We start from the raw sequence: 57,391 nt of genomic DNA, 5'->3' as shown, positions 1-57,391 counted from the left end.
TGCACCGCCATGGTGGCATTCCAACCCACGACCAGGATGTGTTCCTCAACGTGGTAGGCGGCGTGAAAGTGCTGGAAACCGCGTCGGACCTGGCGCTGATGGCGGCGGTGATGTCCAGCTTGCGCAATCGACCCTTGCCCCATGACCTGCTGGTGTTCGGTGAAGTTGGGTTGTCCGGTGAAGTACGTCCGGTGCCCAGCGGTCAGGAACGCTTGAAGGAAGCGGCCAAGCATGGCTTCAAACGCGCCATCGTGCCCAAGGGGAATGCGCCCAAGGAAGCACCGGCAGGCTTGCAGATTATTGCAGTGACGCGGCTGGAGCAGGCGTTGGATGCGTTGTTCGAGTGATTTTTGGCCGTTGGGTCTTCCCGGTGGGACCGTCAGACTTCGATCAGTGCGCCCAGCTCCCGCTCCAGCTCCTGCGGGTCTCCCAGGTTGAACTCGATCAACCGCCGCAGGCGCTCGATGGATTCCAGGCTGATGTGGCGGCAGACAAACCCCAGTTGGCCGCGCTCCTGATGGGTGAGCTGCACATCCATCTTGATCTCGACCTCATCGGTCAGGTGAATTTCGACGAAAAAATCCTGTTGCGCATCACCCAGCCATGGCTCCGGACGCTCGATCAGCAGCCCCTTGAGTGAAAGATCGATCAGCTTTACCGGCCAGATGGACTGCCCTTGGCCCAGCTCGGTTCTGGCATCGAACGCAATACGTGTGAAGCGGCGGCGTTCGGCGGGTTGCTGGCTCATGGCGCGTTCCTCGAAATGTTTGCTGACTATAGACCCGCAGGGTGCGCGGCCGCCAGCAGGGACATGGCTCTAGACCAATGTCGGGGTATGGCCTTTGCTGTCAGGCCAGCTAAACTCGGGGTGGCTGTCTTTCTTGTCCACCCTGGCTGGAATCATAAAATGAAAAATAATAATAGCCTGCTACGCCACATACCCTGGCTGCTGCTGGCGATCGTAGGAGCGTGCGCCCTGGGCGTAGTGGCATTGCGTCGAGGCGAGGCGATCAACGCCTTGTGGATTGTGGTCGCGGCAGTGGCCATCTATCTGGTTGCGTACCGTTACTACAGCCTGTTCATCGCTAACAATGTGATGCAGCTTGACCCGCGACGGGCCACCCCCGCCGTACTCAACAATGACGGTCTGGACTACGTCCCTACCAACAAACACATCCTGTTTGGTCACCACTTCGCGGCCATCGCCGGCGCGGGGCCTTTGGTCGGTCCAGTCCTGGCGGCGCAGATGGGCTATTTGCCCGGTACCCTGTGGCTGATCGCCGGGGTGGTGCTGGCCGGTGCGGTGCAGGACTTCATGATCCTGTTCCTGTCCACCCGTCGTAACGGCCGCTCCCTGGGGGATATGGTCCGTGAAGAGATGGGCCGCATACCGGGAACGATCGCACTGTTCGGCTGCTTCCTGATCATGATCATCATCCTCGCGGTGCTGGCGCTGATCGTGGTCAAGGCCCTGGCCGAGAGCCCTTGGGGCATCTTCACGGTGATGGCGACCATCCCGATTGCGATGTTCATGGGCATCTACATGCGCTACATCCGCCCCGGTCGCATCGGTGAAATTTCCATCATCGGCGTGCTGTTGCTGCTGGGGTCGATCTGGCTCGGCGGGCAGATTGCTGCCGATCCGGTGTGGGCCAAGGCCTTTACCTTCACCGGGATCCAGATCACCTGGATGCTGATTGGTTACGGTTTTGTCGCTGCGGTGCTGCCGGTGTGGCTAATCCTGGCACCCCGTGACTACCTGTCGACCTTCCTGAAAATCGGCACTATCATTGCCCTGGCGATCGGTATCCTGATCACCATGCCGGATCTGAAAATGCCGGCATTGACCCAGTTCATCGATGGCACCGGCCCGGTGTGGAAGGGCGGTCTGTTTCCGTTCCTGTTCATCACCATTGCCTGTGGCGCGGTCTCGGGTTTCCACGCGCTGATCTCTTCCGGTACCACGCCGAAGCTGTTGGCTAATGAAAGCCATGCCCGCTACATCGGTTACGGCGGCATGCTGATGGAATCCTTCGTGGCAATCATGGCGATGGTTGCCGCCTCGGTGATCGAGCCGGGTGTGTACTTCGCCATGAACAGCCCGGCGGCCATCGTCGGTTCGGATGTGGTCACCGTCGCGCAAACCGTCAGCAGCTGGGGTTTTGCGATCACGCCGGAAGCCTTGCAAGCGGTAGCCAAGGACATTGGAGAAACCACCATCCTGGCACGTGCCGGTGGTGCGCCGACCCTCGCGGTGGGTATCGCGCAAATTCTGCACAGTGTGCTGCCAGGTGAGAACACCATGGCGTTCTGGTACCACTTCGCGATCCTCTTCGAGGCGCTGTTCATCCTGACGGCCGTGGATGCCGGTACCCGTGCCGGACGCTTCATGCTGCAGGACCTGCTCGGCTCATTCGTACCGGCGCTGAAACGCACCGAGTCCTGGACCGCCAACCTGATTGCCACCGCCGGCTGTGTGGCGATGTGGGGTTATCTGCTGTACCAGGGCGTGATCGATCCACTGGGCGGCATCAACACCCTGTGGCCGCTGTTCGGTATCTCCAACCAGATGCTGGCGGGTATCGCGCTGATGCTGGCGACGGTCGTGTTGATTAAAATGAAACGTCAGCGCTACATCTGGGTGACCATGCTGCCAGCGGTCTGGCTGCTGATCTGCACCGTGACCGCAGGTTTCATCAAGCTGTTCGATGCCAACCCGGCGATCGGTTTCCTGTCCCTGGCGAAAAAATACAGCGATGCGTTGGCCAACGGCCAGATCCTCGCACCAGCCAAGGACATCAACCAAATGCAGCACGTGATCTACAACGCCTACACCAACGCAACGCTGACGGCATTGTTCCTGTTCGTGGTATTCAGCATCCTGTTCTATGCCATCAAGGTCGGTATCGCCGCCTGGGGTAAAAAGGAACGTACGGATAAAGAAGCGCCATTCCAGGCCCTGCCGGATGCGTAATCGAGGATTGCAAACATGTTCAATGACCTGAGTCGCCTCGGTAAATACCTCGGTCAGGCCGCGCGCCTGATGGTCGGCATGCCCGACTACGACAACTACGTCGAGCATATGCAAACCAATCACCCGGACAAGCCGGTGATGAGCTACGAGATGTTCTTCAGGGAACGTCAGGAAGCGCGTTACGGCGGCAAGGGTGGGCCGAAGTGCTGTTGATGCACAGGGTCTAGGCAACACACACACACTGTGGGAGCAAGACCTGCCCGCGATGGCGATCTTTCGGACGCCATCGCGGGCAAGCCTTGCTCCTACAGTTTTTTTCGCGTCCGGGAGACCTTATTTTGTCAGCCCCTATCCCAGTCACCATCCTCAGCGGCTTTCTCGGCGCCGGGAAGACCACGCTCTTGCGCCACCTGCTCAAAACCGAGCACGGCCTGAAAATCGCCGTAATCGAGAACGAATTCAGCGATGCCGGCATCGACACCCAGCTGCTGGGCGAGGAGCCGGTGCAGGTGATGACGCTGTCCAACGGCTGCGTCTGCTGCACTATTCACACCGATCTGACCAAAGCCCTGTTCCTGCTGCTTGAACGCCTGGACAGTGGCGAGATCGCCTTCGACCGCCTGGTGATCGAATGCACCGGGCTCGCCGATCCGGCACCTGTGGCGCAAACTTTCTTCATCGATGAAGAGCTGCGCGAGCGCTACATTCTCGACGGCATTATCACCCTGGTGGATGCCGCCCACGCCGATACGCACCTGGCCCAGACTATCGCCCAGGCGCAAATCGGGTTTGCCGACCGTCTGCTGGTGAGCAAGCGAGACCTCGTGGACGAGGCAGCTTTCACCGCGTTGAGCGAACGCCTGACCCGCATCAATCGTCGTGCACCCATTCGCCTGGTCGACCACGGCAAGATCGACCTGGCTGAACTGCTCGACGTCCGGGGCTTCAATCTCAATGCCGACCTCGGCAGTGGCTTGAGCCTGCGCCCGGTGAGCAAGGCCCCCTCCATCGACCGCATTTCCAGCCTGGTCCTACGGACCGACAAGCCGCTGGATATCGACAAGCTCAGCGAGTTCATGAATGAACTGCTGGAAGCGCATGGCAAGCAATTGCTGCGCTACAAAGGCGTTTTGAGCATCGCTGGCGAACCGCGGCGGATGGTTTTTCAAGGGGTGCTGAAGTTGTATGGCTTCGACTGGGACACCGAGTGGGCGCCTGGTGAGCCGCGCGAAAGCGTGATCGTCTTTATTGCGGATGATCTGCCGGAAGAGAAGATTCGGGAAGGATTTGCGCGGGTGGCGGCGGAGTAAATACAGTGATCTTCAGCGTGTTTGCGGGCCTGTTCGAGAACAAGCCCGCTCCCACATTCTGACCTGTGTCTGCCACAAGCTTTGGGTCATGCACGCATCCCCAGCAGGAGCGGGCTTGCTCGCGAAGGCGGCCTAACCGGCAGCGCGATTGCGGCCGGTCATGGAGGGCATGTTCATCAAAAGATCCTCCAATTGATCCAGGTGTCGGTTCAGCAGTGTCGTCGCCATCGATTCATTCCCGCGCTCCACCGCGTCCAGGATTCCCTGATGTGCCTGCCAATCGCAGCAATTCGCTGGGTGTGCATCAGCCTGTGCAATCGCCAGTGAGGTCAAGGGCACCAGACTGCCCAGAAAATGCGCCAAAGGTGCATTCCCCGCCATCTCTGCCAACAGCAAGTGAAACTCTCCTGACAGCCGAATAGCTGGAGCCTGTTCGGTACAGCTGTGCTCCTGTTCGAGCAGCGCGTGCAACCGTTTGAAGTTCTGGCGGCCACTGTTCCGACAGGCGAGTTGCACCAGCGTGGTTTCCGTCAACCGCCGTGCATGCAAAGTCTGGCGGATCTGTTCGCGATCGAGCAAAGCGACCCGAGGCCGATGATTGGGCCGCAGAATAATGATCTGCTGATGGGAAAGGCAGCTCAGCACACCACGAATGTCGCTGCGACGAGCGGTGAACATTTGCGCCAGGCTGTCTTCAGTAAACCGACTGCCCGCATTGATGCGCTGGTCGAGAATGGCATCGAACACCCGCGCATAAAGATCATTGAGCGGCAGGGCGCAGGGCAGGGCGCCGAGATTCTGAGGTGAAGCGAAGCTGTTCATGGCCGGTCTCCCGTTCCAGGCGTGTTCAACTGCGAAGGTTGTCGTCTGGAATATTCAATTCGATGCCCATGCGCTGACCTTCGCGAAGAATGTGACGACGCATCTCGGCACTGGCCTGGGCGCTATTCTTGCTGCGGATCGCCCGCACCACGGCTTCGTTCTCTTCGAGACGTTCAGCCAGGTGTTCCGGGGAATTGCGCAGCACCTCGGCGCTTTGCTTGAGGGCGTTGCTGGTTTGCTGCACCACACTCTGGAAAATCGGATTAGACGTCAGGGTGAACAGCTCTTCATGGAATGCGATGTAGGCATTCACCCCGGCTTCGCTGTCGTTGGCTTCCAGGGCTTCGCGCATGTCCATCAGCGTGAGACGCAACTGCCCGACTTCCTTGCTGCTGATGGACTGCGCGACCAGCCCGACAATGAACGGCTCAAGGGTGTAGCGCAGTTGCAGCACGTCTTCCAGGCTCGCCCCCGCCACCGCACTGTCATGGGACTGGCTGTCGCTGAGATTGGCCTCCAGGACCACAACACCCTTGCCCGGCATGGACCGCACCAGACCTAGCGTTTCCAGGACGATGACTGCCTCACGCAAACTCGGGCGGCTGATGCCCAATTGTTCTGCCAGTTCCCGTTGCCCCGGGAGCATTTCGCCGGAGCGCCACTGGCCGCGGGCCAGAGCGGCCCGAAGTTTTTCCACGACTGAGTTCACAACGGTCGACGAGGTAATCACTGTTCGCTCCATGAGCATTCAAAACGTTTGATGACCGTGCCCGCCCCTGGGCAGGCACGGCAGTGATTCAAAATTCCTGCTGGTGCGCGGGACCGACTGGTTTTCTCGGCTGGAAGGTATAACCCACCTGGCCGGAAAGCACCTTGCTTGCGCGCTGGATATCGATGTCTTTTTCCCAGCGGGCAATGGCCACTGTCGCTACGCAATTGCCGATCAGGTTGGTCAGCGCTCGGCCGATCCCCATGAACCAGTCGACCGCGAGGACGAGCACCAGACCCACCACCGGAATCGCCGGGATCGCCGTGAGTGTTGCCGCCAGGATCACCAGCGCCGAGCCGGGAATCCCGTGGGCACCTTTGGAGGTAATCAGCGAGACCAGCAGAATCGTCAGCAGGTCGGTCATGGCCAGTGGTGTGCCGGTCGCATTGGCGATGAAGACGATGGCGAGGGTCAGGTAGATCGAGAAACCGTCGAGGTTGAACGAGTAACCCGTAGGGATCACCAGCCCTACGGTCGAGCTGCCGATGCCCAGGTGCTCGAGCTTGCGCATGATCTGCGGCAGTACGGCGTCGGAGGAGGCGGTGCCCATGACGATCAGCAGTTCTTCACGCAGGTACTTGAGCAGCGGCCACATCCGCAGGCCGGACACGCGCATCACCAGGCCCAGGATCAGCGAGACGAAGGCCACGCAGGTCAGGTAGAACAAACCCACCAGGCTGCCCAGATGCTGCAGGGAGTCCAGGCCGTATTTGCTGGTGGTGAACGCGATGGCGCCGAACACGCCGATCGGCGCCAGGCGCACGATCATACCCATGATGCGAAAGATCACATGGCTCAGCTCGTTGATCAGTCGGGAGATGCCCGACGCCGCTTCACCCACCAGGTTGAGTGCGCTGCCAAAGAGTACCGAGAACAGCAGCACTTGCAGGATGTTGTTGTCGGCGAAGGCACCCACCACCGACGTGGGAATCAGGTCCATCAGGAACTGTGTGGTGGTGTGCATATGCTCGCCGCGCTGGGCGATGTCACCCATGTCGGCGGCGGAAAGCTGATCCAGGTGAATGTTGGCGCCGCTGCCAATGCCGGTGCTGAAGGCGAATACCAGGCCGATGACCAAGGCAATGGTGGTCAGGATTTCGAAGTAGATCACCGATTTCAGGCCAATGCGTCCGACCTTCTTCAGGTCGCCGGCACCGCTGATGCCACTGACCACCACGCAGAACACGATCAGGCCGATGAGCATCTTGATCAGTTTGATAAAACCATCGCCCAGCGGTTTGAGCTGTGCAGAGTATTCAGGGAGGGTCAGCCCGCAGACGATGCCGAGCACCAGTCCGAGAACCACTTGGAGGAAGATTGAACGCGAGCACCATCTGAGCATGGGAGGAATCCTGGTCGGTGTCCTGGCTGCCGGCGCTTGGGCGCTCAGATTCAGGACTTAATTATTGTGGTCTTACCGGTATGTCCAGTGCAAGCGCAGTCTACGCAGGGTTTTTTCGTGAATACAAGTGGAAATTGCAAAATTGGCATGACCGGTCTTACCAGCGGCATAAGCCGCGCGTAGGAGCTGCCGAAGGCTGCGATCCTTTGATCCTGGTTTTTTAAAATCGAAAGCAAGATCAAAAGATCGCAGCCTTCGGCAGCTCCTACAGGGAAACGCGAATCCCAATGTAGGCGCTGCCGAAGGCTGCGATCCTTTGATCTTTTCTTAGGGCGAAAAAAAACCGGCCAATCACTTGGCCGGTTTTTCATCCTGCGGGTTTAACGTCGCAATTAAGCGCCGTACACCGGCAGCTTCTTGCAGATGGCCTTGACCTTCTCACGGACGGCGTCGATCACCGCTTCGTTGTTCAGGTCTGCCAGGATGTCGCAGATCCAGCCGGCCAGTTCCTTGCACTCAGCTTCCTTGAAGCCGCGAGTGGTCACGGCCGGAGTGCCGAAGCGCAGGCCGGAAGTGACGAACGGGGAGCGTGGATCGTTAGGCACGGAGTTCTTGTTCACGGTGATAAAAGCCTTGCCCAAAGCGGCGTCGGCATCTTTACCGGAGATTTCCTGCTTGATCAGCGACAGCAGGAACAGGTGGTTTTCAGTACCGCCCGATACCACGTCAAAACCGCGCTCGATGAACACGCCGGCCATGGCCTTGGCGTTCTTCACCACTTGTTGCTGGTAGGTCTTGAACTCAGGCTGCAGCGCTTCCTTGAAGCAAATCGCTTTAGCGGCGATCACGTGCTCCAGCGGGCCACCCTGGGCGCCCGGGAAAACCGCGGAGTTGAGCTTTTTCTCGATGTCGGCGTTGGCGCGAGCCAGGATCAGGCCGCCACGTGGACCACGCAGGGTCTTGTGCGTGGTGGTGGTCACGACGTCGGCGAATGGCACCGGGTTCGGGTAGACGCCAGCGGCGACCAGACCGGCCACGTGAGCCATGTCAACGAACAGGTAGGCGCCAACCTTGTCGGCGATTTCGCGGAAACGCGGGAAGTCGAGGATCTGCGAGTAGGCGGAAAAACCGGCCACGATCATTTTCGGCTTGTGTTCAACGGCCAGGCGCTCGACTTCGTCGTAGTCGATCAGGCCATTGGCGTCGATGCCGTACTGAACGGCGTTGTACAGCTTGCCGGAGGAAGAAACGCTGGCGCCGTGGGTCAGGTGACCACCGTGTGCCAGGCTCATGCCCAGGATGGTGTCGCCCGCTTGCAGCAGAGCCAGGTAAACGGCGCTGTTGGCTTGCGAACCGGCGTGTGGCTGAACGTTGGCGTAATCAGCGCCGAACAGTTCCTTGGCGCGATCGATAGCAAGCTGCTCGACCACGTCGACGAACTCGCAGCCACCGTAGTAGCGCTTGCCCGGATAGCCTTCGGCGTACTTGTTGGTCAGTACCGAGCCTTGAGCTTCCATCACCGCAGGGCTGGTGTAGTTTTCCGAAGCGATCAGCTCAATGTGCTCTTCCTGGCGCTGAGCTTCTTGCTCCATGGCGGCAAAGAGATCGGCGTCGTACTTGGCAATAGTCAAATCACGGCTGAACATGGCGGTCCTCAAGGATCGGGGCAGAAAAGGGGGGCATTCTAACCTAACGAGTTTTAGATGGCATATGAAAGGACATCATGTCGCAGACAAGTGGGCTTCATGACGGGATCAGCGGTGATCGTGCGGCCCCCATCGCCAGCAGGCTGGCTCCCACAGTAATCGCGATAGCCTGCAAACTCCCTGACCGACCATCAATTCTTGTGGGAGCCCGCCTGCTGGCGATGGCTTCCCTGCAAAAATCTCAGTCGAACTCGAACAACGCCTCACGCCCGAACTGCGCCTCAAACCCGCTGGCCGGCATCGGCCTCCCGAACAAATACCCCTGAACTTCATCGCACCCATGCTCACGCAGGAAATCCAGCTGCTCCTGGGTTTCCACGCCTTCGGCGATCACCGCCAGGTTGAGGCTGTGGGCCATGGCGATGATTGCCCGGGCAATCTGGGCGTCCTGTTCGCCGGAGGGCAGGCCATCGACAAACGTGCGGTCAATTTTCAGCACGTCGATCGGGAATTGCTTGAGGTAGTTAAGCGATGAATAGCCAGTGCCGAAGTCGTCGACCGCAATGCTCAGGCCGAGATTCTTCAAGCCGTCGAGGATCTGCATCGCCTCGCTGACTTCGCGCATCAGAATACTTTCGGTCAGTTCCAGCTCCAGGCACGCCGGGGGCAGGCCGATTTCCTTGAGGATGTTGGCGATGCGCGTGCCCAGTTGGCCGTCGGAAAACTGCCGCGCCGAGATATTCACCGACACTTTTGGCACGCGAACCTTGGCCAGGTGCCAGGACTTGAGCTGGCGGCAGGCTTCGCTGATGACCCAGTCGCCGACATCAACCACCAGTCCAAGCTCCTCGAGCACCGGAATGAAATCCCCCGGCGGTACCAGCCCGCGTCGAGGGTGGCGCCAGCGCAGCAAGGCTTCGGCGCCCGTCAGGCGTTTGCCGTCGCCGCTGAACTGCGGCTGGTAGTACAGCACAAATTCGTCCTGCTCCAGGGCATGGCGCAAATCGCTCTCGAGCTCCAGGCGCTCCAGGGCGCTGGCGTTCATGTCCGCCTGATAGAACTGGAAGTTGTTCTTGCCGCGCTCCTTGGCGTGGTACATCGCGGTGTCGGCGTTTTTCATCAGTTGGCTGAGCTCGTTGCCGTCTTGCGGGCTCAGGGCGATGCCGATACTGGCGGTGACGAAAAACTCCCGGCCTTCAAGCACGAAGGGTTTCACCAAACTGCCAAGAATCTGTTCGGCCACATGAATCGCCCGGTTCAACGCCATCTCGCGGTTGGCCCGCGGTTGCAGGAGCAAGGTGAACTCGTCGCCGCCCATGCGGGCCACAGTGTCATCATCGTCGACGCAGCCGAGCAGGCGCGTGGCCATTTCCTTGAGCATGCGATCGCCGGCCGCGTGGCCCAGGGAGTCGTTGATCGGCTTGAACCGGTCGAGGTCGAGGAACATCAGCACCACCCATCCTTTCTGCCGTTCCGCCGATTGCAGAGCGGTGTGCAGGCGATCCTGGAACAGCGTGCGGTTGGGCAGGTGAGTCAGGGCGTCGTAGTAGGCGAGGCGATGGATTCGCTGTTCGCTGGCCTTGCGCTCGCTGATGTCGCTGAAGAAGCACACATAGCTGGCCAGGTCGCCTTCGTCATCCAGCACGGCGGTGATGCCGACCCAGGCCGGGTAATGCTCGCCGTTACGCCGCTTGAGCCACACTTCGCCTTCCCAGGTGCTGTGCTCGTTAAGCTGTTTGAGCACGTAGCGCAGGTGCGCGTCCTGTTGCTCGTCCACGGTCAGCATGTTCGGCAACTGGTCGAGCACTTGTTCGACCGCGTAACCGCTGACGCGGCTGAAGGCTTCGTTGGCCTGCACGATGTAACCGGCTGGGTCGGTGATCAGGATTGCCGAGGTCGAGTGCTCGAACACCGTCGCCGCCATGCGCAGATCTTTCTCGGCGCGGCGTTGCTGACTGATGTCGCGACCGACCCCCAGCACGCCTTCGAAGGCTCCCTGGTCGTCCCAGACCAGCACCAGGCGCAGCTCGATGGGGACCTTGCGACCGTCGGCGCGCAGGCAGTCGAACAGGAACAGTTGTGTCTGCACCTGGTCGCGCAACAGCGCCAGCCTGTCGGGTTTGTTCAGCGCCTTGCTGATCCGGTCCATCAGGCTGTAGATACCGGTCAGTTGCTGCGGGTTGGCAATGGTCGATTGCCAGCCGTTCTGGAAGATCCATTCGACGTCATAGCCCAGCACGGCATGCACCGAGGGGCTGACGTAATTGAGTGCCATTGCGCTGTCGGTGGAAAAAATCACGTCGCTGATGCTTTCGGCGAGCATGCGATAACGCTGCTCGCTGTCGCGCAGGGATTCGCTGGCTTCGATCTGCTCGGTGATGTCCTTGGCCACGCCGATGATGCGCGTGACCTGGTCGTGTTTGTCCCGCGCCAGGGCTTGTTCGCGCACTTCGAACCGGCGCCATTTGCCGTCCCGGTGGCGAAAGCGCAACTGGCATTGCATCAGCTGGCTGTAACCGCCGTGGCGCTGGGTCTGGCGCGATCGATGATACAAGTCGGCATCATCAGCGTGCAGCAGGACTTCCCAGAAGTAATCGCCCATCTGGTGCAGCTCGGTGCGGTTGTAGCCGAGGGTCTGGCCCAGATGGTGGTTGCTGAAGATCATTCGCTGGCTGATGACGTCTTGCACATACAGGTGATCCGGAACCGTGCGTACCACATCGGACCAGAATCCTTCGCGCTCCAGCAGCGACAGCTCGATAAGCTTGCGGCTGGTGACGTCCGTGATGCTCAGGATCACTGCCTTGTAGTCACTCTGGTCCTCGGGCAGGCGCAGCACCAGCCACAAGTGCTGATCACGGCCGCTGGCGTCCTGCAGGCGGATCTCCAGTTCGAGCTGTTTGTGCCCCTGCAACACGGCTTCGAGTATCGGCAGGCCGATGGCCGAACTGGTCAGTGGATTGCCGTCGATCAGGCGCTTCCACGCCTCCTCCGGGGCATTGACGTCCAGTAGCAACAGGGCTACCTCGTTGACTTCGGTGATGCGCATTTCGCGCAGCAACTGTTCACGTTGCGTTGGCACGGCCAGCCAGCTTTGCAACCGTTCGGTGTCAAGGATGCGGGCCTTGTCGAACGCACTCTTGAGCCCGGACAGATCCAGTACGCACAGGGCGACCCCGGTGCCTTCGAAGATGTCCTGATAGCGTCGACGACCCTCATGCAACTGGCGCTGGCGGCGGCGCATGTTCAGTAGCGCGATGAAGGGCAGCAGGGAAAAGGCCAACCCGAGCAGGCATTTGCCGATGAATGCCGGCAATAAATGCTCGATCACGCGTTGACGGTCGAACAGCCCGCGCAGTTGCCAGTCGCTGCTGCTCAGAGGCACTGTCAATACGCTGTTGGCCAGGTCCTCTGCCGTCAGTTCGCTGGGCTCAGACACCGGTACGGCGTTATCGCGGCTGACAATTTGCCGATTGATGCGGTTTTCCACCAGCCACAGCGGGCGGATGCCGGCTTCATTCTGCTTGGCCAGCGATGCGAAGAAGGCCGGAGACAGGCGCAGCGCCCAATAGCCGCGAGTGCTGCCGCTGGCCTGGTGCAGCAGCAAATGGACCATCGAGCCGTCGTCGGCATTGCTGAAATAGTGCGCCTGGGCGCGGCTGCGCTGAACCAGCTGGCTCAGGTAGTCGGCATCGTTACTGTCCACGGCGCTGTCGCTGAGCACTTTTCCAGACGGACTGAGCAGTGCCAGGCTGCGTACATCAGGCAGCGACTGCTGGATTTTGCGCAGCAGCGCCTGTTGTTCTTCGTGAGTCTGTGGCTGCTCGACGATCGGCAGCAGGTTCAGGGCGATCTGCGCGTTCAGCGCCATATTCAGGCTGATTTGAGAAGCCAGGTCGGCGGTGAAGTCGATGGTGTACTGGCGCTGGTTCTTCTGGGTTTCGCGCAGCTGGTCGAGCAGTTGCCAGAAGAGAAGGGCCAGCAGCAGTAATACGAGTGTGGCCAGCCCACCTTTCAACGTCCCGCGCAGGGGAGAGCCGGCCGCAGAACGGGCATCGTTCACAGAAGACGGTGGAGGCACGTTAGACAAGCTGTGTAATCCTGCGCAAGGGCTGGGCTGGCGCGACGCGCACTATAAGCCGGACGCCCGAAGGGCGGCTAGCATGCCTTGAGTTGTGGCAAAGTGCCAGTCCCGCTCGGCTGGACTGCCATCCATCATTAAGGTAGCTTTGCCGGTTACGTGGGAGCGTTCCAGCTCCTAGAATCAGACTTTCTTCAGCGCGCACGCATTGGTCCCTATCAAGCGGTCAGCGCGCACGGTCTGGCCGGGCCTCGCCCGCGCTCCAATCATTCATCTGTCACTGACCCAAGGTTCTCCATGGCTCAATACGTCTTCACCATGCATCGGCTGGGAAAAGTTGTTCCGCCGAAGCGGGAAATCCTGAAAAACATTTCGCTGTCCTTCTTCCCTGGCGCCAAGATCGGCGTGCTCGGCCTCAACGGTTCGGGTAAGTCCACGCTGCTGAAAATCATGGCGGGCGTCGACACCGAATTCGAGGGCGAAGCCCGTCCGATGCCGGAACTGAACATCGGCTACCTGCCGCAGGAACCGATCCTGGATCCGACCAAGACCGTGCGTGAAGTGGTCGAGGAAGCGGTTAGCGTGATCAAGAACGCCCAGGCTCGCCTGGACGAGGTCTACGCCGCTTACGCCGAGGAAGATGCCGACTTCGACAAGCTGGCTGCCGAACAGGCCAAGCTCGAGGCGATTCTGCAGGCCAGCGATGGTCACAACCTGGATCGTCAGCTGGAAGTGGCGGCCGATGCACTGCGTTTGCCCGCCTGGGACGCCAAGGTCGAATTCCTCTCCGGTGGTGAAAAACGTCGTGTGGCCCTGTGCCGCCTGCTGTTGTCGGCCCCGGACATGTTGCTGCTGGACGAACCGACCAACCACCTGGACGCCGATTCCGTCGCCTGGCTGGAGCACTTCCTCCATGACTTCCCGGGCACCGTGGTAGCGATCACGCACGACCGGTACTTCCTGGACAACGTTGCCGGCTGGATTCTCGAACTCGACCGCGGCGCCGGTATCCCGTACGAGGGCAACTATTCGGGCTGGCTTGAAGCCAAGTCCAATCGTCTGGCTGCAGAATCCAAGCAGCAGTCGGCCCATGAAAAAGCCATGAAGGAAGAACTGGAGTGGGTGCGCAAAGGCGCCAAGGCCCGCCAGTCCAAGTCCAAGGCTCGTCTGCAACGCTTCGAAGAAATGCAGTCGCAGGAATTCCAGAAGCGCAGCGAAACCAACGAGATCTACATCCCGGCCGGTCCGCGCCTGGGTGACAAGGTCATCGAGTTCAAGAACGTCTCCAAGGGTTACGGCGATCGCGTGCTGATCGACAACCTCTCGTTCTCCATGCCCAAAGGCGCCATCGTGGGTGTGATCGGCGGTAACGGCGCGGGTAAATCCACGCTGTTCCGCATGTTGATGGGCAAGGAGACTCCGGATTCGGGCACTATCGAAGTCGGCGAAACGGTGCAACTGGCTTGCGTTGACCAGAGCCGTGAGGACCTGGATGGCAGCAAGACGGTATTCCAGCAAATCTCCGACGGTTCCGACCAGATCCGCATCGGCAACTACGAGATCCCGTCGCGTACCTACGTGGGTCGCTTCAACTTCAAGGGTGGCGATCAGCAGAAGTTCGTCAAGGACCTGTCCGGTGGTGAGCGCGGTCGCCTGCACCTGGCCCTGACCCTGAAGGAGGGTGGCAACGTCCTGCTGCTCGACGAACCGTCCAACGACCTCGACGTTGAAACCCTGCGTTCCCTCGAAGAAGCACTGCTGGACTTCCCGGGCGCCGCCATTGTGATCTCTCACGATCGGTGGTTCCTGGACCGCGTCGCGACGCACATCCTGGCGTACGAAGATGACTCGCAAGCAGTGTTCTTCGAAGGTAACTACACCGAGTACGAAGCCGATCGCAAAAAGCGTCTTGGCGAAGCCGCTGCCCAGCCGCATCGTGTACGGCACAAGAAACTGGCCTGATTCGGGGTTGGTTGCATGAAAGAACGGAGCCTTCAGGCTCCGTTTTTTTTGCTCTGTTTTTCTGGGATACCGAGTGAAATTCATCGCCGGCAGACCAGCTCCCACAAAGTGTTGTGCAGGCAATAAATCTCGATTCACCACCCATCCCCGTGGGAGCTAGCCTGCTAGCGATGGCGGTGTAACTGTTGGTGCATTACGTCGAGTCGATCTCCCTATTCAGGTGCAAAAACGGCCGAAAAACAGACTTATTTATATCCTGTGCACCATTTAATTTCATAAAGGCGACATGTTGCGCTGTTCCTGTGCGCGATTCGTTTGTTAAAGTCCGGCTCAATCTCTCCAACGACAATAAATTTGCCGAGACTTTCCATGATCGAATCCGTTGAATCCTTCCTTGCCCGCCTGAAAAAACGTGACCCCGACCAGCCCGAGTTTCACCAGGCTGTGGAAGAAGTCTTGCGCAGCCTCTGGCCGTTCCTGGAAGCCAACCCGCACTACCTCACTTCCGGCATCCTGGAGCGTATCTGTGAGCCGGAGCGGGCGGTGGTGTTTCGTGTGTCATGGGTCGACGATCACGGCAAGGTGCAGGTCAATCGGGGCTTCCGCATCCAGATGAACAGTGCCATCGGTCCGTACAAGGGCGGTCTGCGCTTCCATCCGTCAGTGAACCTGGGCGTGCTGAAATTCCTCGCGTTCGAACAGACGTTCAAGAACTCCCTGACCTCGTTGCCCATGGGGGGCGGCAAGGGCGGCTCGGACTTCGACCCCAAAGGCAAAAGCGATGCTGAAGTCATGCGCTTCTGCCAGTCCTTCATGAGCGAGCTGTACCGGCACATCGGTGCAGACGTTGACGTGCCGGCGGGCGATATTGGCGTCGGTGCCCGAGAGATTGGCTTTTTGTTCGGTCAATACAAGCGCCTGAGCAACCAGTTCACCAGCGTGCTCACAGGGAAGGGCCCGAGCTACGGCGGCAGCCTGATTAGGCCCGAAGCCACCGGTTTCGGTTGTGTCTATTTCGCCGAGGAAATGCTCAAGCGCCAAGGCGCAACCGTCGAAGGCAAGCGCGTGGCGATCTCGGGTTCTGGCAACGTCGCGCAGTACGCGGCCCGCAAGGTCATGGATCTGGGCGGCCAGGTCATTTCGTTGTCGGACTCCGAGGGCACGCTGTACTGCGAAGCCGGTTTGACTGAAGAGCAATGGTTGGCGGTACTGGAACTGAAAAACGTCCAGCGCGGGCGAATCATTGAGTTGGCTGCGCGCTTCGGCCTCGAGTTCCGCGCCGGTCAGAGCCCATGGGATCTGGCCTGCGACATTGCGCTGCCATGCGCAACGCAGAATGAACTCGATGCCGAGGCCGCCCGCGCATTGCTGCGCAACGGCTGCATCTGCGTGGCCGAAGGCGCCAACATGCCGACCACGCTGGAAGCCGTGGACCTGTTCATCGAGGCAGGGATTCTGTTTGCGCCAGGCAAGGCCTCCAACGCAGGCGGCGTCGCGGTAAGTGGCCTGGAAATGTCGCAGAACGCCATGCGCCTGCTGTGGACCGGCGGCGAGGTGGACAGCAAACTGCACGCCATCATGCAGTCGATTCACCACGCTTGCGTGCACTACGGCGAAGAGAATGGCCGGATCAACTACGTCAAAGGGGCAAACATCGCCGGCTTCGTCAAAGTCGCCGATGCCATGCTCGCCCAAGGTGTGGTCTAAGCCGGTTCGATGCGGATGATCTCGATCAGTTGATCGCCGACCGGGCGTTGCCACAGCACCTCATCCCCGAGTTGCGCCCCAAGCAGCGCCCGGCCCAGCGGCGAGCCCCAGTTGATCAGGCCCGCCGATGCGTCCGCCTGATCCTCGCCCACCAGCTGGACGGTCTGTTCAGCGTTGTGCTCGTCGGCAAACGTCACCCGACTGCCAATCTGCACCTTTTGCGTCGAGCTCGCGGGTGTTATCACCTGCGCGCTGAGCACGCGCTGGTTGAAATAGCGTAAATCCCGTTGCAGGTCCGCCTGGCGCTGTTTGTTCGCCTGTTCTCCCTTGGCCGACTCAGCGCCGAGCTGCTGCTGCAGTTCGGCAACCTTGGCCTGCAACTGGGTCAGTCCGGTGGGTGTGACGTAGTTGGGCTGCGCGCTGACCTGCCGTTCGACAGGCTGATCGGCTTGCGCAGCGGCGTTATCTTCATTGACGAAGGCGCGACTCATGGTTTTCTCCCGTTATAGGGTTTGGGCCATGGTCGCAGTCATTTAGTTTCGACGGATGCCCGTGAGCGACTCATTGCGAGCGATAGGCGCGCGCCGCATCCTGGTCCTTCTGCTGTTGCCAGGCCTTATCGCGGTCATCCCAATGGTGGCTGCGATAGTCTGCGCGATCCTGATTTTCCAGCATCGCCTGGCACTGGCGAAAGCCATCGCTCCAGCCTTCGGCATAGTGCGGGTCCTTGAGATAACGCGGGACGTTTTTGCGAAATTCACCGGTCATCGCCCCGGCCGCCTGACGACCACTGACGCAACCGTCATCGAAGCCGTCGGCGAAGGCAGGCGGATAGCCCTTGGCGATCAGGTCTTCGTGGGTCGACTGGCAACCCGCGCACAACAGCAGCAATCCCAGCATACCTGCGCAACGCCACATCTCAGACTCCTGACCGTTCGACGGCCTATGCAGTCAGTCTAGAAGTCGATTCGTTGTCGGGATGTGAAAGGAAGATCAAAAGATCGTCCGAACGCTGCTCGAGCCTTCGGACGATCTTTTGATCTAGTAGTGATACCACTTCATCTCAAGCATCACTTCATTCTCAGGCGATGCCATGTGGCTGAACTCGCGCTGCGCACTCAGGCGCAGGCCCAGGTTTCGCGACAGCTCCCACTGCTGATTCAAGCTCACACTGCGCCGCACCTCGCCATTGGTGAAAAAATCACCTTTGGTCTCCAGGCTGAAATTACCCAGGGGGTTTTTCCACAGCACCCCGGTATTAAATCCGGCGGCGGGGGCGATGAATTCGGCGAAGTCATTGTTGTGCTCCACCCGCACGGTGCCCATGACAAACCCGAGCATGTCTTCGCTCAATTGCCAGGTCCCGCCGCCGCCACCGTTGACGTGACTGACCAGGTTCTCGTCATCGTGCTTGCCCGGAACGCGTTCCAGGCCGCCGGTGACTTGCCAGGACAATGGTTGCAGCAGCTCGTTGCGCGGGGTCAGCGAGCGAATCGTCGCCAGGTCCAACTGCTGGAACTGCCAGCGGTTGCCTTCGTACTGGCGCAATTTCATCTGCAGAATTTCGATCTGCGCGCCCAGAGGGAAGCTTTCGGCGTTGTCGTTGAGGTCGTGGTAGGCCATGCGCAAGCCGTACTCGGCGAAGGCTTCATCGCCCCGAGTGCCGATGCCGGCCTGCCAGGTGCGCGATTCATGACCGTCCTCGGGCAGACCCGGTTGCGCAATATCAAGCGCCGGCGCCGGGTTCTGATTGATCGCCCGCAGCAGTTCGAAACTGCGCTGGGAGCGCTCAGGGTCGCGTTCCTGGCCGTTGGCGCGGTAACGTTCCAGGCGATACGCGGCGTCGATGACCAGCGCCTGGCGATCGCGCGGCAGTGCCTTGAAATCTGCGCTCTGAAGCTGCTTCTGATCGGCGCTGACCTTCAGTACCCATTGCTGCTCTTCATCAGTCAGCGGCTCGGCACGGCTCAGCAGCTCACGCTCCCGGGACGGACGATACTGGATGGACTCGACCAGGCCGGCCTCTTTCACGGCCTTGACGGTGTCGGTAGGGATGGCCGTAAGGGGGAATTGTTCGGTCAGGCGCAGGCTCGGTCGCGCCACTTGCAGCAGTTCAAGCAAGCGATAGGAGCAGTTTTCGTCGAAGAAAAAATAGTCGAACTGGATCTGTTTCAGTTCCCAGACGTGCTCGACCATGCGCGCCGTTTCTGCCTGGGTAAGGTTCAGCCGGTATTCCCACAGGTCGCGGTTTTCCAGGCTGCGGTATTCCGAGAGCTTTTCCTGGTAAGGCACCAGCGCAAACAGCCCCGGGTAGCCCCCCATAAGGCCTTTCCAGGCGTAAAGGATGCTGTTGTCGGAACCTTCGATGTAGGCGCCGAAGTTGATCGCATAACTGAGCAGTGAAGTCTTGTCGCTCTGCACGCCAGCCTGGTCAATGCGCAGCAGGGTGTGACCAAACATCGACGACGGGCTGTTCAGGTAGGCCGCGGGAAAAATCATCACCGCACTGTCGGGGGAAACGTCCTTGAACCATTGCTTGAATTCGGCACATTGCGGGGCCGGCAAGTCCGTCAGGTTCAGTTGCGCCTTCAGCCAGCGGGTGCGTGCCGGGTAGACGCATTGTGCGTGTTGTTCGCCTTTGCTTGCCGGGGCGTACAAGGCCTGCACAGTGGCGGCCAGTTCGCGGTCCGGATGTTCGTTGCCGTCCGGCGCGAGGAAAAACTTGCGGTCACTGACGTAGCTGCGCCAGCCACCGAGCTTGGCAGTTTCGTAGTGGCCCAGGGAGATCCAGAAAGGGTCGTTAGCCAGTTGCTGCAAACGTTCAGAGTCGATGTTTGGCGCGGCGGACAGCGGGGCGCAGGCACAGAGCGCCAACCAGGCAAGGCGTTTGAGCATAGTGGGCAACTTAATGGAAAGAAACAAAGACCCAAGGGGGCGCAGGTCCAAAAAATAAAACCCGCCCCCCGAGAGGAGCGGGTGGGTCGAGCTTATGCTTGAGTGGCGTATTTGGCCAGGCGAGCATCGTTCTTGATAACGGACAGGGTGTTGGTATGCACGTCTTCAGCGGTCACATCTGCCTTGCTGAAGATCTGCTGGAAGTGCTCGTGGGTAACTGCTGCAAAATGCTCACGATCTTCCGGCGCCACGCCCAGTACCACGGCATAGGTCGTCAGCGCTTCGCCGTTGCCTTTAGCCATGTCTTCGGACAACTCATTCATCATGCCATTCATGGCCAGCCAGGATTTGCCGCCATAGGTCAGCGACGCGTTAGTCGAGCAACCGTTGGTACCCGATGTCATACCGAACGTTGCGTTACCGGAAGTGCCGTTGGTGGTGGATGCCAGGAAGTGAGCCGGGGTGCCACGCTGACCTTCGAACAGCATGTTGCCCCAACCGCAATCCGGACCGCCTGGCGCCTGAGCCATGGCGTTGATGGATACAGCGGTGAAGAGAGTACCGAGAAGAATCCGTTTCATAGCTTTGTTCTCTTTATGTGCATACCAATGGACAGGGTCTGGCCCGATCTGGCGCCAGTGGGCCGGTTATTGTTCCAGCCGCGCAGTTTGGAGTTTAGGCACGTTCCAAGGGTTCCGTTACTTTTTGCTAAATATTCGTCAAAACATCGATTTAGCCCCGGCCAGGCTGGCGATGGCGGTTTGGCTATGCTTTGACTGAAGGCGCGCCTTGCAAGTGGGGTGGAGGCAGCGCCAGAATGCCGCTATCTGCCCCGCCTGATGTAAGGAAGCCCGATGCCTGATCCTGTTGCTGCCAGCTTGCGTCTAGCGCCCGAAGCGCTGACCCGTCCGTTTTCCGCTGAACAGTTCAGCTTCTCTACCACCAATGATCTGGAGCCCTTTCGCGGAGTGCTTGGCCAGGAACGTGCGGTCGAAGCATTGCAGTTCGGCGTGGCCATGCCGCGCCCCGGCTACAACGTATTTGTCATGGGTGAGCCCGGCACTGGCCGGTTCTCGTTCGTCAAACGCTACCTGAAAGCCGAAGGCAAACGCCTGCAGACCCCGGCAGACTGGGTCTATGTCAACAATTTCGACGAACCGCGCGAGCCCCGGGCCCTGGAACTGCCTTCAGGCACCGCCGGCGCGTTTATCGGCGATATCAACACCTTGATCGACAATCTGGTGGCGACGTTCCCTGCGGTGTTTGAACACCCGTCCTACCAGCAAAAGAAAAGTGCCATCGATCGTGCATTCAACCAGCGCTACGACAAGGCGCTGGATATCATTGAGCGCCTGGCGCTGGAGAAGGACGTCGCGCTGTACCGCGACGCCAGCAACATTGCGTTCACCCCGATGGGGGATGGAAAGGCCCTGGACGAAGCAGAGTTCGCCCAACTGCCCGAAGCCGATCGCGAGCGTTTTCACGATGACATTTCCGGCCTCGAGGAACGGCTCAACGAAGAGCTCGCCAGCCTGCCGCAATGGAAGCGTGAGTCGAGCAATCAACTGCGCCACCTCAATGAAGAAACCATCACCCTGGCCTTGCAGCCATTGCTGTCACCGTTGTCGGAGAAGTATGCCGAGAACGCGGCGGTCTGCGGTTACCTGCAGGCGATGCAGGTCTACCTGCTGAAAACGGTTGTCGAGCAATTGGTCGACGACAGCAAGATCGACGCTGTCGCCCGCAAGATGCTGGAAGAACAATACGCCCCGAGCCTGGTGGTCGGTCATTCGGCCAGCGGCGGCGCACCGGTGGTGTTCGAGCCGCACCCGACTTATGAAAACCTGTTCGGGCGCATCGAGTACAGCACTGACCAAGGCGCGCTCTACACCACGTATCGGCAGCTGCGCCCGGGTGCACTGCATCGCGCCAACGGCGGTTTTCTCATCCTGGAAGCGGAGAAAATGCTCAGCGAGCCATTCGTATGGGATGCGCTCAAGCGTGCCCTGCAGTCGCGCAAGCTGAAGATGGAATCGCCACTGGGTGAGCTGGGCCGCCTGGCCACCGTGACGCTGACCCCGCAAAACATCCCGTTGCAGGTCAAGGTCGTCATCATCGGGGCTCGGCAGCTGTACTACACGCTGCAGGACCTCGATCCAGACTTCCAGGAGATGTTCCGCGTGCTGGTGGATTTCGACGAAGACATTCCGATGGTCGACGAAAGCCTGGAACAGTTTGCCCAATTGCTGAAAACCCGCACCTCGGAAGAGGGCATGGCGCCCTTGACTGCCGATGCGGTGGCGCGCCTGGCGACCTACAGCGCGCGTCTGGCTGAACACCAGGGGCGCTTGTCGGCGCGGATTGGCGACCTGTTCCAGTTGGTCAGCGAGGCGGATTTCATTCGTCACCTGGCGGCGGATGAAATGACCGACGCCGGGCATATCGAACGAGCCCTCAAGGCCAAGGCCACCCGTACCGGGCGCGTCTCGGCAAGAATCCTCGATGACATGCTGGCCGGAATTATCCTGATCGACACCGATGGCGCGGCCGTGGGCAAGTGCAACGGCCTGACGGTGCTGGAAGTCGGCGATTCGGCCTTCGGTGTGCCAGCGCGTATTTCTGCCACGGTTTACCCGGGCGGCAGCGGCATCGTCGACATCGAGCGTGAGGTCAATCTGGGCCAGCCGATTCACTCCAAGGGCGTAATGATCCTTACCGGTTACCTCGGCAGCCGCTACGCCCAGGAGTTTCCGCTGGCGATTTCCGCGAGCATCGCGCTGGAGCAATCCTACGGTTACGTGGACGGGGACAGCGCGTCGCTGGGCGAAGCTTGCACGCTGATTTCGGCGTTGTCGAAAACACCGCTCAAGCAGTGCTTTGCGATCACCGGCTCGATCAACCAGTTCGGTGAAGTGCAGGCGGTGGGCGGGGTCAACGAGAAGATCGAGGGCTTCTTCCGACTCTGCGAGGCCCGCGGCCTGACGGGTGAACAAGGTGCAATCATTCCGCAGGCCAACGTGGCCACGCTGATGCTCGATGAGAAGGTCCTGGCGGCGGTGCGCGCCGGTCAGTTCCATGTGTACGCAGTGCGCCAGGCCGATGAGGCCCTGAGCCTGCTGGTCGGCGAACCCGCCGGTGCACCGGACGAGAATGGCGAGTTCCCGGAGGGCAGCGTCAACGCCCGGGTAGTGGAGCGCCTGCGGGTGATTGCGGAAATGATCAGCGAAGAGGACATGAGGGAGGCGGAGAAGGAAGCGGCGCAGGAAGCCTTGGTGGAGGCCAAGCCGGCCTGACAGGCCCCTGAGCTTTCACCACTTGCTGTGGGAGCGAGCCTGTTCGCGATGACGGAGTGTCAACCAGCTTATGTTCTGCATGACACGCCGCCATCGCGAGCAGGCTCGCTCCCGCATGTGCATCCGATTAATCCGTGCAAAGTGCCATCACTCTGGCGCCAATATTCACACAATGACCAATCGGCGCCTTGTGGTTCTACCTGGCATGCTTTCCAGACTTTTCTTCTATTCTCAGGTCAAGGATATCGACAGTATCACTGGATCGAAACAGTCTTCTGATGGAGGCTGAATACCGGATCTACCGAGGGTCGCCGCCATGTCGCGCAACCTCTGCCTCACCCGACAATGCCTGGGCCTTGTAACCCGTATCGAATGCGCCGTGCGCCCTCTGGCGGGAGACAAGGGCATGTGGACCTTGCTGTTTGCTGCCGGAATGGCGGGCGAACAACCTTCTGCCATCAAGGCACAGGGACCTTTTCATGGCCCATTTGTGGCTGAATCAATCCTCGACACTATCGTTGAAAGCCTGACCTTGCATGGTTATCAACTGGCCGACGACCCGCAAATCTGGTGCCTGCACTTGCAAGCCCAACTGCGGGAAATCAATGGCGGACGTACGCGCAACCTGGCCGGTTTCGAGTTCCGCCCGGATCACTGAGTGGGCTATTGATCAAGGCTGGCGGTATCAGCCTTGTCGAGCTTGACCTCAAACCCATATTGCACGGTGGTGAGGTCGATCCGCTGATAGGTTTCCAGGCGGGCAGGCCGGCCATAGAAGTAGTGCACGCCCGTCAAAGCCGGGCCCTCCGGGCTCGCATCGTGACTCACCGCAAGTATTTCCTTCAGGTAATTACCACTGTCGTCCTGGGCGTAGAAACGCCAGTCCTGCTCCGGGAATTCCTTCAGGTCGACCAGCAGGGCATTGCCTTTGAGCTCCAGGCCCTTGGGCAGTTGACCAGCGTCCAGGGTTTTCTTCTCGATGCTGGCCAGGAACAGCGGGATCGAGCCTACGGCATAGGCAGGCGTCTCCGGGAACAGGTTCAGGTCATAGGTGATGGTGCCGCGCAGAGGATCGACCTGGAACGCTTCGGGTGGCAATTCGATCGGCTCGTCACGTTTGCCACTGGCGTCTTCGGTGAAAAAGCTGACCGGGCTGTCACCGGGGTTGAAGGAGCTGCCCAGCAGTTCGTCGTTGAAACTTCTCCTGTGATCGAACTCGATATGCGCGGCGCTCGGGTCATCGACCGACTGACGAATGCTCACGCCTTTTTTCAGTTGGTCTTCACTGAGGGTCGCGCCTTTGAGCCAGTTCGCAGCCTGGTCGTCGTACACCACCACTGGCAGCTCAAGGGACTGGATGGTTTTTTCCGTGGTGCGAGGATCGAACCGGCGTACCGGCAAATCGAGGTCCTTGCGGGTCACTGTGGCGGTGGAGAAATCCAGTACGCTGACTTCCAGGGTATCGATCGGCCCGTTGAAATAGACTTTCGAGTAATGCCTGGTTTGCTGCTTCTCAAAGGCCTGCTGCTGCGATTCGAGTTGTTTCTCCAACGCCTCGCTCCAGGCTTTCTGCTGCTGCAATAACGACAATTGCCTTTGATAAAATGCAATTTGCTCAGTCGTCTCGTTAATCGAGCCCGAACGCGAGAGAAACTGCCCGGTGCTGTCCCTGGCCTGGACGATCAATGGATTCAGGGGCGTGTCAGCTACCTCGGGAGCCATAGGGGCGCTATTGCTGAACTCGATCTCGGCGTAATTCTTTTCAAGCTTCAGCAATTTGACGCTGAGGTTGTCGTTACTGCGAGTCTGGCCGACGTCCTTTTTAGTCAGATCGAAGCTGTACAGCCGACGGGGCGCGATCACTTCCACTTTGCCCTGCAGGCTGACGGGCTGAGGCTGGTGCTTGTTGTCGACGTCAAGACCATCGATGAAGGGATAGGTGATGGTCAGGTCATCAGGATTGTTCAGGTTGGAGCTCGAGGGGCTCAACTGGATGCCGGGATCGGTCTCCGACCACTCCGGCTGGAACCCGATGACGCGTTTGTTGCTCAGTGTCACCGACAGCCATTCCACGCCATGGGGGAACACGAAGCTATCCGGAATGTTGAAGTTGAAGGGGAACACCGGCTGCAGGTCGGTCAGGTAGTCGGAGCTGGAATCCTTGTGCAGGACGAACAGGCCGTTGATGTAGGTGTCGACCAGCGCCTGGGGGGTTGGGTAGTGCTTGAGCACGGCGAGTGCATCGTCGCTGTATTCGGTTTCCAGCGGCTTGCTGTCGAGCTTGAGTTGCGCACGTTCGAGCAATAGCAGCGAGCCACCCAATTGAGCGACGGCATCCTTGAGTTTGGGGTCTTCGATGGCGTCCAGGGACTTTTCGAACCGGGCCGTTTTTTCTTCGAGGCTGACCTGGGCTTTTTCATCGCTGGGCGAGCAGGCGCTCATCAGTAAAGCCAGGCACATTCCGGCGCCCGTTAAAGGCAATCGCACATCCATTTTCCCGTCTTCCTGTCCGATGTCGCTGAGCTGTCAATTGTTTCGACACTAGCAGAAAAAACTTGTCACATATGCGCAGGTTGTGGATTTTCCGCCGGTTTCTGGGTGTAACAGCGGACTGTTATACTCGCGACCATTTCAGCCCAGGTGTGAGATTTAATGGAACGCTTTATCGAAAATGCAATGTACGCCTCGCGCTGGCTGCTGGCGCCGATCTATTTCGGCTTGTCGTTGGGATTGCTGGCTTTGGGGCTGAAGTTCTTTCAGGAGGTCTTCCACGTCATTCCCAGCGTGTTCTCGATGGCCGAATCGGATGTGATCCTGGTGCTGCTGTCGCTGATCGACATGGCGCTGGTGGGTGGCCTGCTGGTGATGGTGATGATTTCCGGGTACGAGAACTTCGTTTCCCAACTGGACATCGACGACCACAAAGAGAAGCTCAACTGGCTGGGCACCATGGACTCGTCTTCGCTGAAGATGAAAGTGGCAGCGTCGATCGTGGCGATTTCCTCGATCCACCTGCTGCGGATCTTCATGGACGCCAAGAACGTCGATCCCGAGCACCTGAAGTGGTACGTGATCATTCACATGACTTTCGTGGTGTCAGCCTTCGCCATGGGTTACCTCGACAAGCTCACCAAGCACTGATCACGGCCACTGTGGGAGCGAGCTTGCTCGCGATGGACTTCAACGATAACGCGGGAGTTCTGAGTGAGCGCGGGCCTTGAGTTCTCCGTCGGAACGCCGCCCGGAGCGAGCTCGCTCCTGCAGTTTCCGGCAGTGAACCGGACGAGCGGTGTGGTTTTTGGCTTGTGCTTTGAAGCGACGAAGCCTATCCCTGTAAAGGTCCTGGCCCGCCACCGTTCGAGGTGCATCAATGAACCTGCAAGAGCTCAATGCCTTTGCCATCGCCCACAAGGTCGATGAGCTGAACCTGATTTCCCTTGAAGGCGGCATCTACCTGTTGGAGGCGCGCATGCACGGCGCAGCCTATCCCTTGAGTGATGCCCACGGCAAAGTGCTTCATCTGCGCTCGGTGGAGCATGCCCGTGAAGTGCTGCATGCTTTCCCCACCTTGCCATTCAACCTGGTGCACACCTCGGTACATGACGAAATGTGCGGCCTGGGCGCCAGTGCCGAGGAGAGCCTGAAGGTGCCGATCGCCTTCCGTTCTGCCTGGCAGGGCTGAGTGCTCTGATCAACCGATTGGCAACTGTGCTAGTCTGCTGGCCCTTTTGGTTCCGGGCGCTCCGGGACGCGCTGTGTACGCACGGCATGTTCCGGGGCCGTCCGCACAGCGGAGCAGTGTCATGTCCGAAGTAAATCTGTCCACCGACGAAACCCGCGTCAGCTACGGTATCGGCCGTCAGCTGGGCGACCAGCTGCGCGACAACCCGCCACCAGGCATTAGCCTGGACGCGATCCTGGCAGGTCTGACCGACGCTTTTTCTGGCAAGGAAAGCCGTGTAGGCCAGGAAGAAATGTCCGCCAGCTTCAAGGTCATTCGCGAAATCATGCAAGCCGAAGCCGCTGCCAAGGCTGAAGCTGCAGCAGGCGAAGGCCTGGCTTTCCTGGCTGAAAACGCCAAGCGTGACGGCATCACCACCCTGGCTTCGGGCCTGCAATACGAAGTGTTGACCCAAGGCGAAGGCGCCAAGCCAACCCGTGAAGACCAGGTGCGTACTCACTACCACGGCACCTTGATCGACGGCACTGTGTTCGACAGCTCCTACGAGCGCGGCCAGCCTGCAGAATTTCCGGTTGGCGGCGTGATCGCTGGCTGGACCGAAGCCCTGCAACTGATGAACGCTGGTAGCAAATGGCGTCTGTACGTGCCGAGCGAATTGGCCTACGGCGCTCAAGGCGTTGGCAGCATTGCGCCGCACAGCGTTCTGGTGTTCGACGTCGAGCTGCTCGACGTTCTGTAAGCCTATGCCTGTCCCTGTGACAGGCTAATGTGGGAGCCAGCCTGCTGGCGATGGAGCGACCGGGTTTTGTTCGAGACCGAGTTGACACCATCGCCAGCAGGCTGGCTCCCACAGTTTTTATCGTACAGGTCATATTTCGATCTTGTGCTGCAGTTCATTCGCAGGGCGCAATGCCCGGGCGTAGCAGAACAGAAACAGGTTGCGCACCAGCTCCTTGAGTACGACCGGTTCGCTGGAGCTCAGGCCGTTGACGTCCAGATCCCCTTGGTCCTGCAGTTCGTTCAGGGCTTCTTCTTCAAGCACCGCACAGACTTCTCCGGTTTCCCGATGCAGGATCCTGAGGTAAGGGTGTGGACGGTCAAGCCAGGCATCGATCAAATAAGTCATCAGTCTCATTTCCATTGATTTGGGGTTCAATGAGAATAATTCTTATTCACCAAATAGCAAGGGCCTATTGGCGGTTTGCGCTTTTTTCCGGGTAAAGATTGCGTAAGGTCAATACGGCTGGCGCCTGGCCATCGCGGGGGGAGGGGCGCCATCCGGCGCAGAGCGCAGGATGGGCTACAGCAGGATCAGACTTTTCTGACGAACTCGGATTTGAGTTTCATCGGGCCAATGCCGTCGATTTTGCAATCGATATCGTGGTCGCCATCGCACAGGCGGATGTTCTTGACCTTGGTGCCGACCTTAACCACCAGCGAAGTGCCCTTGACCTTGAGGTCCTTGATTACGGTGATGGTATCGCCGTCCTGCAGTACGTTGCCGACCGAATCTTTCTTCACGGTGTCATCGGCCGCCACTTCGGTTTCGCCGCCAGTCGACCACTCGTGGGCACACTCAGGGCAGATCAGCTGTGCGCCGTCTTCGTAGGTGTATTCGGAATTGCATTTCGGGCAGGGTGGCAACGTGCTCACTAAGGCTCCTTGGATTGAGGATCGCTGTAGGAGCGAGCTTGCTCGCGATGGACGTCAACGATAACGCGTATATCCTGGATAAACGCGGCGCCTTTGAATTCTTCGCGAGCAAGCTCGCTCCTACAGGGGGGGTTAATGCGTGCGGGCTACTGCAAACTCGCTCAGCTCAACCAATGCATCGCGGTATTCGCTGGCTGGCAGCGCCTCGAGGCATTTGATCGCGCGGGCTACGTAGTCCCGTGCCAGTTGCGCTGTGTATTCCAGCGAGCCCGAGGCCTCCACTGCTTCGCGGATGCTTTCCAGGTCTTCGATACCGCCTTTCTGGATCGCCCTGCGCACCAGGGCCGCCTGTTCCGGCGTACCTTCGCGCATGGTGTAGATCAGCGGCAGGGTCGGCTTGCCTTCAGCGAGGTCGTCGCCGACGTTCTTGCCCAGGGTCTCGGCATCGCCCTTGTAGTCGAGCAGGTCGTCGACCAGCTGGAAGGCAACCCCCAGGTGATCACCGAAAGTGCGCAGGGCTTCGCTCTGCTCCGGTGTCGCACCTGCCAGGGCCGCAGCGCTGTGGGTCGAGGCCTCGAAGAGCATGGCGGTCTTGCCGCGGATGACTTCCATGTAGGTTTCTTCGGTGGTGCTGGCGTCGCGGACCTTCGACAGCTGCAACACTTCGCCTTCGGCGATGATGCGGGTCGCTTGCGAAAGGATTTTCATCACCGGCATGGAGCCCAGTTCGACCATCATTTCGAAGGAGCGCGAATACAGGAAGTCGCCCACCAGTACGCTCGGGGCGTTGCCCCACATGGCGTTGGCGGTCGAGCGGCCACGGCGCATGCCGGACATGTCGACCACGTCGTCATGCAGCAGTGTGGCGGTGTGCAGGAACTCGATGGTCGCGGCTAGCAGACGCATGTCATCGCCTTCGCGGCCAAGGGCCTTGCCACACAGCAACACTAATAAAGGCCGCAGGCGTTTGCCGCCAGCCGAGGTAATGTAATCGCCGATTTTCGATACCAGCGGCACTCGGGAAGTCAGCTGCTTCTTGATGATGCCGTCGACGGCGCTAAAATCGTCCGCCACCGCGCGGTAGAAAGCTTGGGGTTGCATCAGCGACAGTTGCTCCAGAAGGGTTGCGCGGCATGCTAGGACCCACGTCGGCGGGTGTCAAGGCACGATGGACGGCCTCTTGCATCAGCCCGGCAGCTTGCGTACAATCGCGCACCCTGAACTTCCTGGGCAGCACCTGCCTTACGCAATTGCAATCGGGCCTTCCAGCCCTATGCAGCCATGCCAGCCAATACCTCTTCTTATAAAGAGCTGGGTGAGCAGGATTATCGGAGAAATACCATGTCTTATGCAGTAATCGTTACTGGTGGCAAGCAGTACAAAGTTGCTCCAGGTGAATACCTGAAGATCGAAAAACTGGAAATCGCTACCGGCGAATCCGTTACTTTTGATCGCGTTCTGTTGGTTGCCAATGGCGACGACGTGAATATCGGCGCTCCAGTTGTTGCTGGCGCTACCGTTGTGGCTGAAGTGATCTCCCAAGGTCGTCACGATAAAGTCCGTATCATCAAGTTCCGTCGTCGTAAGCACCACATGAAGCGTATGGGCCACCGCCAGTGGTACACCGAGATCAAAATCACCGGTATTCAGGCTTAATTTCAGCCTAATTCCTCACTAGGAGAATTGACTCATGGCACACAAAAAAGCTGGTGGTAGTACCCGTAACGGTCGCGACTCAGAAGCCAAACGCCTTGGCGTGAAGATGTATGGCGGCCAGAAGATCATTCCGGGCAACATCATCGTGCGTCAGCGCGGCACCCAATTCCACGCCGGTTATGGCGTTGGCATGGGTAAGGATCACACCCTCTTCGCGAAAATCGAAGGCGTGATCAAGTTTGAAGTAAAGGGCGCTTTCAACCGCCGTTACGTGAGCGTTGTCGCAGCTTAATTGCGCGATCGCTGGAAAAGCCCTGTCTCGCGACGGGGCTTTTTCGTTTGTGGGGTGAGTCTCTTGCAAAGCTGTTTGTAATGAGCTCCAGCGCTGGATTTGCGGTCGTTGATTGAGGTCGCTGCGCTCATTTTTGCAAGAGTCTTATGTCTGGATTTTTTCGGCTCGTCCGCATGACGAGAGGCGTTTTGTTATGAAGTTTGTTGATGAAGTATCGATTCGAGTAAAGGCCGGTGACGGCGGCAACGGTTGCATGAGCTTCCGTCGCGAAAAGTTCATTGAGAATGGTGGTCCTAATGGCGGTGACGGTGGTGATGGCGGCTCGGTCTACATGGTCGCCGACGAAAACCTCAACACCCTGGTGGACTACCGCTACACCCGCCACTTCGATGCTGAGCGTGGCTCCAACGGTGGCAGCACCGACTGCACCGGCAAGAAAGGTGAAGAGCTGGTCCTGCGCGTTCCGGTAGGCACGACGGTTATCGATTCGGCGACCCAGGAAGTCATTGGCGACCTGACCAAGGCTGGCCAGAAACTGCTGGTGGCTCATGGTGGCTGGCACGGTCTGGGTAACACCCGTTTCAAATCCAGTACCAACCGTGCTCCGCGCCAGACCACTCCGGGCAAGCCGGGTGAGGCACGTGACCTGAAGCTGGAGATGAAGGTGTTGGCTGACGTGGGCCTGCTGGGTCTGCCGAATGCTGGCAAGAGTACTTTCATCCGGTCGGTTTCGGCCGCCAAGCCGAAAGTCGCCGACTACCCGTTCACCACGCTGGTACCGAACCTGGGTGTGGTCAGTGTCGATCGCTGGAAAAGTTTTGTGGTTGCGGACATTCCGGGCCTGATCGAAGGTGCTTCCGACGGTGCTGGCCTGGGGATTCGCTTCCTCAAGCACTTGTCGCGTACCCGTCTGCTGCTGCATCTCGTGGACATGGCGCCGCTGGATGACACCAGTGCTCCGGATGCTGCTGAAGTGATCGTCAGCGAGCTGACCAAATTCAGCCCGTCCCTGGCTGAGCGTGATCGCTGGCTGGTGTTGAACAAGTGCGACCAGATTCTTGAAGAAGAGCATGATGAGCGCGTCAAGGAGATCGTTGATCGCCTGGAGTGGACGGGTCCGGTTTACGTGATTTCCGCCATTTCCAAGCTGGGCACCGAGCGCCTTTGCCACGACATCATGCGTTACATGGAAGATCGTGCAGATCGTCTGGCCAATGATCCAGCCTACAAGGAAGAGCTGGCCGAGCTCGATCAGCGCATCGAAGACGAAGCCCGTGCCCAGCTGCAGGCTCTGGATGACCAGCGTGCCCTGCGTCGCAGCGGCGTGAAGTCGGTCCATGACATCGGTGATGATGATTGGGACGAAGAAGACGTGGATGATGAAGACGGTCCGGAAATCATTTACGTGCGTGACTGATCTGTTGCTATAAACTTGAACGCCGCTCAATCGAGCGGCGTTTTAGTATCTGGAAATCGATTGTTGGCCACGAATAACCACGAATAACGTCACGGGCAGTGCCAGGTCGCGCTGTCCTCAAGCTAAGGTTGAAGATGATGCGGAGCAAGGTGACAGGTGCGCAGCGTTGGGTCGTGAAGATCGGCAGCGCTTTGCTGACGGCGGACGGCAAGGGCCTGGATCGCGCGGCAATGGGTGTCTGGGTCGAGCAGATGGTGGCTTTGCATGAGGCTGGCGTTGAGCTGGTGCTGGTGTCCTCCGGGGCGGTGGCGGCGGGGATGAGTCGCTTGGGCTGGAACGTGCGACCCAGTGCCATGCACGAGCTCCAGGCGGCGGCTGCCATCGGCCAGATGGGTCTGGTGCAGGCGTGGGAGTCGAGCTTCGCCGAGCATGGCAGGCACACCGCGCAGATCCTCCTGACCCACGACGACCTGTCCGACCGCAAGCGCTACCTGAACGCCCGCAGCACCCTGCGTGCATTGGTCGAGCTGAAAGTCATCCCGGTGATCAATGAAAACGACACCGTGGTCACTGATGAAATCCGTTTCGGCGACAACGACACCCTGGCGGCGCTGGTGGCCAATCTGGTCGAGGCTGATCTGCTGGTGATCCTGACTGATCGCGACGGTATGTTCGACGCTGATCCGCGCAACAACCCCGATGCCAACCTTATCTACGAAGCGCGGGCCGATGATCCGGCGCTGGATGCGGTTGCTGGCGGCACGGGTGGTGCCCTGGGTCGTGGCGGCATGCAAACCAAGTTGCGTGCCGCACGGCTGGCTGCGCGCTCTGGTGCTCACACCATTATTGTTGGCGGGCGTATCGAGCGCGTGCTGGATCGTCTGAAGGCGGGCGAGCGCATTGGCACGTTGTTGTCACCTGAGCGTGGCATGCTGGCGGCGCGCAAGCAGTGGCTGGCCGGGCATCTGCAAACCCGTGGCACCCTGGTGCTGGACGCGGGTGCGGTGATCGCTTTGTCCCAGGGCAACAAGAGTTTGCTGCCGGTGGGTGTCAAGCGGGTGCAGGGCAGTTTCCGGCGCGGCGAAATGGTGGTGTGCGTAGCGCCGGATGGTCGTGAGATCGCCCGCGGCCTGGCCAACTACAGCGCGTTGGAGGCACAAAAAATCATTGGTCAATCGTCTGAAGCGATTGTCGGTCTATTGGGTTACATGGCGGAGCCGGAACTGGTTCACCGCGATAACCTGATTCTGGTCTGAGGGAATATTCGAATGCGTGTGGCAAAAGGATTGTTGGGCCTGCTGTTGGCAATGCCACTGCTGGCCTCGGCCGAAGAGATTGGCCAGGTGTCGACGGTGTTCAAGATCGTCGGCCCGAACGACCGCATCGTCGTCGAGGCGTTTGATGATCCAAAGGTTGAGGGCGTGACTTGCTACCTGTCGCGCGCCAAGACTGGCGGAGTGAAGGGTGGGCTGGGATTGGCGGAGGATCGCGCGGAAGCGTCTATCGCCTGTCGTCAGGTCGGGCCGATCAGCTTCAAGGGGGAGTTGAAGGATGGCGATGAGGTGTTCAAGGAGCGCACCTCGCTGGTATTCAAGACCATGCAGGTGGTGCGCTTTCTCGACAAGAAGCGCAATACCCTGGTGTATCTGGTCTATAGCGATCGCTTGATCGAAGGCAGTCCGCAGAATGCGGTGACGGCTATCCCGATCCTGCCGTGGGCCCAGTAGGGGCGAGCTTGCTCGCGAAAAACCAGAGCGCGCCGCGAACATTCAGGCGGCGCACGTAATAGTTGACGACCTTCGCGAGCAAGCTCGCTTCTGCAGTTTTTTTGCGCTCCCATCAAATCGCAGGCAATAAAAAACCGACCCTGAGGTCGGTTTTTCAACAAGCTTATCGCTTAAGCGGCAACAGCAAGGTTCAGAGCCTTGACGTGACCGTTCAGACGGCTCTTATGACGAGCAGCCTTGTTCTTGTGGATGATGCCTTTATCGGCCATACGGTCGATAACTGGCACGGCCAGAACGTAAGCAGCTTGAGCTTTTTCAGCGTCTTTTGCGTCGATGGCTTTAACTACATTCTTGATGTAGGTACGAACCATGGAACGCAGGCTGGCGTTGTGGCTGCGACGCTTCTCAGCCTGTTTTGCACGTTTTTTGGCGGAAGGTGTGTTGGCCACCGTCGAGCTCCTCGAAAGACTTTTTAGGAAATAGCAAACAAAATAGGCCGCGAATCATGCCGATGAGTTGATGTCTTGTCAAGGGCGGTTGAAACGTTCCGCTAAGTGGTAGGTATAAAGAGGCGGGATATTTATTTCCGGCGCTTGACCTGTAAACTCGCGAGCTTTGGCTCTGTGCTGCTGCGGCGCGGAGTATCGCATAAGTAGGCGCTTTGTTCGCCTGCTGTTTATCGACAGGCACAAACTCTTTCAATGAATCTGCTCAAATCGTTGGCCGCCGTCAGCTCTATCACAATGGTTTCCCGGGTTCTGGGATTCGTTCGTGACACGCTTATCGCACGCACATTCGGCGCCGGGATGGCGACTGATGCCTTCTTTATCGCGTTCAAACTGCCCAATCTGCTGCGCCGGATCTTCGCCGAGGGCGCGTTTTCCCAGGCTTTCGTGCCGATTCTTGCCGAATACAAAAGCCAGAAGGGGGAGGAGGCCACCCGCACGTTCATTGCCTACGTTTCGGGCCTGCTGACCCTGGTGCTGGCGCTGGTTACGGCCTTGGGTATGCTCGCCGCGCCCTGGGTTATCTGGGCGACGGCCCCCGGTTTCACCGACACCCCGGAAAAATTCGAGCTCACCACCAGCCTTTTGCGGGTGACGTTCCCCTATATTCTGCTCATCTCTTTGTCGTCGCTGGCCGGCGCGATTCTCAATACCTACAACCGTTTCTCGGTGCCGGCTTTCGTACCGACGCTGCTCAATGTCAGCATGATCATCTTTGCGGTGTTCCTCACGCCGTACTTCGATCCGCCGGTCATGGCGCTCGGCTGGGCAGTGCTGGTCGGTGGCCTGGCGCAGTTGCTGTATCAACTGCCGCACCTGAAAAAGATCGGCATGCTCGTGCTGCCGCGCCTGAGCCTGCGCGATACCGGCGTTTGGCGGGTGATGAAGCAGATGTTGCCGGCAATCCTGGGGGTGTCGGTGAGCCAGATCTCGCTGATCATCAACACCATCTTCGCCTCGTTCCTGGTGGCCGGTTCGGTGTCCTGGATGTATTACGCCGACCGCTTGATGGAGTTGCCATCCGGTGTGCTGGGCGTGGCGCTGGGCACCATTTTGCTGCCAACCCTGGCCAAGACTTACGCCAGCAAGGACCGCCAGGAGTATTCGCGGATTCTCGATTGGGGCCTGCGCCTGTGCTTCGTGCTGGTGCTGCCATGCTCCCTGGCGCTGGGTATCCTCGCCGAGCCGTTGACCGTGTCGTTGTTCCAATATGGCCAGTTCACGGCGTTTGATGCGTCCATGACCCAGCGTGCCCTGATCGCCTATTCCGTCGGTCTAATGGGCATTATTGTGATCAAGGTGCTGGCGCCGGGCTTTTATGCGCAACAAAACATCCGTACCCCGGTGAAAATCGCGATTTTTACCCTGGTCATCACGCAGTTGTTCAACCTGGTGCTGATCGGTCCGTTGGCGCATGCCGGACTGGCCCTGGCCATCAGCGCCGGCGCCTGCATCAACGCCGGTCTGCTGTTTTACCAGCTGCGCAAGCAGCAGATGTATCAGCCGCAACCTGGTTGGGGGAAGTTCGCCCTGAAGCTGGTAGTGGCCGTGCTGGTCATGTCTGCCGTGTTGCTGGCGGGCATGCATTTCATGCCGGTCTGGGATCAGGGACATATGCTGGAACGCTTCCTGCGCCTGGGGGCATTGGTCGCCGCCGGTGTCATCGCTTATTTCGGCATGTTGTTTGTGCTGGGCTTCCGTTTGCGCGACTTCAACCGCAAGGCGCTCAGCTGAGGACGCAAGAGCAGGGGCGAGCCGGTGTTTTGGTCGGCTTGATGACTTTGGTTACGGTGTTGCCTGTCGTCGGCCGCCGGGTGTGGTTATAATCGACCACTTTATGAGCAAGAAGCGCGTTATGCAGCTGGTTCGAGGCCTCCACAACCTGCGCCCCCAGCATCGGGGCTGTGTCGCCACTATTGGCAACTTTGACGGTGTTCACCGTGGCCACCAGGCAATCCTGGCGAGGCTGCGTGAGCGTGCGCTCGAGTTGGGCGTGCCCAGCTGCGTGGTGATTTTCGAGCCGCAGCCCAGGGAGTTTTTCGCCCCGGATACGGCCCCGGCCCGTCTGGCCCGGCTGCGGGACAAACTGCAGCTGTTGGCCGACGAAGGCGTCGACCGGGTCCTGTGTCTGGCCTTTAACCAGCGGCTGAGCAAGCTCAGCGCCAGCGAGTTTGTCGATACCATCCTGGTGGACGGGCTTGGCGTGCAGCACCTGGAGGTCGGCGATGACTTCCGGTTTGGCTGTGATCGCGTTGGCGATTTCGAATTCCTGCAGCAAGCCGGGCTGGTTCACGGTTTTACCGTCGAGGCGGCTCAAACGGTGGAGCTTGAAGGTATTCGCGTCAGCAGCACCCAGGTTCGCAATGCGCTGGCCGCCGCCGATTTCGCCCTGGCTGAACGGCTGCTCGGCCGGCCGTTCCGTATCGCCGGGCGGGTCTTGCACGGCCAGAAGCTGGCGCGCCAACTGGGTACCCCCACGGCCAACATTCAGCTCAAGCGTCGTCGTGTTCCATTGACCGGGGTGTACCTGGTCAATGTCGATATCGACGGCAAGACCTGGCCCGGCGTCGCCAATATCGGTGTGCGCCCGACGGTCCAGGGGGATGGCAAAGCCCATCTCGAGGTTCATCTTTTAGATTTTGCCGGCGATCTGTATGACCGGCGTTTGACGGTGGTCTTCCACCACAAGCTGCGTGAAGAGCAGCGTTTCGCCTCTCTGGAGGCGCTTAAGACGGCAATCAATGCGGATGTTGCCGCCGCCCGTGCCCTGTCGCACCTAGCGCCAATCGCTAATGAAGAGCCTTAAATGACCGACTATAAAGCCACGCTAAACCTTCCGGACACCGCCTTCCCAATGAAGGCCGGCCTGCCTCAGCGCGAACCGCAAATTCTGCAGCGCTGGGACAGCATTGGCCTGTACGGTAAGTTGCGCGAGATTGGCAAGGATCGTCCGAAGTTCGTGCTTCACGACGGTCCTCCGTACGCCAACGGCACGATTCACATCGGTCATGCGCTGAACAAGATTCTCAAGGACATGATCATCCGCTCGAAGACCCTGTCGGGCTTCGACGCGCCATACGTTCCGGGCTGGGACTGTCATGGCCTGCCGATCGAGCACAAAGTCGAAGTGACCCACGGCAAGAACCTGGGCGCGGACAAGACCCGCGAACTGTGCCGTGCCTACGCCACCGAGCAGATCGAAGGCCAGAAGTCCGAATTCATCCGTCTGGGCGTGCTGGGCGACTTTGCCAACCCGTACAAGACCATGGATTTCAAGAACGAGGCCGGTGAAATCCGCGCCCTCGCTGAAATCGTCAAGGGCGGCTTCGTGTTCAAGGGCTTGAAGCCTGTGAACTGGTGCTTCGACTGTGGTTCGGCCCTGGCCGAAGCGGAAGTCGAGTACGAGAACAAAAAGTCGTCGACCATCGATGTGGCGTTCCCGATTGCCGATGAAGCCAGGCTGGCTGCCGCTTTCGGTCTGCCATCGTTGAGCAAGCCGGCTTCGATCGTGATCTGGACCACCACCCCGTGGACCATCCCGGCCAACCAGGCGCTTAACGTTCACCCGGAATTCAACTACGCCCTGGTCGACGTCGGCGACAAGCTGCTGCTGCTGGCTGAAGAGCTGGTCGAGTCGTGCCTGGCCCGCTACAGCCTGGAAGGTTCGGTCATTGCGACCACCACCGGTAAAGAACTGGAACTGATCAACTTCCGTCACCCGTTCTACGATCGCCTGTCGCCTGTTTACCTGGCCGAGTACGTGGAACTGGGCGCTGGCACCGGCGTCGTTCACTCCGCCCCGGCCTACGGCGTGGACGACTTCGTGACCTGCAAGAAATACGGCATGGTCAACGACGACATCCTCAACCCGGTTCAGAGCAACGGCGTCTACGTTCCGGCGCTGGAATTCTTCGGCGGCCAGTTCATCTGGAAGGCCAACCCGGCAATCGTCGACAAGCTGACCGAAGTGGGTGCGCTGCTGCACACCACCATCATCGAACACAGCTACATGCACTGCTGGCGGCACAAGACCCCGCTGATCTACCGCGCTACCGCGCAGTGGTTCATCGGCATGGACAAAGAGCCAGTGACCGGCGACACCCTGCGCAAGCGGGCGATCAAGGCCATTGAGGAAACAAAGTTCGTTCCGGCCTGGGGCCAGGCGCGCCTGCACTCGATGATCGCCAACCGTCCGGACTGGTGCATCTCCCGCCAGCGCAACTGGGGCGTGCCGATCCCGTTCTTCCTGAACAAGGAAAGCGGCGAGCTGCACCCGCGGACTGCCGAGCTGATGGAAGAAGTCGCCAAGCGCGTTGAAGTCGAAGGTATCGAAGCCTGGTTCAAGATGGACGCTGCCGAGTTGCTCGGTGACGAAGCGCCGCAGTACGACAAGATCAGCGACACCCTCGACGTCTGGTTCGATTCGGGGACCACGCACTGGCACGTCCTGCGCGGTTCGCACCCGATGGGCCACGAGAGCGGCCCGCGTGCCGACCTGTACCTGGAAGGCTCGGACCAACACCGTGGCTGGTTCCACTCGTCGCTGCTGACCGGTTGCGCCATCGACAATCACGCGCCGTACCGCGAGCTGCTGACCCATGGCTTCACCGTCGACGAGTCCGGTCGCAAGATGTCCAAATCCCTGGGCAACGTGATCGCGCCGCAAAAGGTCAACGACACCCTGGGCGCCGACATCATGCGTCTGTGGGTCGCTTCCACCGATTACTCGGGTGAGATGGCGGTTTCCGAGCAGATCCTGCAACGCAGTGCGGATGCCTACCGGCGCATCCGTAACACCGCGCGCTTCCTGCTTTCCAACCTGACCGGTTTCAACCCGGCCACCGATATTCTCCCGGCCGAAGACATGCTGGCGTTGGACCGTTGGGCCGTGGACCGTACCTTGCTGCTGCAACGCGAGCTGCAAGAGCATTACGGCGAATACCGTTTCTGGAACGTCTACTCCAAGATCCACAACTTCTGCGTGCAGGAGCTGGGCGGTTTCTACCTCGACATCATCAAGGACCGCCAGTACACCACTGGCGCCAACAGCAAGGCCCGCCGTTCGGCGCAAACCGCGCTGTACCACATCTGCGAAGCGCTGGTGCGCTGGATCGCGCCGATCCTCGCGTTCACTGCCGACGAACTGTGGGAATACCTGCCGGGCGAGCGCAACGAATCGGTGATGCTCAACACCTGGTACGAAGGCCTGACCGAGCTGCCGGACGACGTCGAACTGGGTCGCGCCTACTGGGAGCGGATCATGGCGGTGAAGGTGGCGGTCAACAAGGAAATGGAAATCCAGCGTGCGGCCAAGGCCGTCGGTGGCAACCTGCAGGCTGAAGTGACCCTGTTTGCCGAAGACGCACTGAGCGCGGACCTGGCCCGACTGAGCAACGAACTGCGCTTCGTCCTGATCACCTCGACCGCCAGCGTGGCGCCTTTTGTCCAGGCCCCGGCGGACGCGGTAGTCACCGAAGTCAGTGGCCTGAAACTGAAGATCGTCAAGTCCGCCTTCGCCAAGTGCGCCCGTTGCTGGCACTGCCGCGAAGACGTCGGCGTGAACCCGGAGCATCCGGAAATCTGCGGCCGATGCGTTGATAACATCAGCGGCGCTGGCGAGGTTCGTCACTATGCCTAATGCCATTGGCCGTTTCGGACGGCTGGGCTGGCTGTGGTTGAGCTTGCTGGTCCTGGTGATTGACCAGGCCAGCAAGTTCTACTTCGAAGGCTCCCTGAGCATGTACCAGCAAATCGTGGTGATCCCTGATTACTTCAGCTGGACCCTGGCCTATAACACTGGCGCGGCGTTCAGCTTCCTGGCTGATAGCTCCGGCTGGCAGCGCTGGTTGTTTGCCCTGATCGCTATCGTGGTCAGTGCAGTGCTGGTGGTGTGGCTCAAGCGTCTGGGACGCAACGAGACCTGGCTGGCAGTCGCCCTGGCACTGGTGTTGGGTGGCGCGCTGGGCAATTTGTATGACCGCATTGCTTATGGCCATGTGATCGATTTCATCCTGGTGCACTGGCAGAACCGCTGGTACTTCCCGGCATTCAACTTCGCCGACAGTGCCATCACAGTCGGTGCCGTGATGCTGGCGCTGGATATGTTCAAAAGTAAAAAGACCGGAGAAGCCGTTCATGACTGAGCACGTATTGGCTGAGCAACGCATCCGCCAGAACACCGAAGTCACCTTGCACTTCGCCCTGCGCCTGGAGAACGGCGACACCGTCGACAGCACCTTCGACAAAGCCCCGGCGACCTTCAAGGTGGGCGATGGCAATTTGTTGCCGGGTTTTGAAGCGGCGCTGTTCGGCTTCAAGGCCGGTGACAAGCGCACGCTGACGATTGCACCGGAAAACGCGTTTGGCCAGCCAAACCCACAGAATGTGCAGGTCATCCCGCGCTCGCAGTTCCAGGGCATGGACCTGTCGCCAGGTTTGCTGGTGATCTTCAACGATGCGGCCAATACCGAACTGCCAGGCGTGGTAAAAGAGTTCGATGACGAGCAGGTGACCATCGACTTCAATCACCCGCTGTCGGGCAAGACCTTGACCTTTGACGTCGAGATCATCAGCGTCGTATCGCTGTAACTAACAAATCGGCTTCTGTAGGAGCGAGCTTGCTCGCGATGGTCGTCAACGATAACGCTTACATCCTGGATGTACGCGGTGCCTGCTCGTTTTTCGCGAGCAAGCTCGCTCCTACAGGGCAAGACACGAGGCACAGCATGCAAATCAAACTCGCCAACCCCCGTGGCTTCTGCGCCGGTGTGGACCGTGCGATTGAAATCGTCAATCGCGCCCTGGAAGTCTTCGGGCCACCGATCTACGTGCGCCACGAAGTTGTCCACAACAAATTCGTGGTCGAAGACCTGCGCGCCCGCGGAGCCATTTTCGTCGAGGAACTCGAACAGGTGCCCGACGACGTCATCGTGATCTTCAGTGCCCACGGCGTATCCCAGGCTGTGCGTACCGAAGCCGCCGGCCGTGGCTTGAAAGTGTTCGATGCCACTTGTCCGCTGGTGACCAAGGTTCACATCGAAGTGGCGCGTTATAGCCGCGACGGTCGTGAGTGCATTCTGATTGGCCACGCCGGTCACCCGGAAGTCGAAGGCACCATGGGCCAGTATGACGGCAGCAATGGTGGCGCGATCTACCTGGTCGAAGACGAAGAAGACGTCGCGAAATTGCAGGTGCGTGATCCCGGGAAGCTTGCATTCGTGACCCAGACCACCTTGTCCATGGACGATACCAGCCGGGTCATCGATGCCCTGCGAGCGCGTTTCCCGGCGATCGGTGGTCCGCGCAAGGACGATATCTGCTACGCGACGCAAAACCGCCAGGATGCGGTCAAGCAACTGGCCGATGAGTGCGACGTGGTGTTGGTCGTGGGTAGCCCGAACAGCTCCAACTCCAATCGCTTGCGTGAACTGGCTGAACGCATGGCCACTCCGGCCTATCTGATCGACGGTGCCGAGGACCTGCAAAAAAGCTGGTTCGACGGCGTCCAGCGGATCGGCATCACCGCAGGCGCTTCGGCACCGGAAGTGCTGGTGCGCGGTGTGATCCAGCAGTTGGAGGCGTGGGGCGCTACCGGTGCCGACGAATTGGCAGGTCGTGAGGAGAATGTGACGTTCTCCATGCCCAAGGAATTACGCGTCCGCTCCCTGCTCTGAATCTTCTGCGCCGACGCAGAGGGCCTGTTGCAGCTTGTTGCTGTGCAGGCTGACTCGACCGGTTGACGCCAGTACCACCTGATACTGGCTGACCGGCTCGTGTGACGCGCACACATGCAACGTCCCCGCTTGAAAGCCGCCTTGCAGCGGTTCGCCGAGATGGCTGAACCGTATCGCGCTTTTGACATTCTTGTTGCCGACCACCTTTGTACGAGCGCTGCCCTGACGTTCGACCAGCAGTGGATTGCTGCTGTCTTCATAGCCCTGGCTGCTGGCATCGACAATGATTCGCCATCCCTGGCTCCAATCGCCGTTAATACCGTGGATCATGATCGTCTGGCTGCGGGTGATTGCTTCGCTTCGCGCGCTGCGCAAGCCACCGACCAGCGACTTTGCCGCCTCTTCGCGATAAATTGACTCGGTGAGCGTCGCGTACACCGGGGTGACCAACGCCAGAACAATCCCGGCAATCGTCAGTCCCATAAGCAGTTCGACCAGGCTGAAGCCTCGCTGATGCATGTCATTGCTTCCCTGGAGTGTGATCATGCGCATTCCCTGCGCGAGTGAAGGCAAAACAACCGAACATCTTGCGGCTGAATGTTCTAGCGTGTAGCAGCAGGTATAGCCGACGGCAACGGAGGGCACTGATGGATCGTGGTACAAAAGGTTTCACTCTGATCGAGTTGCTGGTTGCACTGGCCATTTTTCTGATCCTGATCACCATGGCCGTGCCGGCATTTACCAGTTCAGTGCAACGTACCAAGGCCGACACCGAGGTCGGGGATCTGCGACGGGCCCTGAGTTACGCGAGGCTGGAGGCGATTGACCGAGGCATTACCACTCAGGTTCTTCCCAAGGGCGGAGCCTGGACCGGCGAATTGACGGTTTCCGACATTTCGAGCTCGCCGGCCAATGTATTGCGGGTTGTTCCTGCAATGAGCAGCGGGGCGAATCTGGCGCTAACCTCAGGAGTGACCGCCATCAGTTTTAATAACCTGGGCGGGCTGGCGGCACCTGCTACTGCAGTGGCGATCACTTATGTGCTGGGGGCACAGAGCCGAACGCTGAATGTGTGTTTGAACGGACGTATTTTATTGGGTGGAAACTGCGGATGAGGCAAGGGAGCAAGCGTGCCCAGGAGGGCATGACGCTGATCGAGGTGCTGGTTGCAGTGTTGATTCTGACCGTGGGGCTATTGGGCGCAGCGGCGATTCAGCTCAATGCCCTGAAGTACACCGACAGTTCGCGGATGACCAGCCAGGCGAGCTTCATTGCCTACGACATGATGGACCGCATTCGCGCCAACTCCGGCGCCGACTATACGATCACGCCCCCGACCTCGGGCAACCTGAGCGTGGCCCGGGATCAGGACCTTTTCGACTTCACCAGCAACATCGCCAGCGCCCTGGGTGCCACTGCCACGGGTACCATTGCCCTGAGCCAACGGGTGTACACCATCACGATCGCTTGGGATGACTCCCGCGCCGCCAATACCAATACTCGCCGCAGTTTTATATTGACCAGTCGCGCCACCGTCGACCCGGTATCGACGCCATGAATCGCGCTCAAAAAGGTTTTGGCCTGATCGAGCTGTTGATCGCCCTCGCGTTGAGCCTGGTGGTCGTTCTGGGCGTGGCGCAGATTTTTATCGCCGCCAAGAACACTTACGTCAGTCAGAACAACGCGTCCAACATGCAGGAAGACGCCCGGTTCGTGCTGGGCAAAATGATTCAGGAAATTCGCATGGTCGGCATGTTCGGTTGCCTCGGGATCATCACTGATTCCAGTTCTGCGAGCGACTTCAGTGCCAGCCAGATCACGCCCATCAGCTGGGACAGCACCAACCTCAGGCTCACGCTGGTGACTGGCGATGTCGGCGTAAATGGTGGAACGCCCACCTGGACAGTGATTTCCGATTGTCGAAACAGCGCCACGGCCTACAGTCAGGCGAAGGCCCCGGTAGCGGGGCAGTTGGCGTTTCCGATCCGGCGACTTGTCTACAGCCTGAAAAACGGACAGCTGACGATGGGCGTGCATGGTGGTACGCCGACCCAATTCGTACTGGTGGACAATGTCAGTACCTTCGACGTCAGCTTCGGCCTTGCCAGCTCTGCCAGCGAAGTGGCCGCTTCCAGCTACAGCAGTAACCCCTCTGACCCGGCGCGTATTCGCAGCGTGCGCCTGACATTGACCCTTACCGACCCCGAAAAAAGGGTCCGCGATCAAACCTTCAACGTGGTTGCCGCCTTGCGCAATCGCCTGCAATGAGAGAGGGGCCGATGAGTATTCCTGATGCGGTTCCTCGCTCCCAGCGCGGTATGGCGCTGTTGGTCAGCCTGGTATTTCTGCTACTGCTGACGCTGATTGGTCTTTCCTCGATGCAGAGCGCCACCCTGCAGGAAAAAATGGCCACCAGCGTGTCGTTGCGCAATCAGTCGTTCCAGCTCGCCGAAGCGGCGCTACGCATGGGCGAAAATGCGGTGCAACTGTCCACCTATACCTTGGCCGTATGCAGTGGGACCATCCAGTGTGCGCCGCCCGCAGAGTCCACCTCGATGACTGGCGCCGGGTTCAATTCGACGTCGGGAGTGACCTGGATCGCCGCCGGCAGTGGCTTCTACGGAGTACAGAACATCGGAACCACAGTGAATGCGGTGAATGTGCCGAGCAACACCTCTGCGACGCTTTACCGCGTCACGGCCGTGGCCGTGGTCGGTGACAAAGTTCGCAGTGTGGTGGAGAGCATCTATGCGAAGTACTGAGCGGCGCGCCGGTTGGTGGCAGATGCTCTGCGGCATGCTGGTGAGTCTGTATCTGGCGGCACCGGCCTATGCCTTCACACCGTCCGACTCGCCCCTGCTGAGTGCGGCCGCGGTGGCGCCGAACGTGATGTTGCTAATCGACAACTCGGGGAGCATGAACAACATCATTTATGCCGCCGCCTTCGATCCGAACATCAATCGCACACCAGCCCGTGAGTGCAACACGTTCCTGGGGGTGTGTTACGCCTCGACGGCCATCACCGGAGATTCGATATTCCTGTCGAGCCTATCCACGTCAGGCTGTTCGAACGGCTACTACTCGTTTTACAACAACAGCGTGTCGCCACTGTGCATCAAACTGCCAGACCCCGCAGGCAACGGCGATACCCGCTACTCGGGCAATTACATCGCCTACGTTGTAGGCCTGGCCAACGGCCAGAGAACGGATTTTTCCACGTCCAGCTCGCCCATTCCCATCGAATCGCGGATCAGCGTGGCGCGCAGCGTATCGAGCTCGCTGGTCACCGCCAACCGTTCTTTGCGCATCGGCCTTGCGACGTTCAACGCCGTAACCAGCAACAACCGGGGTAACGGCGGCTACATCGCCGTCCCCATCGACGATTTGACCACGGATGCCAAATTCAACGCGCTGACCGATTCCATCGACGACTTGAGGGCTGTCGCCAACACGCCGTTGGCGGAAACCTACTACGAAGTCACCCGCTACATGCGCGGCCTGGGTTCTTACTACAACGGCTCCAGAACCTATACCAGCCCGATCCAGTACCGCTGCCAGAAAAACTACGGTGTGGTGATCACCGATGGTTTGCCAACCTTCGACCGAACCTTTCCCACCGACGACCCCCAGGCCACGGCGAAGGGCGGCCCAAGACTGCCCAACTGGGACGGCATCAGCAACGATGGCGATAACCCCCTGGGTGGTGACGACGAGGGTGATTCGCTGTTTCTGGATGACATCGCCAAGTTCGCCTTTGATATCGACATGCGTTCCACCGGGGTCGATCTGGCGAAAAAAGCCTGGGATTCGGCAGATTTTCCCAGGCAGAACATGAACACCTACACCGTAGGGTTCACCATTGCCAACCAGATGCTGGAAGACGCGGCAAGGTACGGCCAGGGCAAGTACTACCTCGCCACCGATAGCACCGACCTGACCACTGCACTGTCATCGGCCTTGAGCGAAATCACCTCCAAGGCCGGTTCAGGTGGCAGTGGCACCACCAGCAGCGCGGTGGTCGGGATCGGTTCTTCGTACTACCAGACCAGCTACGACCCCAAGGACTGGCGCGGCACTATCAAATCCTTTGGCTTCACTGCCACGGGTGCGGTGGATACTGGCTCGTTGCTGTGGAGCACGGACAAGGCCATAGTTCCCGGCGCGACTGCACCGACCTACCAGTCCTGGAATACCCAGGACAATGTGCCGGTGACCCTGGCGTTCAACAACTTCTCGACGTCGCAGCAGGCGGTCCTGAACCAGGGGCTGCCCACCAACATCAAGGGCACCGATCTGGTGGAGTGGAGCAAAGGCATCAACAAGGCCGGGTTGAAGGTACGTAGCGCTTTGCTCGGCGACATCATCAACTCGCCGCTGGTACTGGCCTCGCCTACGGAGAAAACGGCTTCCGACCTGGCCGGTGATAGCAGCTACAGCACCTACCTGGCCAACAAGGCTGCCAATATGACTGCCAGCCTGGTGGTCAACGGCAACGACGGTTTTGTCAGCGTCATCAACGCCAGCCCCACGAGTAACGCCAGCAATGGCAGCCGGCGTTACGCCTACATGCCCTCCAGCGTCCTGCCGTCGCTGCGTTACATCGCCGATCCCACCTACATCAACGGCACCAGCCACAAGTTTTTAGTGGATGGCCAGGTCGGCGTGTTCGACGCCAAAATCGGCTCGGGCTGGAAAACCATGGCCGTGGGCGGAACCGGGGCGGGCGGCAGGACGTTTTACGGGCTGCAGCTGTTCGACGCTACGGCGGGCAACGTGACCAAGGCGGCCTGGGAGATCAGTGCGCCGGCCACGCCGACCCCTGCGAATGCTTTTAATGACCTGGGTTATGCCTACGCTCGTCCCGAAGTGGCGCGTCTGGACGATGGCCGCTGGGCGGCGTTTATCTCGAACGGTTACGGGAGCAACTCAGGGGTGGCGGCGTTGTACGTCATCGACCTCAGCAACGGCTCGCTGATCAGGAAAATCGTGGCCGACAGCACCGGAAACGACAACGGGCTGTCCTCGGTGAAGCTCAAGGTCAACTCGCAGAATGTGGTACAGGCCGCTTATGGCGGTGACCTCAAGGGGCGGCTGTGGAAGTTTGACCTGAGCAGTACCAGCAGCGATGCGTGGAACGTGGCGTTTGCCGGCAAGCCTTTGTTTACCGCTACCACCGCCGCCGGCACGTTGCAGCCAATCACTGCGCAACCCTTGCTGGCCGACAACGCCCTGGGCGGCAAAGTGGTATTTTTTGGTACGGGCAAGTTCAATGAGACCGCAGACAAGACCAACAAGGACCTGCAGGCTTTTTATGCCGTGTGGGACGCCGACGGTGGTTCCGGGCAGTTCACCCCGGCCAATCTGCAGCAGCAATCGGTGCAGAGTGTGTTCTCGGGCAGCGCAGGACAATTCATCACCACCAGCCAGAACGAAGTGACCTACCCGGCAGAGAAGGGCTGGTACCTGCCACTGGTCTACAACAGCGCGCTGACCGGTGAGCGAGTGATCAACCAGGCGGCCCTGGTGTTGGGGCGGATTGTCTTCACCACCGCCAGCGTCGACACCACCGACCCCTGTGCCAGTTTTGGTACCGGCAAACTGGTCGAACTGGATGCGTTCAACGGTAAAATGCTCAATTATGCTGTGCTCGACACCAACGGTGACGGGCTGGTGGATGGCACGGACGCGATTTCCAGCGGCGTGGTGTTCACGGGCGGGATGCCGGTGCTCAACGCCATCGTCAATGGCGGCGCCCGCAAGATCGTCAACGACTCCAGCGGAACGCCAACCTCGTTGGTTGAAAAGGCCGGCGGTGGCAGCCGACGCATCATGTGGCGACAAATTCAGTAAGCGAGAGTGCAGGCATGCGTAGATCGAACCGCGGTTTTACCCTGATCGAGATCATGATCGTGATTGCGATCATCGGTATCGTCATCACCATTGGCTATCCGAGCCTGACCGAATATGTGAAAAAGGGCCGCCGGGCTGAAGTGGCAGGATTGCTCTCCGAGCAGGCGCAGATACTCGAGCGGTTTTACTCCAACTCGAAAACCAGTGTGTACACCGGCGCGACCTTGAGCGCGGGTAACGACTACTACACCATAGTGCCCACCCTGGCCGATCAGACCTACAAGCTGACCGCGAAGCGTAAAGTCGGTTCGGCGATGGCCACTGACAAGTGCGGGGATTTCACGATTACCAACACCGGCGCCAGAGGCATGGAAAATGCCGCAGCCGGGCTGACCACCAAGGACTGCTGGGGTCGCTGAGTTTTTTCGGGTGCGTTTTGTGCCCCTGTCTATCTAATGGTTGGATCAGAACATGACCAGGCAACAGCAAGTGGTGATCGTCGGCGGCGGAGTGATTGGCCTGCTGACCGCATTCAATCTCGCCTCTGAAGTACAAAGCGTTGTACTGCTGGATCGATCAAATGTCGGCCAGGAATCGTCCTGGGCCGGTGGCGGTATCGTTTCGCCGCTGTACCCGTGGCGTTATGGCCCGGCGGTCACCGCCCTGGCGCACTGGTCACAGGATTTTTATCCACAACTTGGCGCGCGCCTGTTCGCGGCCACTGGTGTGGACCCCGAAGTGCACACCACCGGCCTGTACTGGCTGGACCTGGACGATGAAGCCGAAGCGCTGGCCTGGGCGCTACGCGAACACCGGCCGCTGCGGGCGGTGGACCTCTCGGCGGCCCATGATGCCGTGCCTGTGCTCGGGCCGGGGTTTTCCCGGGCGATCTACATGGCCGACGTCGCCAACGTGCGCAATCCGCGGCTGGTGAAGTCCCTCAAGGCGGCATTGCTGGCGTTGCCGAATGTGACTGTTCATGAGCAGTGCGAGGTGCGCGAGTTCATTCGTGAAGGCGAGCAGGTGGTGGGCGTGCGGACCTCGGCGGGCGCGATTGCGGCTGACCAGGTGGTACTGACTGCGGGGGCGTGGAGCGGTGATCTGCTCAAGACCCTCGGGCTTGAGCTGCCGGTGGAACCGGTGAAAGGCCAGATGATTTTGTACAAATGCGCTGCCGATTTTTTGCCGAGCATGGTGCTGGCCAAGGGGCGATACGCGATTCCCCGCCGCGATGGGCATATTCTGATCGGCAGTACCCTGGAGCACGAGGGCTTCGACAAGACGCCGACCGAGACCGCGCTGCAGAGCCTGAAAGCTTCAGCGGTGGAGTTGATTCCGGCATTGGCGGACGCTGAAGTCGTCGGGCATTGGGCTGGATTGCGTCCGGGTTCACCGGAGGGTATCCCGTACATTGGTCGGGTGCCCGGGTTCGAGGGGCTGTGGCTCAATTGCGGACATTATCGCAATGGCCTGGTACTGGCGCCGGCGTCGTGTCAGTTGTTTGCGGATGTGATGCTGGGGCGTGAGCCGATCATTGATCCGGCGCCCTATGCGCCAACCGGGCGGATCTGACAGACGATCAAAAGATCGCAGCCTGCGGCAGCTCCTACAGGGAGTGCGATCTTCCTGCTTTAATCCAGCCCCAATTTCTTGAGCCTGTAACGCATCGAGCGGAATGACAGATTCAGCCGCTGAGCCGCTGCCGTGCGGTTCCAGCGGGTTTCCTCCAGCGCCTGGAGGATGAGTTTGCGTTCCACGTTTTCCAGGTAATCTTCCAGGTTGTCGATCTGCGTCAGGTCCGGTAAGTCTCCATCCGCTGTGCAATTGCCCTCCATGAGCCGAAGGTCGCTGGACTCAATCTGCTGGTTTTCGCATAAGGTATAAGCGCGCTCAAGAACATTCTCCAGTTCCCTGACGTTGCCCGGAAAGCGATAGTTCTTCAAGGCTTCCAGCGCGTGGGGGTGGAGTTTCACCGCTGGCTCGCCGCTGTTGCTGGCCAGTCGCTTGAGCATATGGCTCGCCAGGGATTCGATGTCGTCACGACGTTCGCGCAGCGCTGGCACCCGCAATTCGATCACGTTGAGGCGGTAATACAGGTCCTGGCGAAAGCGTTCAGCGGCAACTTCGGCGTCGAGGTCCTTGTGGGTGGCGCAGAGAATTCGCACATCCACCACGGTTTCCTGTTGTCCGCCGACGCTGCGCACGGCTTTCTCCTGAATCGCCCGCAGCAGCTTGACCTGCATGGCCAACGGCAAGTCAGCCACTTCGTCGAGAAACAGGGTGCCGCCATTGGCGGCCTGGAACAGTCCGGGTTTATCGTCGATGGCGCCACTGAAACTGCCTTTGCGATGCCCGAAAAACTCGCTTTCCATCAACTCGGACGGAATCGCCCCGCAGTTCACCGGAACGAATGGCTGGTTGGCGCGCGGACCTTGTTCGTGGATCAGTCGAGCGACCAGTTCCTTGCCACTGCCGGACTCACCGCTGATGTACACCGGGGCCTGGCTGCGTGCCAGTTTGTCGATGTGCTTGCGCAGGTTGCGCATGGGCAGGGACTCACCCAGCAACCGGCGCTCGATTGAAATCGCGGTGCCACCCACGGGTGACAGGCGCAGCGCGGTGGTGACCAGCTCACGCAGACGGGTCAGGTCGACCGGCTTGGTCAGGAAGTCGAAAGCACCGGCCTTGAGCGCGTTGATGGCCGTTTCCAGGCTGCCATACGCCGTGATCATGGCCACTGGCAGCTGTGGATAACGTTGCTGGATGTATTGCACCAGCTCCAGCCCCGTGCCGTCCGGCAGGCGCATGTCGGTCAGGCACAGGTCGAAGCTTTCCCGCGCCAGCAAGGCCTGGGCTTCGCCAAGGTCGCGGGCACTGAAGGTATCGAGCTTCATCCTGCCCAGGGTGATTTCCAGGAGTTCGCGGATATCCGGTTCATCGTCGACGATCAGAATTTTTTGCAGTGGGCTCATGTTCAACTTTGTTTCCGTCCGTGAGCAAAGGTGATGCGAAAGCAGCCGCCGCCTTGGCGTGGTTTGAAGTCTAGGCGGGCCTGGTTGCTTTCGCACAGCTCACGGGACAGATAAAGCCCCAGGCCTGTGCCTTGGGGGCTCGTGGTGAAGAAAGGTTCGAACAGATGAGCCTGGGCTGGCGCCGGGACCCCAGGGCCGTTGTCGCGGACCTCCAGGGTCGGCAGCTGACTGTGCGGGTCCAGGAACAACTCCAGCCAGACCTGCGCCTGGGCATTTATCTGGGCGCTGTGGCGCCAGGCATTGCGCAACAAATTGTCGAGAATCTGGGTCAGTTGATTGGGATCCATCAAGGTCCTGAAGTCTCCCGGTGCGATGCTCAGATGAAGCTGCCGGGTTTCTGTCGCGGCCTCGCGGGCTTCAGCGACAAACTGCTCAAGCCAAGGCTTCAGATCGAGCCGCTGGGGCACTGTTTGTTGGCGCCGGGACAATTGCAGGACGTTTTCGATGACCCGGTTCATCCGCTGGGAGTGATCTTGAATGATCTGCGTCAGACGCCGATCGGCGCTGTTCAGTTCCTCCGATTCCTGTAATAGCTGGGCGGCGTGACTGATGGCGCCCAGTGGATTGCGAATTTCATGGGAGATGCTCGCGGTAAGACGCCCCAGCGCTACAAGTTTGAGTCGCTGGGCCTGTTGGGCGATCTGCGCCAGGTCTTCAAGGAATATAAGGGTCTGCTGCCTTGGACTTCGCTCAAGGGCAATGAAACTGGGCTGCAGCTCCAGGCCATTGCTGTCGATTCTCAGGCTCTGGGGACGCAATGTCGGGTTGTTCAACCATAGTTGCAGGCGTTCGACCAGTTCTGGAAAGTCCTGGTCGAGCGAGCGCCCTTCAAGCGCGCCATGGTCCAGAAGTTTCAGCGCGCTGTGGTTGGCCAGTTGAATGCGTCGTAAATCGTCGACCACCAGAATACCGGTACGCATGCGCTGCAGAATCAGCGAGTTCAGAGCCTCAAGCCCCACCACTTCGCTGGCGCGCTGTTCGGCCAGGGTCTCGCTGACCTCCAGGCGCCGGATCAGGCCTTGAACCAGCAATGCTGCCGCAAAGCAAAGCGCCCCCAGCGTGCCGACCTGCAAGTAATCGTTGGGGCTGGTGGGTTGGCTGAAACTCAGCAGGAAGCCCGACCCTACGATGCCGAGCGCGCCGATGGCGGCGATCAGCAGGCCGATGCGTCGTCGCAACAGGGTATTGCTGATGGCCACCGAGACAATCAACAGGTTGCCGATCGCACTGTGCACGCCACCGGCGGCATAGAACAACGCGCACAACAGCAACACGTCGACCAGTGCCAGGGTGAGAAGCTGGCCAGGGCGCCGGGTGTTCTCCAGGAACACTACCAGCAGAATGTTCAATACCAGGTACAGCCAGCTGCCACTGCGCAGCAGCTCGCCATTGGCGAGCGAAAGCAGCTGGCTGTCCATGTTGCTGGAAATCAGCAGCACCAGAGTGATGCCGACGCTCAGGCGGTAGAGATGATAGAGACGCAGCAGTCGCTGGGCTTGTTTGTGGCCGGGACGGGTGGTCTCAGCGGTCACTGGAGCCCGGGCCTTGCTCGAGGTGAGCCTGGCTGCAATACCATTGCTGTTGAAGGCTCAAGGCTCGCTCCCGGGGCAGGTGCACGCCGCAATGGGCGCAACGAACCATGGGGGCCGCTTCCCGCTCGGCAGGCGAGCGAGGCGCTGCCGCCTGGCCCTTGAACTTGCGCCACAACCAGATAGCGGCGGCAATCAGGGCGATCCAGAACAATAAACGAAGCATGTTGAGCTGCTTTATGACGAGTGATGGAGCAGTTTAGCCAAGGAGCTGATCAGCGCACAGCGATATAACGCTGCGAGACGCTTCTCCACTGCAGGAGCGAGCTTGAGCTTGCTCGCCCCGCAGCGTCTGCAGATATCAGTCGAACACGCCGAAGGTCATGTAGCTGAACCAGGAACGGTCGTCATTGTTGCCTTCCGACTCCTGTTCTTCTTCCTCGATCACGTCGCCGTTTTCATCTCTGGGCTTGAGATCGCTCGGGATTGCATCCTTGGCATCCTGGAACTGCTTCTGCACGTCCTGGTTGGCGCGGGTTTCACCCGGTGGCAGAGGCGGACGGGATTCGATCAGGCCCAAAGTCGCCTTGCTCAGCCACGAGCGGTTGTCCGCTTCGTCCACCGAAGGCTTGAACTGACCGTCTTCCAGGCTTGGGTGGTTCGGGTAGTTGAGCTTCAGGGTTTCCAGGCTGGTGTTGGCCAGCTCGTCCAGATGCAGGCGCTGGTAGGATTCGACCATTACCGCCAGGCCGTCGCCGACCGAAGGGGTTTCCTGGAAGTTTTCCACTACATAGCGGCCACGGTTGGCAGCGGCTACGTAAGCCTGACGGGTCAGGTAGTAGTCGGCCACGTGGATTTCGTAGGCGGCCAGCAGGTTGCGCAAGTAGATCATGCGCTGCTTGGCGTCAGGCGAATAACGGCTGTTCGGGAAGCGGCTGGTCAGCTGGGCGAACTCGTTGTAGGAGTCGCGGGCAGCGCCCGGGTCACGCTTGGTCATGTCCAGCGGCAGGAAACGCGACAGCAGGCCGACGTCCTGGTCGAAAGACGTCAGACCCTTGAGGTAATAGGCGTAATCGACATTCGGATGCTGCGGGTGCAGGCGAATGAAGCGCTCGGCGGCGGATTTCGCAGCCTCAGGCTCGGTGTTCTTGTAGTTGGCGTAGATGAGCTCGAGTTGAGCCTGATCGGCGTAGCGACCGAACGGATAACGCGACTCCAGCGCCTTCAGCTTGGCTGTGGCGGCGGTGTAGCTATTGTTGTCCAGATCGTGCTGAGCCTGCTGGTACAGCTCGGCCTCGCTCAGGTTTTCGTCAACGACTTCCTTCGATGAGCAAGCAGCGGTCAATGCGAGGATGGCGATCAGCAGCAGGTGTTTCACTTGCATGGCGGCTTGCGTCCCTATGACGGCCGCTGTCTTGGGCGGGGCCGTCCTGTTATGATGAGCGCCCCGTTGCATAGCCTCGGGGCAAAAGACGCCGTATTTAACCACAAGCGCGCAGCCGAAACCAAAAGCTGTGCCGACGCCTAGTCTGAGCATGTCCGATAAAATTGAACTTAGCGCAGAGGTGCCGTCCGAATTGGGCGGCCAACGCCTCGATCAAGTCGCCGCACAATTATTCGCTGAGCACTCGCGCTCGCGCCTTTCCGCCTGGATCAAAGACGGCCGCCTGACTGTGGATGGGGCGGTTATCCGCCCGCGAGACATCGTTCACGGTGGCGCCATTCTTGAACTGACTGCCGAGCAGGAAGCTCAGGGCGAATGGATCGCTCAGGACATCGAGCTGGACATCGTCTATGAAGATGACGACATCCTGGTGATCAACAAGCCTGCGGGCCTGGTGGTGCATCCGGCTGCCGGTCACGCTGACGGCACTTTGCTCAACGCCTTGCTGCACCACGTGCCGGACATCATCAATGTGCCCCGCGCCGGTATCGTGCATCGCCTGGACAAGGACACCACCGGTCTGATGGTGGTGGCCAAGACCATTCAGGCGCAGACCCAGCTGGTCACCCAGCTGCAAAGCCGCAGCGTCAGCCGGATCTACGAGTGCATCGTGATTGGTGTGGTCACTGCCGGCGGCAAGATCAACGCGCCGATCGGTCGTCACGGCCAGCAACGCCAGCGCATGGCCGTGATGGAAGGGGGCAAGCAAGCCGTCAGCCATTACCGTGTGCTCGAGCGTTTCCGCTCCCACACGCATGTGCGGGTCAAGCTGGAAACCGGGCGTACTCACCAGATTCGTGTGCACATGGCCCACATCAACTACCCGTTGGTTGGAGACCCTGCCTACGGCGGACGCTTCCGTATCCCGCCGGCAGCCAGTGTGACCATGGTCGAGTCGCTGAAGGCGTTTCCGCGCCAGGCTCTGCACGCGCGGTTCCTGGAGCTGGATCATCCGACGACCGGTGAGCGCATGAGCTGGGAATCGCCACTGCCGGACGATTTCGTCTGGTTGCTGACCCTGCTCAAGCAAGACCGCGAGGCGTTCATCGGATGAGTGACTGGCTGATTCCCGACTGGCCTGCGCCTGCCGGGGTGAAAGCCTGTGTTACCACCCGAACCGGCGGCGTCAGTCTGGCGCCGTTTGACAGCCTCAACCTGGGCGATCATGTCGACGACAGCCCCCTGGCTGTTGCCGAGAATCGCCGACGTCTCACTGAGCATTTCGCTATTCAGCCAGCCTGGTTGCAGCAGGTGCATGGCATTGCCGTGTCTCACGCTGACCCGGGCACGGTCGCTACGGCCGATGCCAGCTGGACGGCAACCCCCGGCATTGCCTGCGCGGCGATGACGGCCGATTGCCTGCCGGTGCTGTTCTGTGACCGTGCTGGCACTCGGGTGGCGGCGGCTCACGCCGGTTGGCGCGGGTTGGCGGCGGGTGTGCTGGAAGCCACGCTTGATACCCTGGCGCTGCCGGCAGCACAAGTGCTGGTCTGGCTTGGCCCGGCGATAGGCCCACAGGCCTTCGAAGTGGGGCCGGAGGTACGCGAAACCTTCGTGGCGCAGTTGCCTGAAGCAGCCGTTGCCTTCACGCCAGGCGTCAGTGCCGGCAAATTCATGGCCGACATCTATCAGCTCGCACGTTTGCGCCTGGCCGTTCGCGGTGTCACGGCTGTTTACGGTGGCGGTTTCTGTACCGTGACCGATCCGCGTTTCTTTTCCTACCGTCGCAACCCGCGCACTGGAAGATTTGCCTCCCTTATTTGGCTTAACCGCTAGACTTCCCTGACCTGCGTCAACCTCAAGACGCTTGAATCTCCCAGAATCGACCACATCTAATGGGGTATCTGGCAGGTTTCTTCATTCAGGATGTTTATAGGTCCGGCCTGCTCAAAAGGAAGGTGACTTATGCGTATAGACCGTTTAACCAGCAAATTACAGTTAGCCCTGTCCGACGCCCAATCCCTGGCCGTCGGCCTTGATCATTCGGGCATTGAACCTGCGCATCTCATGCAGGCCATGCTCGAACAGCAGGGTGGGTCGATCAAGCCCCTGCTGATGCAGGTGGGCTTTGACGTCAACAGCCTGCGAAAAGAGCTGACCAAAGAGCTCGACCAGCTGCCGAAAATCCAGAACCCGACCGGCGACGTCAATATGTCGCAGGACCTGGCGCGCCTGCTTAACCAGGCCGATCGCCTGGCCCAGCAGAAGGGCGACCAGTTCATCTCCAGCGAGCTGGTACTGCTTGCGGCGATGGACGAAAACAACAAGCTCGGCAAATTGTTGCTGGGGCAGGGCGTGAGCAAAAAGGCCCTGGAAAATGCCATCAACAACCTGCGTGGGGGCGATGCCGTCAATGACGCCAACCACGAAGAGTCGCGCCAGGCGCTGGATAAATACACCGTCGACCTGACCAAGCGTGCCGAAGACGGCAAGCTCGATCCGGTCATCGGCCGTGACGACGAGATTCGCCGGACGATCCAGGTGCTGCAGCGTCGCACAAAAAACAACCCGGTACTGATCGGCGAGCCGGGTGTGGGTAAAACCGCGATCGCCGAGGGTCTGGCCCAGCGCATCATCAATGGTGAAGTGCCGGACGGCCTCAAGGGCAAGCGCCTGCTGTCCCTGGACATGGGTGCGCTGATCGCGGGTGCGAAGTATCGGGGTGAGTTCGAAGAGCGCCTCAAGTCGCTGCTGAACGAGTTGTCCAAGCAGGAAGGGCAGATCATTCTGTTCATCGACGAACTGCACACCATGGTCGGTGCCGGCAAGGGCGAAGGCTCGATGGATGCTGGCAACATGCTCAAGCCGGCTCTGGCACGCGGTGAACTGCACTGCGTGGGCGCCACTACGCTCAATGAGTACCGTCAATATATAGAGAAGGACGCGGCCCTCGAGCGACGCTTCCAGAAAGTACTGGTGGATGAGCCGAGCGAAGAAGACACCATCGCGATCCTGCGCGGCCTCAAGGAACGTTACGAAGTTCACCACAGGGTGGCGATCACCGATGGCGCGATCATCGCGGCAGCCAAGCTCAGTCACCGTTACATTACCGACCGTCAGTTGCCGGACAAGGCCATCGACTTGATTGACGAGGCCGCCAGCCGCATCCGCATGGAGATCGACTCCAAGCCGGAAGTGCTCGACCGTCTGGAGCGCCGTCTGATTCAGCTGAAGGTGGAATCCCAGGCGCTGAAGAAAGAGAGCGACGACGCGGCGAAGAAACGCCTGGAAAAACTCCAGGAAGAAATCGCCCGTCTCGAGCGTGAGTATTCGGACCTCGAGGAGATCTGGAACGCCGAGAAAGCCGAAGTCCAGGGCTCGGCGCAGATCCAGCAGAAAATCGAGCAGTCCCGCCAGGAACTGGAAGCAGCCCGCCGCAAAGGCGACCTGAACCGCATGGCCGAGTTGCAGTATGGGGTGATCCCGGACCTGGAGCGCAGCCTGCAAATGGTCGACCAGCACGGCAAAACCGAAAATCAGTTACTGCGCAGCAAGGTCACTGAGGAGGAGATTGCCGAAGTGGTGTCCAAGTGGACCGGCATCCCCGTGTCGAAGATGCTCGAAGGCGAGCGCGACAAGCTGATGAAGATGGAAAGCCTGCTGCACCAGCGTGTTATCGGCCAGGACGAAGCGGTGATTGCCGTATCCAACGCAGTGCGGCGTTCGCGGGCCGGCTTGTCCGATCCGAACCGTCCGAGCGGCTCGTTCATGTTCCTCGGCCCGACCGGCGTGGGTAAAACCGAGCTGTGCAAGGCGCTGGCCGAGTTTCTCTTCGATACGGAAGAGGCGATGGTGCGGATCGACATGTCCGAATTCATGGAGAAACATTCCGTGGCCCGGCTGATTGGTGCGCCACCAGGGTACGTAGGCTATGAAGAGGGCGGTTACCTGACCGAGGCGGTGCGTCGCAAGCCTTATTCGGTGATCCTCCTGGATGAGGTCGAGAAGGCCCACCCGGATGTATTCAACATCCTGCTGCAAGTGCTGGAAGACGGCCGCCTGACCGACAGTCATGGGCGCACGGTGGACTTCAAGAACACTGTGATCGTGATGACCTCGAACCTTGGGTCGGTGCAGATCCAGGAACTGGTGGGCGATCGTGAGGCGCAGCGCGCTGCGGTGATGGATG

At 59.7% G+C, this 57,391-nt stretch carries 52 protein-coding genes (2 of these 52 only partly in view); 32 read left to right on the top strand and 20 right to left on the bottom strand.

All coding sequences use genetic code 11. From position 1 onward, the window contains the following. A protein-coding gene (gene radA / locus HYI44_RS13570; protein WP_045059327.1) for a DNA repair protein RadA crosses the window boundary here: on the top strand, positions 1-347 show its final stretch. The gene continues 1,021 nt to the left of window position 1, outside the view; only the last 347 of its 1,368 coding nucleotides appear in the window; the start codon falls outside the window, past its left edge; it ends in the stop codon at positions 345-347. A gap of 32 nt (positions 348-379) precedes the next feature. On the opposite strand, the gene HYI44_RS13565 is transcribed toward radA, so the two are convergent. Continuing rightward, entirely contained in the window at positions 380-748 is a 369-nt protein-coding gene (locus tag HYI44_RS13565; protein WP_122838983.1) for a PilZ domain-containing protein, read from the bottom strand. 159 nt (positions 749-907) lie between these two features. On the opposite strand from HYI44_RS13565, the gene HYI44_RS13560 reads away from it, so the two are divergent. The 3 genes from HYI44_RS13560 (at position 908) to yjiA (ending at position 4,284) form a co-directional block, all read left to right on the top strand. Then, positions 908-2,974: a carbon starvation CstA family protein gene (locus tag HYI44_RS13560; protein WP_122838984.1), complete on the top strand. Its 2,067-nt coding sequence runs from the start codon at positions 908-910 to the stop codon at positions 2,972-2,974. Positions 2,975-2,989: 15 nt separating this feature from the next. Further along, positions 2,990-3,187: a YbdD/YjiX family protein gene (locus tag HYI44_RS13555; RefSeq protein ID WP_028620750.1), complete on the top strand. Its 198-nt coding sequence runs from the start codon at positions 2,990-2,992 to the stop codon at positions 3,185-3,187. Positions 3,188-3,312: 125 nt separating this feature from the next. Beyond that, entirely contained in the window at positions 3,313-4,284 is a 972-nt protein-coding gene (gene yjiA / locus HYI44_RS13550; protein ID WP_225569610.1) for a GTPase, read from the top strand. A 132-nt stretch (positions 4,285-4,416) separates the two neighbouring features. On the opposite strand, the gene HYI44_RS13545 is transcribed toward yjiA, so the two are convergent. From HYI44_RS13545 to HYI44_RS13525, 5 genes are all read right to left on the bottom strand, one after another. Further along, complete coding sequence (locus HYI44_RS13545; protein ID WP_225569609.1) at positions 4,417-5,106, bottom strand: GntR family transcriptional regulator; 690 nt, start codon at positions 5,104-5,106, stop codon at positions 4,417-4,419. A gap of 25 nt (positions 5,107-5,131) precedes the next feature. Then, the gene (locus tag HYI44_RS13540) at positions 5,132-5,836 is read right to left on the bottom strand and encodes a FadR/GntR family transcriptional regulator (RefSeq protein ID WP_045059332.1); all 705 of its coding nucleotides are present in this window, start codon (positions 5,834-5,836) and stop codon (positions 5,132-5,134) included. Positions 5,837-5,903: 67 nt separating this feature from the next. After that, positions 5,904-7,217: a C4-dicarboxylate transporter DctA gene (locus HYI44_RS13535; RefSeq protein ID WP_225569608.1), complete on the bottom strand. Its 1,314-nt coding sequence runs from the start codon at positions 7,215-7,217 to the stop codon at positions 5,904-5,906. Positions 7,218-7,609: 392 nt separating this feature from the next. Continuing rightward, on the bottom strand, positions 7,610-8,863 hold the full coding sequence (gene glyA / locus HYI44_RS13530) for a serine hydroxymethyltransferase (RefSeq protein ID WP_054051411.1): 1,254 nt from the start codon (positions 8,861-8,863) through the stop codon (positions 7,610-7,612). 241 nt (positions 8,864-9,104) lie between these two features. Continuing rightward, entirely contained in the window at positions 9,105-12,953 is a 3,849-nt protein-coding gene (locus tag HYI44_RS13525; RefSeq protein WP_225569607.1) for a bifunctional diguanylate cyclase/phosphodiesterase, read from the bottom strand. Between the two features lie 288 nt (positions 12,954-13,241). On the opposite strand from HYI44_RS13525, the gene ettA reads away from it, so the two are divergent. Next, entirely contained in the window at positions 13,242-14,906 is a 1,665-nt protein-coding gene (ettA, locus tag HYI44_RS13520; protein ID WP_045059336.1) for an energy-dependent translational throttle protein EttA, read from the top strand. Between the two features lie 369 nt (positions 14,907-15,275). Further along, a complete protein-coding gene (gdhA, locus tag HYI44_RS13515; protein ID WP_225569606.1) occupies positions 15,276-16,613 on the top strand; it encodes an NADP-specific glutamate dehydrogenase in 1,338 nt (445 codons plus the stop codon). On the opposite strand, the gene HYI44_RS13510 is transcribed toward gdhA, so the two are convergent. From HYI44_RS13510 to HYI44_RS13495, 4 genes are all read right to left on the bottom strand, one after another. After that, positions 16,610-17,104, bottom strand: a complete 495-nt coding sequence (locus HYI44_RS13510) for a GreA/GreB family elongation factor (protein ID WP_122838989.1) — start codon at positions 17,102-17,104, stop codon at positions 16,610-16,612. The genes gdhA and HYI44_RS13510 overlap by 4 nt on opposite strands. 70 nt (positions 17,105-17,174) lie before the next feature. Continuing rightward, the gene (locus tag HYI44_RS13505; RefSeq protein ID WP_045059339.1) at positions 17,175-17,531 is read right to left on the bottom strand and encodes a hypothetical protein; all 357 of its coding nucleotides are present in this window, start codon (positions 17,529-17,531) and stop codon (positions 17,175-17,177) included. 123 nt (positions 17,532-17,654) lie between these two features. Beyond that, the gene (locus HYI44_RS13500; protein WP_225569605.1) at positions 17,655-19,508 is read right to left on the bottom strand and encodes a DUF4105 domain-containing protein; all 1,854 of its coding nucleotides are present in this window, start codon (positions 19,506-19,508) and stop codon (positions 17,655-17,657) included. A 92-nt stretch (positions 19,509-19,600) separates the two neighbouring features. Continuing rightward, complete coding sequence (locus tag HYI44_RS13495) at positions 19,601-20,089, bottom strand: DUF3015 domain-containing protein (protein WP_045059341.1); 489 nt, start codon at positions 20,087-20,089, stop codon at positions 19,601-19,603. Between the two features lie 273 nt (positions 20,090-20,362). Here HYI44_RS13495 and HYI44_RS13490 point away from each other — a divergent pair, with 273 nt between their 5' ends. After that, positions 20,363-22,801: a Lon protease family protein gene (locus HYI44_RS13490; protein WP_045059342.1), complete on the top strand. Its 2,439-nt coding sequence runs from the start codon at positions 20,363-20,365 to the stop codon at positions 22,799-22,801. A 316-nt stretch (positions 22,802-23,117) separates the two neighbouring features. Next, entirely contained in the window at positions 23,118-23,459 is a 342-nt protein-coding gene (locus tag HYI44_RS13485) for a hypothetical protein (protein WP_045059343.1), read from the top strand. Positions 23,460-23,464: 5 nt separating this feature from the next. Here the strand turns inward: HYI44_RS13485 and HYI44_RS13480 are convergent, their stop codons facing one another. Further along, complete coding sequence (locus HYI44_RS13480; protein ID WP_225569604.1) at positions 23,465-25,294, bottom strand: hypothetical protein; 1,830 nt, start codon at positions 25,292-25,294, stop codon at positions 23,465-23,467. A gap of 159 nt (positions 25,295-25,453) precedes the next feature. Here HYI44_RS13480 and HYI44_RS13475 point away from each other — a divergent pair, with 159 nt between their 5' ends. The 3 genes from HYI44_RS13475 (at position 25,454) to HYI44_RS13465 (ending at position 27,222) form a co-directional block, all read left to right on the top strand. Further along, entirely contained in the window at positions 25,454-25,942 is a 489-nt protein-coding gene (locus tag HYI44_RS13475; RefSeq protein ID WP_045059345.1) for a TIGR00645 family protein, read from the top strand. Between the two features lie 229 nt (positions 25,943-26,171). Beyond that, the gene (locus HYI44_RS13470) at positions 26,172-26,483 is read left to right on the top strand and encodes a DUF6482 family protein (protein ID WP_045059346.1); all 312 of its coding nucleotides are present in this window, start codon (positions 26,172-26,174) and stop codon (positions 26,481-26,483) included. Between the two features lie 121 nt (positions 26,484-26,604). Next, entirely contained in the window at positions 26,605-27,222 is a 618-nt protein-coding gene (locus HYI44_RS13465; protein WP_225569603.1) for an FKBP-type peptidyl-prolyl cis-trans isomerase, read from the top strand. Between the two features lie 129 nt (positions 27,223-27,351). Here HYI44_RS13465 and HYI44_RS13460 read toward each other — a convergent pair whose 3' ends face one another. From HYI44_RS13460 to HYI44_RS13450, 3 genes are all read right to left on the bottom strand, one after another. Next, a complete protein-coding gene (locus HYI44_RS13460) occupies positions 27,352-27,609 on the bottom strand; it encodes a hypothetical protein (protein WP_225569602.1) in 258 nt (85 codons plus the stop codon). Positions 27,610-27,794: 185 nt separating this feature from the next. Next, a complete protein-coding gene (locus tag HYI44_RS13455; RefSeq protein WP_122838995.1) occupies positions 27,795-28,136 on the bottom strand; it encodes a zinc ribbon domain-containing protein YjdM in 342 nt (113 codons plus the stop codon). 132 nt (positions 28,137-28,268) lie between these two features. Continuing rightward, a complete protein-coding gene (locus tag HYI44_RS13450; protein ID WP_225569601.1) occupies positions 28,269-29,237 on the bottom strand; it encodes a polyprenyl synthetase family protein in 969 nt (322 codons plus the stop codon). A gap of 240 nt (positions 29,238-29,477) precedes the next feature. Here HYI44_RS13450 and rplU point away from each other — a divergent pair, with 240 nt between their 5' ends. The 5 genes from rplU to HYI44_RS13425 all read left to right on the top strand — a co-directional run bounded on the left by rplU (position 29,478) and on the right by HYI44_RS13425 (position 33,228). After that, positions 29,478-29,792 (top strand): 50S ribosomal protein L21, encoded by a 315-nt coding sequence (gene rplU / locus HYI44_RS13445; RefSeq protein ID WP_003176051.1) that lies wholly within the window; start codon positions 29,478-29,480, stop codon positions 29,790-29,792. 34 nt (positions 29,793-29,826) lie between these two features. Then, positions 29,827-30,084 carry a 50S ribosomal protein L27 gene (rpmA, locus tag HYI44_RS13440; protein WP_003176049.1) on the top strand — a complete coding sequence of 86 codons (258 nt, stop codon included), beginning with the start codon at positions 29,827-29,829 and terminating at the stop codon, positions 30,082-30,084. A 193-nt stretch (positions 30,085-30,277) separates the two neighbouring features. Then, positions 30,278-31,501, top strand: a complete 1,224-nt coding sequence (gene cgtA, locus HYI44_RS13435) for an Obg family GTPase CgtA (protein WP_122838996.1) — start codon at positions 30,278-30,280, stop codon at positions 31,499-31,501. Between the two features lie 137 nt (positions 31,502-31,638). After that, positions 31,639-32,757 (top strand): glutamate 5-kinase, encoded by a 1,119-nt coding sequence (gene proB / locus HYI44_RS13430; protein ID WP_122838997.1) that lies wholly within the window; start codon positions 31,639-31,641, stop codon positions 32,755-32,757. A gap of 12 nt (positions 32,758-32,769) precedes the next feature. Beyond that, positions 32,770-33,228, top strand: coding sequence for a CreA family protein (locus HYI44_RS13425; RefSeq protein ID WP_045059353.1), 459 nt, complete (start codon positions 32,770-32,772; stop codon positions 33,226-33,228). 170 nt (positions 33,229-33,398) lie between these two features. Here HYI44_RS13425 and rpsT read toward each other — a convergent pair whose 3' ends face one another. Further along, a complete protein-coding gene (gene rpsT, locus HYI44_RS13420; protein ID WP_008154937.1) occupies positions 33,399-33,677 on the bottom strand; it encodes a 30S ribosomal protein S20 in 279 nt (92 codons plus the stop codon). A 252-nt stretch (positions 33,678-33,929) separates the two neighbouring features. On the opposite strand from rpsT, the gene murJ reads away from it, so the two are divergent. From murJ to ispH, 6 genes are all read left to right on the top strand, one after another. Next, positions 33,930-35,468 (top strand): murein biosynthesis integral membrane protein MurJ, encoded by a 1,539-nt coding sequence (gene murJ, locus HYI44_RS13415; RefSeq protein ID WP_122838998.1) that lies wholly within the window; start codon positions 33,930-33,932, stop codon positions 35,466-35,468. A 121-nt stretch (positions 35,469-35,589) separates the two neighbouring features. Beyond that, positions 35,590-36,540, top strand: a complete 951-nt coding sequence (gene ribF, locus HYI44_RS13410; protein WP_163019397.1) for a bifunctional riboflavin kinase/FAD synthetase — start codon at positions 35,590-35,592, stop codon at positions 36,538-36,540. Continuing rightward, complete coding sequence (ileS, locus tag HYI44_RS13405) at positions 36,541-39,372, top strand: isoleucine--tRNA ligase (protein ID WP_225569600.1); 2,832 nt, start codon at positions 36,541-36,543, stop codon at positions 39,370-39,372. Further along, positions 39,365-39,877: a signal peptidase II gene (gene lspA, locus HYI44_RS13400; protein ID WP_122839001.1), complete on the top strand. Its 513-nt coding sequence runs from the start codon at positions 39,365-39,367 to the stop codon at positions 39,875-39,877. The genes ileS and lspA overlap by 8 nt, the downstream gene beginning before the upstream one ends. Next, entirely contained in the window at positions 39,870-40,322 is a 453-nt protein-coding gene (gene fkpB, locus HYI44_RS13395; RefSeq protein WP_412548489.1) for an FKBP-type peptidyl-prolyl cis-trans isomerase, read from the top strand. The genes lspA and fkpB overlap by 8 nt, the downstream gene beginning before the upstream one ends. Positions 40,323-40,459: 137 nt before the next feature. After that, positions 40,460-41,407 carry a 4-hydroxy-3-methylbut-2-enyl diphosphate reductase gene (gene ispH, locus HYI44_RS13390; RefSeq protein WP_122839062.1) on the top strand — a complete coding sequence of 316 codons (948 nt, stop codon included), beginning with the start codon at positions 40,460-40,462 and terminating at the stop codon, positions 41,405-41,407. Here ispH and HYI44_RS13385 read toward each other — a convergent pair. After that, complete coding sequence (locus tag HYI44_RS13385) at positions 41,384-41,926, bottom strand: GspH/FimT family protein (protein WP_225569706.1); 543 nt, start codon at positions 41,924-41,926, stop codon at positions 41,384-41,386. The two genes, ispH and HYI44_RS13385, sit on opposite strands and share 24 nt — an antisense overlap. Before the next feature lie 128 nt (positions 41,927-42,054). Here HYI44_RS13385 and HYI44_RS13380 point away from each other — a divergent pair, with 128 nt between their 5' ends. The 7 genes from HYI44_RS13380 to thiO are packed head-to-tail and all read left to right on the top strand — an operon-like array spanning position 42,055 to position 48,829. Further along, entirely contained in the window at positions 42,055-42,522 is a 468-nt protein-coding gene (locus tag HYI44_RS13380; protein WP_225569599.1) for a GspH/FimT family pseudopilin, read from the top strand. Then, the gene (gene pilV, locus HYI44_RS13375; protein WP_225569598.1) at positions 42,519-42,965 is read left to right on the top strand and encodes a type IV pilus modification protein PilV; all 447 of its coding nucleotides are present in this window, start codon (positions 42,519-42,521) and stop codon (positions 42,963-42,965) included. The genes HYI44_RS13380 and pilV overlap by 4 nt, the downstream gene beginning before the upstream one ends. Continuing rightward, positions 42,962-43,675: a PilW family protein gene (locus tag HYI44_RS13370; protein WP_225569597.1), complete on the top strand. Its 714-nt coding sequence runs from the start codon at positions 42,962-42,964 to the stop codon at positions 43,673-43,675. Before pilV ends, HYI44_RS13370 begins: the two co-directional genes overlap by 4 nt. Before the next feature lie 11 nt (positions 43,676-43,686). Next, entirely contained in the window at positions 43,687-44,169 is a 483-nt protein-coding gene (locus HYI44_RS13365; protein ID WP_225569596.1) for a PilX N-terminal domain-containing pilus assembly protein, read from the top strand. After that, complete coding sequence (locus HYI44_RS13360; RefSeq protein WP_225569595.1) at positions 44,156-47,257, top strand: pilus assembly protein; 3,102 nt, start codon at positions 44,156-44,158, stop codon at positions 47,255-47,257. The genes HYI44_RS13365 and HYI44_RS13360 overlap by 14 nt, the downstream gene beginning before the upstream one ends. A gap of 14 nt (positions 47,258-47,271) precedes the next feature. After that, on the top strand, positions 47,272-47,676 hold the full coding sequence (locus tag HYI44_RS13355; protein WP_225569594.1) for a type IV pilin protein: 405 nt from the start codon (positions 47,272-47,274) through the stop codon (positions 47,674-47,676). A gap of 52 nt (positions 47,677-47,728) precedes the next feature. After that, positions 47,729-48,829, top strand: coding sequence for a glycine oxidase ThiO (gene thiO / locus HYI44_RS13350; protein ID WP_225569593.1), 1,101 nt, complete (start codon positions 47,729-47,731; stop codon positions 48,827-48,829). A 59-nt stretch (positions 48,830-48,888) separates the two neighbouring features. Here thiO and HYI44_RS13345 read toward each other — a convergent pair whose 3' ends face one another. The 4 genes from HYI44_RS13345 to HYI44_RS13330 all read right to left on the bottom strand — a co-directional run bounded on the left by HYI44_RS13345 (position 48,889) and on the right by HYI44_RS13330 (position 53,202). Continuing rightward, a complete protein-coding gene (locus tag HYI44_RS13345) occupies positions 48,889-50,229 on the bottom strand; it encodes a sigma-54-dependent transcriptional regulator (protein ID WP_122839010.1) in 1,341 nt (446 codons plus the stop codon). Positions 50,230-50,231: 2 nt separating this feature from the next. Continuing rightward, a complete protein-coding gene (locus HYI44_RS13340) occupies positions 50,232-51,821 on the bottom strand; it encodes a sensor histidine kinase (RefSeq protein WP_122839011.1) in 1,590 nt (529 codons plus the stop codon). Further along, a complete protein-coding gene (locus tag HYI44_RS13335; RefSeq protein WP_122839012.1) occupies positions 51,811-52,044 on the bottom strand; it encodes a PP0621 family protein in 234 nt (77 codons plus the stop codon). Before HYI44_RS13335 ends, HYI44_RS13340 begins: the two co-directional genes overlap by 11 nt. Before the next feature lie 135 nt (positions 52,045-52,179). Continuing rightward, positions 52,180-53,202, bottom strand: coding sequence for an outer membrane protein assembly factor BamD (locus HYI44_RS13330; protein ID WP_122839013.1), 1,023 nt, complete (start codon positions 53,200-53,202; stop codon positions 52,180-52,182). Between the two features lie 151 nt (positions 53,203-53,353). Here HYI44_RS13330 and rluD point away from each other — a divergent pair, with 151 nt between their 5' ends. The 3 genes from rluD to clpB all read left to right on the top strand — a co-directional run. Next, the gene (rluD, locus tag HYI44_RS13325; RefSeq protein ID WP_122839014.1) at positions 53,354-54,316 is read left to right on the top strand and encodes a 23S rRNA pseudouridine(1911/1915/1917) synthase RluD; all 963 of its coding nucleotides are present in this window, start codon (positions 53,354-53,356) and stop codon (positions 54,314-54,316) included. Further along, positions 54,313-55,038, top strand: a complete 726-nt coding sequence (gene pgeF, locus HYI44_RS13320) for a peptidoglycan editing factor PgeF (protein WP_225569592.1) — start codon at positions 54,313-54,315, stop codon at positions 55,036-55,038. Before rluD ends, pgeF begins: the two co-directional genes overlap by 4 nt. Before the next feature lie 129 nt (positions 55,039-55,167). Next, on the top strand, positions 55,168-57,391 hold the 5' portion of the coding sequence (clpB, locus tag HYI44_RS13315; RefSeq protein WP_122839016.1) for an ATP-dependent chaperone ClpB. Its footprint extends 341 nt past the window's final position; 2,224 of the gene's 2,565 nt are visible here — the first part of the coding sequence; its start codon is at positions 55,168-55,170; its stop codon lies beyond the right edge, outside the window.

It is taken from the genome of Pseudomonas sp. Y24-6 (assembly GCF_020295325.1).
GTDB lineage: Bacteria > Pseudomonadota > Gammaproteobacteria > Pseudomonadales > Pseudomonadaceae > Aquipseudomonas > Aquipseudomonas gregormendelii.
This window is presented reverse-complemented; position numbering and strand designations above follow the sequence as displayed.

Coding starts and splice junctions, on each gene's coding strand:
- thiO (WP_225569593.1), top strand. CDS start 47,729: ATGACCAGGCAACAGCAAGTGGTGATCGTCGGCGGCGGAGTGATTGGC.
- ribF (WP_163019397.1), top strand. CDS start 35,590: ATGCAGCTGGTTCGAGGCCTCCACAACCTGCGCCCCCAGCATCGGGGC.
- HYI44_RS13480 (WP_225569604.1), bottom strand. CDS start 25,294: ATGGATGTGCGATTGCCTTTAACGGGCGCCGGAATGTGCCTGGCTTTA.
- rpmA (WP_003176049.1), top strand. CDS start 29,827: ATGGCACACAAAAAAGCTGGTGGTAGTACCCGTAACGGTCGCGACTCA.
- HYI44_RS13355 (WP_225569594.1), top strand. CDS start 47,272: ATGCGTAGATCGAACCGCGGTTTTACCCTGATCGAGATCATGATCGTG.
- HYI44_RS13555 (WP_028620750.1), top strand. CDS start 2,990: ATGTTCAATGACCTGAGTCGCCTCGGTAAATACCTCGGTCAGGCCGCG.
- murJ (WP_122838998.1), top strand. CDS start 33,930: ATGAATCTGCTCAAATCGTTGGCCGCCGTCAGCTCTATCACAATGGTT.
- proB (WP_122838997.1), top strand. CDS start 31,639: ATGCGGAGCAAGGTGACAGGTGCGCAGCGTTGGGTCGTGAAGATCGGC.
- lspA (WP_122839001.1), top strand. CDS start 39,365: ATGCCTAATGCCATTGGCCGTTTCGGACGGCTGGGCTGGCTGTGGTTG.
- HYI44_RS13475 (WP_045059345.1), top strand. CDS start 25,454: ATGGAACGCTTTATCGAAAATGCAATGTACGCCTCGCGCTGGCTGCTG.
- HYI44_RS13505 (WP_045059339.1), bottom strand. CDS start 17,531: ATGTGGCGTTGCGCAGGTATGCTGGGATTGCTGCTGTTGTGCGCGGGT.
- HYI44_RS13470 (WP_045059346.1), top strand. CDS start 26,172: ATGAACCTGCAAGAGCTCAATGCCTTTGCCATCGCCCACAAGGTCGAT.
- HYI44_RS13465 (WP_225569603.1), top strand. CDS start 26,605: ATGTCCGAAGTAAATCTGTCCACCGACGAAACCCGCGTCAGCTACGGT.
- gdhA (WP_225569606.1), top strand. CDS start 15,276: ATGATCGAATCCGTTGAATCCTTCCTTGCCCGCCTGAAAAAACGTGAC.
- rluD (WP_122839014.1), top strand. CDS start 53,354: ATGTCCGATAAAATTGAACTTAGCGCAGAGGTGCCGTCCGAATTGGGC.
- HYI44_RS13360 (WP_225569595.1), top strand. CDS start 44,156: ATGCGAAGTACTGAGCGGCGCGCCGGTTGGTGGCAGATGCTCTGCGGC.
- HYI44_RS13425 (WP_045059353.1), top strand. CDS start 32,770: ATGCGTGTGGCAAAAGGATTGTTGGGCCTGCTGTTGGCAATGCCACTG.
- pilV (WP_225569598.1), top strand. CDS start 42,519: ATGAGGCAAGGGAGCAAGCGTGCCCAGGAGGGCATGACGCTGATCGAG.
- HYI44_RS13510 (WP_122838989.1), bottom strand. CDS start 17,104: ATGAGTCGCGCCTTCGTCAATGAAGATAACGCCGCTGCGCAAGCCGAT.
- HYI44_RS13385 (WP_225569706.1), bottom strand. CDS start 41,926: ATGCATCAGCGAGGCTTCAGCCTGGTCGAACTGCTTATGGGACTGACG.
- HYI44_RS13345 (WP_122839010.1), bottom strand. CDS start 50,229: ATGAGCCCACTGCAAAAAATTCTGATCGTCGACGATGAACCGGATATC.
- HYI44_RS13370 (WP_225569597.1), top strand. CDS start 42,962: ATGAATCGCGCTCAAAAAGGTTTTGGCCTGATCGAGCTGTTGATCGCC.
- HYI44_RS13330 (WP_122839013.1), bottom strand. CDS start 53,202: ATGCAAGTGAAACACCTGCTGCTGATCGCCATCCTCGCATTGACCGCT.
- HYI44_RS13450 (WP_225569601.1), bottom strand. CDS start 29,237: ATGCAACCCCAAGCTTTCTACCGCGCGGTGGCGGACGATTTTAGCGCC.
- HYI44_RS13460 (WP_225569602.1), bottom strand. CDS start 27,609: ATGACTTATTTGATCGATGCCTGGCTTGACCGTCCACACCCTTACCTC.
- ispH (WP_122839062.1), top strand. CDS start 40,460: ATGCAAATCAAACTCGCCAACCCCCGTGGCTTCTGCGCCGGTGTGGAC.
- HYI44_RS13535 (WP_225569608.1), bottom strand. CDS start 7,217: ATGCTCAGATGGTGCTCGCGTTCAATCTTCCTCCAAGTGGTTCTCGGA.
- HYI44_RS13560 (WP_122838984.1), top strand. CDS start 908: ATGAAAAATAATAATAGCCTGCTACGCCACATACCCTGGCTGCTGCTG.
- HYI44_RS13545 (WP_225569609.1), bottom strand. CDS start 5,106: ATGAACAGCTTCGCTTCACCTCAGAATCTCGGCGCCCTGCCCTGCGCC.
- ettA (WP_045059336.1), top strand. CDS start 13,242: ATGGCTCAATACGTCTTCACCATGCATCGGCTGGGAAAAGTTGTTCCG.
- HYI44_RS13490 (WP_045059342.1), top strand. CDS start 20,363: ATGCCTGATCCTGTTGCTGCCAGCTTGCGTCTAGCGCCCGAAGCGCTG.
- cgtA (WP_122838996.1), top strand. CDS start 30,278: ATGAAGTTTGTTGATGAAGTATCGATTCGAGTAAAGGCCGGTGACGGC.
- HYI44_RS13335 (WP_122839012.1), bottom strand. CDS start 52,044: ATGCTTCGTTTATTGTTCTGGATCGCCCTGATTGCCGCCGCTATCTGG.
- HYI44_RS13485 (WP_045059343.1), top strand. CDS start 23,118: ATGTCGCGCAACCTCTGCCTCACCCGACAATGCCTGGGCCTTGTAACC.
- HYI44_RS13365 (WP_225569596.1), top strand. CDS start 43,687: ATGAGTATTCCTGATGCGGTTCCTCGCTCCCAGCGCGGTATGGCGCTG.
- HYI44_RS13380 (WP_225569599.1), top strand. CDS start 42,055: ATGGATCGTGGTACAAAAGGTTTCACTCTGATCGAGTTGCTGGTTGCA.
- HYI44_RS13565 (WP_122838983.1), bottom strand. CDS start 748: ATGAGCCAGCAACCCGCCGAACGCCGCCGCTTCACACGTATTGCGTTC.
- pgeF (WP_225569592.1), top strand. CDS start 54,313: ATGAGTGACTGGCTGATTCCCGACTGGCCTGCGCCTGCCGGGGTGAAA.
- fkpB (WP_412548489.1), top strand. CDS start 39,870: ATGACTGAGCACGTATTGGCTGAGCAACGCATCCGCCAGAACACCGAA.
- HYI44_RS13500 (WP_225569605.1), bottom strand. CDS start 19,508: ATGCTCAAACGCCTTGCCTGGTTGGCGCTCTGTGCCTGCGCCCCGCTG.
- ileS (WP_225569600.1), top strand. CDS start 36,541: ATGACCGACTATAAAGCCACGCTAAACCTTCCGGACACCGCCTTCCCA.
- rplU (WP_003176051.1), top strand. CDS start 29,478: ATGTCTTATGCAGTAATCGTTACTGGTGGCAAGCAGTACAAAGTTGCT.
- glyA (WP_054051411.1), bottom strand. CDS start 8,863: ATGTTCAGCCGTGATTTGACTATTGCCAAGTACGACGCCGATCTCTTT.
- HYI44_RS13495 (WP_045059341.1), bottom strand. CDS start 20,089: ATGAAACGGATTCTTCTCGGTACTCTCTTCACCGCTGTATCCATCAAC.